Genomic DNA, 56,368 nt, shown 5'->3' with positions numbered 1-56,368 from the left:
CACACCGAACGTGGACCGCGCACCGAAGCCCCGGCTGGAAATCTGCAAGTCCTGCGCATAATTCTGGCGGTTCTGTATTTGCAGACCGGGTACGCCCGCCAGCCCTTCCGACAGGTTGATGCCGGGTTGGCCCTGGCGCATCACCGCGCCGTCAACCACATCCACCGACGCGGGCGTGTCCAGCACGGACGTGCCCAGGCGCGTGCCTGTCACGACCACGGGCGCCAGGGTCGCGTCCACCGTCTGGCTCCAGGCGCCGTTGGCCATGCCCGCCACCAGCGAGCCCTGCATCAGCCACTGCAAGCCCCGGCGCAGCCCGCGCTGCCCGTGCCCTCGCGTAGCGCCTTGTGTTTGCCGCCGTGCGTACCGCCCCGCCTGGTCCGTCACCGATGTCTCCCTATATAAAAGCCTGAAAGATCCCGTGTTCCGTTGGAAATCCACGGCAGGAACGGGTCTAATAGCCGCCATGGAACCCATGCAAGACATAGAACGCCGCCTGCAAGAGCTGGAGATCAAGTCCAGCTTTGCGGATGATCTGTTGGAACAACTGAACCAGATTATCGTCCGCCAACAACAGCAGATAGACCGCCTTCAGCGCGAGGTCGCCGACCTGCGCCAACAAGCCCCGGAAGGCGCCGCGCCCTTTCGCAGCTTGCGCGACGAGCTGCCGCCGCACTACTGACCGGTACTGCTGCACGCCTCTGCACGCCTTTGCACGCCTTTGCACGCCTCTGCACGCCTCAGTAACCGTAGCGCAGCAACCTGCCCAGCCTGCGCAGCGGCGGCACGCGCCGCATCAGCCACACTCCCACGCGCGCCGGCCAGCTGAACCGCGCCCATTGCGCGCCACCGGCTTCTTCGTAGACCCATTGCTCGGTGCGCAATCGCAAGCCCGGCACCTGCGCTTCCAGCATCTGCGCGTCCTCCAGACTCCACCGCATCGGCGCGCCGGTCGCGCGGAACATGGGGTTGCGCGAGGCCAGCGCCAGCCCTAGCCGCGAGTAAGCATCGAACGCGATCTCACCCGATGGGAACTGCGTGGTGATCACCCGCAGCAAGTTCAGTACCTGCGCTTCGTGCAAATACAGCAGCAGCCCTTCGGCCACCACCAGCGTCGGTTTATCGGCCGGAATACGCGCCAGCCAATCCAGTTCCGCCAACGACGTTCCCACCAGTTCGCAGCCCGGGCGGTCGGGATATACGGTGCGCCGCAGCGCGATCACATCGGGGTAATCCACATCGAACCACGCCACGCCGGGTGACGGATCCACGCGAAATACCCGGCTGTCCAGCCCGCATCCCAGATGCAGCACCGTGGCGACCGGGTGCGCGGCAAGGAAGTCCCGCACCCACGCATCCAGCGAGTAGGCGCGCATGGACAACCCGATCATGGCGTCGCGGCTCATGCGCAGCGCGGCGAAGTCATGGTCGATACGTGCCACGGCCTCGGCGGCGTACCGGTCCTGCAACAACGATCCCGGCAGGCGGCTTTCGGCTGCCTTGGCATACAGCGTAATCAACAGCGTGGCTCGTACACCGGTAAGCCGGACTTGTTCCATGCGGGCTCCTCTATGACGCCGGGGGACGCTATGGCTTCCATAAATGGAATAAATCGGAAAATCGAACGATATTCTTCCATTTATGGAAATATCTTTTACGGATATCCGGGTTTATCCCTACCCCGGATCGGCGCAGAATTCAGTCATCGGGAAACAGCAACGAACCACGACGGATAGGCCGCCGGATTCGCACCCAAGGCTCTTGAAATCGGAGATTTACCATGAAGAAGACCCTAGCTACCGCATTGATGTTGTCCTTTGCCGCCCTGAGCGCCGGCGCCTACGCATCGCAAAACATCGAACCCAACAACGTGCCGTTCCAAGGCGTTTACGGCACGCAGTACGAAGGCCCGACCCGCGCGCAAGTGCAGGCCGAACTGGCCGCCGCCAAGGCCGCTGGCCTGGTAACCAACGTGGAACCGAACAACGTGCCCTTCCAGGGCGTGTACGGCGCCCAGCAATCGGGCAAGACTCGCGCCGACGTCCAAGCCGAACTGGCTACCGCCAAGGCTGCCGGCCTGGTCTCCAACGTTGAGCCCAACGACATGCCGTTCGCCGGCGTCTACCACGGCAACTGATCTGCCTGACTACGATTACCCCCTCCCCTTGTTGTACCTTGGCCGCCTTGAACCAGGCGGCCTTTTTTTGCGCGGTCGCGGCGCACGTGGCAAACGCAACGCGTTCGCGTACTATCGGCTCCAGTGCCAGCAAGAAAAAATCTGACTCATCAGACAGGGAGCCTATCTTGAGATACACCCGCGTTCTCGCCGCCTTGCTCATCGCAAGCGGCATGTCGGCAGCGGCCGTCGCCGCACCGCCGGTGATGCTGAACAATTCTCTCATCACGCAGATTCCCAACGGCGACCGGACCTCGTTCCACGAAGCCGTCGCGCAAGCATTGAACCAATCGGCCGACGGCCAGCGCACCGAATGGACCAGCAAGGCCCAGCCCAAGCGCGCCGCGCCGATCACCGTACAACTGACGCCCACGCAAACCAGCAAGATCAAGGACGACCGCGTCTGCCGCTTCCTGGTCGCCGACTTCGCCCGCAGCAGCACCACCGAGAAATGGCAGTTCTGGTTCTGCAAGCAACCGGACGGCACCTGGAAGGCCAGCAGCACTTGATGCGGGGATAGGCGAAATCCGAGCCGACCCGATAGCGAAAGACCGGCTACACCACAGCCTCCTGCTTTACAGCCGGGGGCTGTTCTTATTCGTTCGCACCGTGCGCCGATGCCCACCGGCCGATTTCGCCACACCTGACATGCTTTGACGTCCCCGCGAAGCGGGCAGCTTGTCCCTGTCGGCATCGGATCAATTCCGAATCCGCTCGTAGTAGTCCGATTTTTCCCACCAGATCGTCTGGCCCGTTGCAAATTCAATAGACTCGAAGCCAGTCTAATTTGCGTGGGAGGGCGTATGTCAGCCAGGCCAATCATACGAATTGGCGATACGACCAGTCACGGTGGCACCGTCTTGCAGGGAATCAGCTTCTACCTGATTGAAGGTAAGGCGGCATCGGGACTGGGACATATGGTGAGTTGCCCCCAGTGCAAGGGAACCTACCCTATCGCGGAAGGCGTATCCACCTTTATGGTCGACGGGATCCGGCTGGCGATCGACGGCATGCAAACGTCATGTGGCGCGACGCTGATCGCCAGCCAGAACATCGCCGTATTAGCTCAAGATTTGGGTTTTCGGGCCCACGCAGGCAATGCCAAGAGCGCCTCGCCAGACAGAGATTCCAGCAGTGAGCGCATACGAGCTAAGGCCCCGGACCACGTTGTCTGCGATCACGCTGATACGGCGGTCGCAGTGGCCGAGTACATCGTTCGTGAAATGAAGACCAATCCCTTCTCCGTCGAAGGCAGAAAGATACTTGGGGCCAACAGCGCGGATCCCGACGCTCAAACTGCTGAATGGCACCGGTTACGCTGGCATGAAAAATTGGCTGGAAGACCTGACTATCACGCAGCGGCCGCGGCCCAAAAGGCTGCCGCCTATGCAATGTGGGTCGAGCGCGTTGGCCCTGGCCGGCCATGGGACCATAAACCACTTCTGCGACGACGGCTGGGGCCGCACGGCTTTAATCGAGGCTGGCAAAAACTGGGGGATTTTGACTACTACTACGACATCTGGTCGAACATCCACTATGGATATGTCGGGGTGGCCCTGGGCTTTAGCGAAGCCGAGCTGCTTCACGGGGCAGGCTTGGCGCAAGCGCTATCGGACGCCTATCGGTCCATGAAGGATGGAAAACTCCCCAGGTGGCAAGACCATTCGACCAACGGCACGTGGCCGGCCAGCGCGGACGACGTGCCGGACCACATTTCGATCAAACTGGGATGCGATCTCTATGCCGCCTCCAAGCCTCACGAACTGACCTCGGCTACGCTGTTGGAACGAATTTCCGCCGTGCCGTTGCCTTGGGGAATCGCAGAGCATCGAGCTAAGGAACTCCATGAATGCAGCCGTTGAAAGCACGGAAGCATGCGAGTCGTAGCGCGCCTGCTTTGCGCCATCCTGGGATTGCTGGCATGCATCTGGGTATTTTCCGCCACCTCGGGTGCGTTTTCGCCCGTGGTGGTGGTGCATTACTCGGAACATGCCACCGGCCGCGTCAGCGTCTTTTTCAACGACAACGACGACACGCGCAAGCTTGGCATGAGCCCCGGCCAGACTTTAAGATTTCGCACGGCCATGTTTCCCAAGCCCGGCATGTGGATCTTGATCACTTTTCCAGGCCACAGCGCTGACCATATCGAACTGACGCAGCCGTTCAGTCGTGTCGACGTATTTGTCGGGGATGGGGCAAAGGTCGAACGCACCGAAATACGCGATCGATTCCTTGCCCGCCTGTTTGCAGGAAACCCCGACCGAACTTCTACCTACCTCACTCCCGCACCCCGCACCATTGCGCAATGAACAGTGCAATGGTTTTGGTGATGAGGCGTACCGATTCCAGGTGCACGCGTTCGTCGAAGCCATGGATGTCCAGGGACTTGGGTCCGTAGACCAGGGTGGGCATGTCGCCGTAGATGACGAAGACGCGGGCGTCCAGGTAGCCGGGCGTGGTGAAGCTTTGCAGCTCGCTTTGGAATGCCTGGCGGTGGCACTCGCGCAGGGTGTTTTCCGCGTCGGAGCCTTCTTCCAGCACATAGCCTTCGGCGTAGAAGCCGGTGTAGGTGACGGTGGGGGGTGTTCCGCCCAGGCGGGGGTCGGACACGGCGTCGCGCAGGCAGGCGTCGATTTCGGCGCGGGCTTCGTCCGCCGTCGTGCCGGGGTAGATGGCGGCGCGCACGTCGAATTCGCACCAGGGCGGCACGGTGGACGGCCAGTCGCCGCCTTCGATCTTGCCGATGTTGAAGTTGATGGGGTGGTCCAGGTGTTCAAAATGGCGGTGGCAGTGATGCTGCCCGTTCCACTTGGTTTCCAGCTTACGCAGGGCCTCGATGGTCGCGTAGGCGGCATCGATGGCGTTGAAGCCGTTGGCCATTTCGCGCGTGTGGGTGGGGTGGCCCTGCACGCGGACCTTGAACCACAACACGCCCACGTTGGCGCGCACCAGCATGTTTTCTTCGGGTTCGGGGATGATGACGGCGTCGGCCTTGTAGCCCCGCAACAGGGCGGCCAGCGCGCCGTTGCCCGTGCATTCCTCTTCCACCACGGACTGGAAGTAGATCGGCGCCGCGGGGGCGTAGCCGGCCGCGCGCAGGGCGTCGTAGGCGAACAGGTTGGCGGCCAGGCCGGCCTTCATGTCGGCGGCGCCGCGTCCGTACATCCAGCCGTCGATGATGGCCGGGTCCCAGGGCGAACGGCTCCACATGTCCTGCGGGCCCGTGGGCACCACGTCCACGTGGCCGTTCAGGATCAGCGAGCGGCCCGTCTGCACGTCGGGTCGGTAGGTGCCGACCACATTGAAGGCGTTTTCGTACGAGACGGTGACGGGTCCGAAGCCCGGATGGGATTCAATGTCCTTTACGTCTATCTTCCAGCGGTCCATCGCAAAGCCGCGCTGGCGCATCGCCTCGTACAGAAAGTCCTGCGCGGTGTGCTCTTGCTCGCGCAGCGAGGGAAAGCGCACCAACTCCTGCGTGAAGGCCAGTTGCGCATCGAAGCGGTCGTCCACGGCTTGCAGAATGCGGCGCGTCTGTTCGGCCGTCAGCGCGGCGGGGGCTTGAGTGGTGTCCATGGTTTCTCCTTGAAGATGAGTGTTTGAGCGCCCGCCCTACGCGACCGGCGTGACGGTGCGAACGCTGGCCGCGCGGCGCGGCTTGTGGTTGGCCAAGCCCCATATCGACACCAGCGTGATCGCCGACAGCGCGGAATAGAACAGCGCCAGCGGCAGCCACTGGCCGGGATACTGATGCGACAGCCAGGTGCCGATCAACGGCGTGAAACCGCCGGCAACGGCCCCGCACAACTGATACGACAGCGAGATTCCCGAATAACGCACATGGGTCTCGAAGGCCGCGCTGATGAAGCCGGCCATGGCCGAATAGATGGTCGCCATGAACACCAGCACGATGGCGATGCCGGCCACGATGCTGAGCGGCGTGGCGTGGCTGACCAGCATGAACATCGGGTACGGCGCCAACACGGAACACGCCGCCGCGATCATCAGCACGCGCGACGTGCCCAGCGATTCGGCGAACCACGCGGCCAGCGGCTGCACGATCAGCTGGATGATGGCGACGGCAAACAGGCAGTCCAGGATCATCGCGCGGTCAAGGCCCAGCGTTTGCGTGGTGTAGGCCAGCATGAACGTGTTGGTGAAATAGATGCCGCCGATCGCCACGGTACACACGCCCATGCACAGCAGCACGGTGCGCCAGGCGGTGCGCAGCACTTCACGCGCGGGCACCTCGGACGTTTCCTGCTGCGCCAGCACCTTGGCAAAGTCGGGCGATTCGCTGACGCCGATGCGGATGAAGTAGCCCACCACCAGCAGCACGGCGCTGACCAGGAACGGGATGCGCCAGCCCCAGGCCAGGAAGTCGGCCTCGTCCAGCGTCGTGATCAGGCGGAACGCCACCAGAGACAGAATCAAGCCGGCGGGGCTGCCCAACTGCGCGAAGGATGCCGCGAAGGTGCGCCGCCGTTGCGAGGCGTGTTCGCCCGCCATCAACACCGCGCCGCCCCACTCGCCGCCCACGGCCAGGCCCTGCGCCAGGCGCAACACCAAAAGCAGCGCGGGCGCCAGCATGCCGGCCTGCGAGTAGCTGGGCAGCAGGCCGATGCCCACGGTCGCGACGCCCATGATGACCAGCGTGGCCATCAGCGCATTCTTGCGGCCGACGCGGTCGCCCAGGTGGCCGAACACCAGCCCGCCCAGCGGCCGCGCAAGAAAGCCCGCCGCGAAGGTGCCAAAGGACGCCATCGTGCTGACGAAGGGATCGGCGGTGGGAAAGAACACCTTGCCGAATACCAGCGCGGCGGCGGTGGCGTAGATGTAGAAGTCATACCACTCGATGGTGGTGCCGATGAAGGCCGCGGCAGCGGCGCGCACCGGTTGCCTGGCGGCGGATGGATGGACGGGGGCCGACATGATTCCTCCTTGGATTTTTTTGGATTTGATGGCGGCTTTATCGCCCGCGCCCCAGGGGGCGGTCAATTTCTGAATTCTTATCATCGACTTAAGCAGCGTTAATGTTCGGATATCATCACCGGGCATTGCGCCCTCGCAACGGCCAGCGCCCCATCAAACCGTTACCGATCAATGTGTTATGAAAGATAAATCGATTCCCCCGACGACCATTGCACGCGTGGGCGATCGCCTGGACTGGAACCTGCTGCGCACTTTTCTGGTCATCGCACAAGAGCGCAGCATTAGCGGTGCTGCTATCAAACTGCACCTGACGCAGTCAGCGGTCAGCCAGGCATTGCGCCGGCTGGAACAGCAGCTGGATCGCCGCCTGATCGAACGGCATCACTCCAAATTCGCCATCACTCGGGCCGGCGAAGAGGTGCGCCAGGCCGCGCTGGCGATTCATGGCAACGTGTCGCAACTGGTCAGCGACGTGGCGCAGGCCGAGGAACAAACCGTGGGCCGCATCCATCTGCTGGTGGCCAGCCGCATTCATTCGGCGGTGTATGACGAGTTCTGGGTGCGCTTTCATCGGGCGCACCCGCGCATAGAAGTTCAGCTGGATGTGTTGCCCAGCAGCGAAATCGTGAACGTGCTGCAACAGCGCGGCGCGACGGCCGGCATTGCGCTATGCCGACAGATTCCCAAGCGGCTGGACCACAAGCTGTTCCTGCAACAGCGCTACGCGATGTTCTGCGGCAAGCACCATCCGCTGTTCGGGCGCACGGACATCCGCATGGAGGATCTGCTGAACGAGAATTTTGTCTCGTTTGCCAGCGACGCCCTGGGTGACAGCCTGTCTCCGCTGACGATCTTTCGGGACCAGCGCGGGTTCTCGGGCAGCATCATTGCAACGTCGTCGCAGCATGACGAGGTCAAGCGTCTGCTGGTGGCGGGCTTTGGCATCGGCTGCCTGCCGGAACACAGCGTCCAGGCCGATCTTGCCGAGGGCCGCTTGTGGCGGCTGCCGCCGGGCGAAGGCGTGTGCGCGGCGGACCTGCATCTGCTTTGGCACGGGGACGCGCACCGCAGCGCGGCCGAGGACCTGTTCATTGCGGCGTTCCGCGACCATATCGACAACTATTCGCTGCCGCAGCGGCTGCTGCCGCATTTGCCTTGAGCCTTGGGGCCGGCGTAGCTTGGGGTAGCGGCCGGGTCGCGTTCGGAAAGTGCAGTCCGACAGCTGCCGGCGCACCGTTGAACGCATGAAAAACGCCCCGAGCCGCTGCGCGTAAGCGGTGGGTCGGGGCGTGGGTGCTGGCGTTGTGCCGGCGTTGCTTGCCGGCGTTGCTTGCCGGCGTTGCGCGCCGCTAACGCGCGCCGCAGCCTCAGGCCGAGGTTTCGACGCGGTTGGCGTCCAGCACGGTCATTGCCGTCATGTTGATGATGCGGCGCACCGTGGAGCTGGACGTCAGGATGTGTACCGGCGCGTTGGCGCCCAGCAGGATCGGGCCGACCGCCACGTTGCCGCCCGCCGCCGTTTTGAGCAGGTTGTAGGCAATGTTGCCGGAATCCACGTTCGGGCACACCAGCAGGTTGGCTTCGCCCTTAAGCGTGGACGACGGCAGGATGCGCATGCGCAGCGCTTCGTCCAGGGCGCAGTCACCATGCATTTCGCCGTCGATTTCGATCTCGGGCGCAGCTTCGCGCACCAACTCCAGCGCCTGGCGCATCTTGGCGCCCGACGCGGAACTACCCGATCCGAAATTCGACCGCGACAGCAGCGCCACCTTGGGCGCCAGGTTCATGCGGGCCATTTCGTGCGCCGCCATCACCGTGAACTCGGCGATCTGCTCGGCCGTGGGCTCGTCGTTGACATGCGTGTCCACCAGCACCACCGTGCGCTCGTTGAGCAGCAGGATGTTCATGGCGGCATATACGTTGGCGCCCGGACGGCGGCCGATCACTTCATTCACAAAACGAAGGTGGTCGTGGTACGCGCCGACCGTGCCGCAGACCATGCCGTCGGCATCGCCCAGGTGCACCATCATTGCGCCGATCAAGGTCAGGCGGCGGCGCATTTCCACGCGCGCCATTTCCTTGGTGATGCCACGTCGGCACATCAGTTCCCAGTACGTCGTCCAGTACTGATGGAAGCGTTCGTCGTATTCGGGGTTGGTGACTTCAACGTCTTCACCCAGGCGCAGGCGCAGGCCGAATTTCTCGATGCGCGACAGCAACACGGCGGGGCGGCCCACCAGGATGGGACGCGCCAGGCCTTCGTCCACCACGACCTGCACCGCGCGCAGCACGCGTTCGTCTTCGCCTTCGGTGAACACGATGCGGGCCTTGCCGCCGCCGCGCACGATGCGCTTGGCGGCCGAGAACAGCGGCTTCATGAACGCGCCCGAGTGGTACACGAATTGCTGCAACTGCTCTTCGTAAGCTTCCAGATCGGCCAGCGGGCGCGTGGCCACGCCGCCGTCCATGGCCGCCTTGGCCACCGCCGGCGCGATGCGCACGATCAAACGGGGGTCGAACGGCTTGGGGATCAGGTATTCCGGGCCGAACGAAATGTCGTAGGTGCCATAGGCGGCCGCGACGACTTCGTTCTGCTCTTCTTCCGCCAACTGGGCAATGGCGTACACGGCGGCCATTTCCATTTCACGGGTGATGGTGGTGGCGCCCACGTCCAGCGCGCCCCGGAAAATGTACGGGAAGCACAGAACGTTGTTGACCTGGTTCGGGTAGTCGGAACGGCCGGTGGCCATGACGACGTCATCGCGAACGGAATGCGCCAGTTCCGGCAGGATTTCCGGCGTGGGGTTGGCCAGCGCCAGAATCAGCGGGCGCGTGCCCATGGCCGCAACCATCTCGGGCTTGAGCACGCCGCCGGCGGACAGGCCCAGGAACACATCGGCGTCCTGAATCACTTCGGCCAGCTTGCGGGCATCGGTCTTTTGCGCGAAACGCGCCTTGTCCGGGTCCATGAGTTCGACACGGCCTTCGTAGACCACGCCTTCGATGTCGGTGACCCAGATGTTTTCCAGCGGCAGGCCCAGGTCCACCATCAAATCCAGGCACGCCAGGGCGGCGGCGCCCGCGCCCGAGGTCACGACCTTGACCTTCTTGATGTCCTTGCCCACGACCTTCAAGCCGTTGATGAACGCGGCCGATACCGTGATGGCGGTGCCGTGCTGGTCGTCGTGGAAAACGGGGATCTTCATGCGTTCGCGCAGCTTGCGCTCGACGGTGAAGCACTCCGGCGCCTTGATGTCTTCCAGATTGATGCCGCCGAAAGTAGCTTCCAGCCCGGCAATGATCTCGACCAGCTTGTCCGGATCGGTTTCGTTGATTTCGATGTCGAACACATCCAGGCCGGCAAACTTCTTGAACAGCACCGCCTTGCCTTCCATGACGGGCTTGGACGCCAGCGCGCCAATGTTGCCCAGGCCCAGCACGGCCGTGCCGTTGGTGATCACGCCCACCAGGTTGCCGCGCGCGGTGTAGCGGTAGACGTTGGCCGGATCGGCCACGATTTCTTCACAGGCCGCCGCCACGCCCGGCGAATACGCCAACGCCAGGTCGCGTTGGTTGACGAGCGGCTTGGACGCCACCACTGAAATCTTTCCCGGGGTGGGAAACTCGTGATAGTCCAGTGCTGCCTGGCGGTCGGAGGGCGAATTCATGCGGCGGTAGCCTCGTGTGGCGAAATAAAGGGGTGACGTGAATATGGGAAAAATTCTAGGCGCGCAGACATAAGGTGTTGATTCGGATTTAATATCGTCCCATTACCTTTACCTTATGACGTGTCTATGACGGCCTTTGACCCGGATGCGGTAATCCGGAAACTGACCTCGCGGCTGAAGATGCGGCACCTGATGCTGCTGTTACAGATCGAGCAGCACGGATCGCTGACGCGCGTGGCCGAACACATGGCCACCAGCCAGCCCGCCGTGACGAACGCGCTGGCTGAACTGGAAAGCATGTTCGACGTGCCGCTGTTCGACCGTTCGGTACGCGGCATGACACCCACGCCGCTGGGCGCCGTGGTGCTGGCGCGGGCGCGCGGGCTGGTTCACGACCTGGGCCATCTGGTGCAGGAAATGGAGGCGGTGGCGGCGGGCCATGCCGCCCATCTGCACATCGGCGTCATTCCGTTTGTGTCCGGCCAGATGCTGTCGGCGGCCATTGGCCGCACCTTGCCGCAAGGCCGGCGCATCACCGCAACCATCCACGAAGGCCAGGGCCCCGCCCTGCTACGACAACTGCGCGACCACACGCTGGATGTGGTGGTGGGCTGGGCCACGCCATCGGTCGACCTGAGCAATATCGATTTTGAAGTGCTGTACCACCAGCAGCCCCGCCTGATCGCCAGCCGGCGCCTGGCGGCGCGGCTGGGGCGGTCGCGGCTGGAATGGGAGCGGCTGGCCGACCTGGACTGGATTTTGGGCACGCCAGGCAGCCCCATCCGGGAACAGGTGGCGCAGATTTTCCTGCGTGCCGGGGTGGCGCCGCCGCCGCCGTCGGTGCAAAGCGATTCGTCCAAGCTGATCGGCGAAATGATTGTCGCCAGCGACCGCGCCGTGTCGATCCTGCCGGCCGACATCGCCGACGAACTGGTACGGATCGCGGGCGCGGCCATCGTGCCGTATTCGTTTGACTGGACGCTGCCGCCGATCTCGCTGTTCACACGGGCCGACGGTCTGCGGCGCAACGTGGACGCACTGTTCGCCTCGAAGCTGCGCGAGGTCTATACCAAGGGCGCGCGGCCGGGGAATTGAGCCGGGCGTTGACACGGGCGCTTGTCGACAAAATTGTCAACCAATGCAAACGTTGGGCCGTGCGCGGCCACCCCGATCCTATACTTGCGGCGCCAAGAATCATGCAGGAGGCCGCCGCTTGTTCCCCACCCCGCACTCAGACGCGCCGCGCCGCGCATTCGCCCTTGCCTTGATCGGCCTTGCCGCAACCGCCGCGCTGTCCGGCTGCAATTCGATGCTTAACGAAGGCACCGGCGCGGCAGCCGGTATCGCGGGCACGGCCATCGCCAACAAAGTCACCGACAACGCCACCGTGGCCACCGGCATCGGCCTGGGCGTACAGGCCGGCGCGAAAGCGGCCCTGGCCTACGCGCAGCGCAAGACGCGCGGCGAAGAGCAGGACGCCATCGCCACGGCCGCCGGCGCGCTGGACGTGGGCGCCGTGGGCCCGTGGCGCGTCAAACACCAGATCCCCATCGAAAGCGACGCGCAGGGGCAGGTAGCCGTCAGCCGCTTGATCGGCGGCGTGGGGCTGCAATGCAAGGAAGTCGTGTTTTCCATCGACACGCCTGCCGACAAGTCCGCCAACAAATCCGCCGACAAAACCGCCACCAAGGCCAACAACAAGGCCGAAGACGTACCCACGCGCGAGTTCTACGTCACCACCATTTGCCGCGACGGCGCGCAGTGGCGCTGGGCCAGCGCCGAGCCGGCCACGGCGCGTTGGGGGTCGTTGCAGTGATCCCGCGTGTTTGTGTATTGGCGCTGGCTGCCGGCGCCCTCTTGTCGGGCTGCCAAAGCTCGTCGATCGGCGGGGCCACGGGTGCCGTGGTCGGCACCGTCAGCGGCGCGGCCACGGCCAACCCGGTCGCGGGCTACGCCATCGGCGTGACCGTGCAGGCCGCCGTGGACGCTACGGTGAAATACGTGCTGCGCGAATGGAAGAACGACCAACAGAACGTGATGGCCAACGCGGCGGGCGACCTGCCGATCGGCCAGATCCGCCACTGGCAGATCCGGCATGCGCTGCCCGTGGGTAACGAAAACGGCGGGATCCAGGTCGTGCGCGATATCGACACGCCACTGACCCGCTGCCGCGAGGTGCTGTTCACGGTAGAACAGGAAGACGCGCCTGCCCCCGCCTACACAAGCCTGATCTGCCGCCAGCAAAACGGCCAGTGGAAATGGGCGGCGGCCGAGCCGTCGGTGGCGCGCTGGAACGGCTTGCAATAGGCTTGATCGCGCCGGGATCGGCAAGCGATACTGGGCCACCGCCACGCGCCCAACCCACCCTATCCGACCATGCCTTCCGGCCAATTCCAGATGCAGCGCAGCGTGCTTGCCGGCGTGCAGGCCGTTGCCGCGCGCAGCCTCCATGCGTTCGCGCGGCATACGCATGATCAGTTCGGTATCGGCGTGATGCGCCAGGGCGCGCAGGTGTCCCACAGCGGCCGGGGCCAGGTCACGGCCGGGCCGGGCCACGTCATTACGGTCAACCCCGGCGAAGTGCACGACGGCGCGCCCATCGGAGGCGCGCCGCGCGCCTGGCAGATGGTGTACCTGGATCCGCACGTGGTGATGGACGCGGCCGGCCACCTTGCCGAAGGCGGCAGCACGGCCGCCGCATACGAATTCGTACACCCGGCGCTCGACCAGCCCACGCTGGCCCATGACGTGTTGCGCCTGTACGCGCACGCAATCGGCAACCCTGCCCCGCTGGCTAGCGACGCGTTGCTGCTGCGCATCCTGGTGCAGGCGCAAGGGGACGGCGCGCCCGTTTTATCGGCCGACGCGCGCGTGGGCGTTCCCGCTTCCATCCGCCATGCGCAAGCCTTGATCGATGACGCGCCGGCCGCCGTGCTGTCCCTGGCCGACCTTGCCGCCACCAGCGGCCTCAGCCGTTATCAAGCGTTGCGCGCCTTTACGCGCGCCACCGGCATGACGCCGCACGCCTATCAGATACAACGTCGGCTGCTGTTGGCGCGGCAGCTGATCCGGCGCGGCATGGCGCTGGCCGACGCCGCCGCCGCCAGCGGCTTTGCGGATCAAAGCCACATGACGCGGCTGTTTGCGCGCGCCTACGGCGTGTCGCCCGGCCATTACGCATCAGCGGCCCGCGCCGCCTGAGGCGGCGGGGAAGTTTCTTCAAGGGCGGCCGCTGCCCGATACCGCCCTGCAATTTCATTCAAGACCTCGCCCTTGCTTTCGCCCCATGCTGCGGTTTTCTTCAGCAAGGACTGCGCAATGAATGCAAGGAACAGGTTCCAAGGCTATGGGTTTCTGGCGGCGGCAATGGTGCTGGTGGGCAGCACGGTCGTGGCCAGCAAGATCATCGGCGCCGGCATGCCGCCTTTTACCGCCACCGCCTTGCGCTTTGCCCTGGCGTTGCCGTGCTTTGCGGTGTTGATGGCAGCCACCGGCGCCCGCGTGCCGCGCCTTGGCGGGCGCGACTGGTTGCTGCTGGCCGCGCAAGCCATCGCGGGCAGCGTGGGCTACACGACACTGCTGATCGCCGGTCTGCAACACGCGTCGGCGGTGGACGGCGGCATCATCCTGGGCACGCTGCCGCTGGTGTCCGCCGGTATCGCGATGCTGCTGCTGGGCGAACGGCCCGGTAAGGCAACGTTGGGCGCAATCGCCGTGGCCGCCGCGGGCGTTGCGCTGATGGCGCGTGGCGGTGGTGACGCCGACACGCCCACGTCATGGACCGGCAACGCCTTGATTCTGGGCGCGGTGGTGTGCGAAGGGCTGTTCATCCTGCTGAACAAACGCTTGCGCGTGCCCGTGCCACCGCTGGCGCTGTCGACGGTGATGACCGGGTTTGGACTGGCGTTTTCGGCGCTGGCCAGCGTGGCCGAAGCCCCGTGGTCGCTCCCCTTTTCAAGCAGCGCGCTGATGGCGGTGGGCTACTACGCGCTAGTGCCCACGGTGGGCGGCTTTCTGCTTTGGTATGCGGGCGCGGCGCGCGTACGGGGCGCGGAAGCGGCGCTGTTCACCGCGTTGGCGCCGACAAGCGCCGTGTTGCTGGCGGCCATGGTGTTGGGCGAAACGGTGACGGCGGCGCAAGCGTTGGGCATGGGCTGCGTGCTGGCCGGCGTGCTGTGGCAGGCGGCGGCCGCGCGTCCTAGCCGCGGCTGAAGGCCAGGGCAAAATCCTCGGAAAAAATATCGGCCAGGGCATGCCGCAATGCCGCCGCGCGTTCGGTGCCGTAGGCCGCTTCAAAACGGCGCTGCGCGTCCTTCCACAAGCGTTTGGATTCGGCCAGTTTGGCGCGGCCCGCATCGGTCAGCGCGACCCGGCGGCTGCGGCCGTCGCGCTCGTCGCGCGATGTTTCCACATAGCCGTCGCGCTCCAGCGGTTTCAGGTTGTGCGCCAGCGCGGACCGGTCCAGCACCAGCGCGCGGGCCAGGTCCGTCATGGACGGCGTGCCGGCACGGGCGATATGCACCAGGATGGAATGCTGCGACACCTTCAAGCCGCACGGCGCCAGCACCGTGTCATACAACTGCGAGACGCGCCGGGTCGCCTTGCGCAAGGCGGCGCCGTTGCAGACGAGCGGGTCGGGGATCGGGCCGGAGGTCTGGCCCGGGGCAGCGCCGGGGGTCGGGCCGGAGGTCGGGCCGGGGGTTGGGCCGGACGTGGCGGGTTCAGCGTCGGACATGTGCGTGGCAAACGGGCAGGCAAAGTGGATCGGGCAAGCTCAATACGCTACTGCCGGGAACGGCCGGCGTCCAGCGCATTGTTGACAGATATTGGCATATGCACGTAAATTTTATCCCACCTCGTGACACGCCGAGGCAGCGCCTTTGCCGTGTCTTCGTAGCGCCTTTGGCGTGTCTTTCGTAGTGCCTTTGCCGTGTCTTTCGTAGTGCCTTTTACCGTGTCCTCCGTCGTGCCTTTGCAGCGCCCCCTTTCGCCCCTTTCGCCCCCTACTCCGCCCTAGCCATCGCCCCCCTTCCGGCCGCCAACCATGTCAGCGACTCCCCCGCCACGCCCTGCCAACGCGCGCTTGCAGGCGATGCTTCATGCGCCCATTGCCCCCACGCTGGCCCGCCTGGCCTGGCCGAATATCCTGATGATGTCGGCCCAGTCCGCCACCGGCTTGATCGAAACCTGGTTCCTGGCGCGGCTGGGCACATCGGTGCTGGCGGGCGTGGCGCTGGTCGTGCCGGTGCTGTTCCTGATGGGCAATATGTCGCAAGGCGCGATGGGCGGCGGCATCTCGGCCGCCGTGGCGCGCGCGCTGGGCGCAGGGCGCCAGGAAGAGGCCAACCAGTTGGTGCTGCACGCCGTTGTGCTCAATGCGCTGCTGGGCCTGCTGTTCTGTGTACTGCTGTTGGTCTTCGGCCCGCAACTGTATCGCGCACTGGGCGCGCAGGGCGACGCGCTGGACGCGGCGCTGGCGTATTCCAACGTCATCTTCGGCGGCATCATCCTGATGTGGTTGATGAACGCCTTCGCCAGCGTCATACGCGGCACCGGCAACATGCTGGTGCCCGGCGCGGTGATCTGCGGCGGGGCGCTGTTGCTGGTGCCCTTGTCGCCCTGCCTGATCTTCGGTTGGGGGCCGTTTCCCGCGCTGGGCGTGGCCGGCGGCGGCTGGGCGCTGGTCATCTACTACGGCGTGGGCGCGCTGATCCTGGGCCTCTACTGCGCCAGCGGCCGCAACCCGGCGCGGCTGGTCCTCAGCCGACTGCACCTGTCCCTGATGCGCAGCATTCTTAACGTGGGCGCGCTGGCCACGCTGAACCCGTTGCTGACAAACGCCCAGGTAGCGCTGATTGCCGCGTTGGTTGGCGCCTATGCCGGCACGGCGGCGGTGGCCGGCTACGGCATTGCCGTGCGGCTGGAATACCTGTTGATGCCCATCGCGTTCGGGCTGGGCGCGCCCATGGTGGCGATGGTGGCGTCCAACATCGGCGCGGGCCAGCCCGAGCGCGCCGTGCGCATCGCCTTGACCGGCGGCGCGATGGCCTTCGTGCTGGCCGAATCCATCGGCCTGGCAGCAGCGTTTTTTCCGGAAGCCTGGCTGCGATTGTTCGGCGCCGAGGACCACATGCTGCAAGCCGGCGCCCTTTACCTGCAAACGGTCGGGCCGGTGTATGGATTCTTTGCCTTGGGGTTTTCGATGTACTTCGCCTCGCAGGGCGCGGGCCGTTTGAAGTGGCCGCTATTGGCCGGCTGCCTGCGCCTGGTCACCGCCGTGGGCGCGGGCGGCATCGCCCTGCACCTGACCGGATCACTGATGGTTTTCTTCCTGGTGGCGGCCGTGGCAATGTGCCTGTACGGGCTGATCATCCTGGTCGCAATCGCGTCCGGCTCGTGGTTTCAGCGCGGCCATCTGTCTAAGGCCAGGCCGCTGCCGGGGTCTTGACGGGCGCGTCGCGCAACGCGCAGGCCACCAGCGCATCCGCGTAAGCCGGCAGCGCGTCGCGCACGCACAGCACCAGATCGCGCGTGGCCCAATCGTCAGTCAGCGCTACGCGCTGCACGCCGGCCGCCCTGCCCAGGCGCACGGCCGCGGCACGCGGCACAATCGCAACGCCCACGCCCTGCCCCACCATTTTGCACACGTCATCAAAGCCGCGCAGGCGCACGCGGTATGACAGCATCTTGCCGCCACGGCGCGCATGATGCGCCAGGTGTTCTTGCAGTGCGCTGCCTTCAATCAGCCCCACGAAATCCTCGTCAGCCGCCTCGGCCAGCGCGACCGATCGCCGACCCGCCAGTGCATGCCCGCGCGGCACCACCAGGGTCAGCGGATCATGGCGAAAGACGCGCGTGTGCAGGCCGTGCAAGTCAGCCGAATCGGCCAGCACGCCGATGTCGCAGGCGCCCGCGCGCAGCGCATCGGCAATTTCCACGCTGGTGCGCTCTTGCAGGTCTACCGACACACGCGGATGGTCGCGCAGAAAATCGCCCAGCACTGGCGGCAGGTGTTCCGTAAGCGCCGTGGTGTTGCACAGCATGCGCACGTGCCCTTTCAGGCCCTGGCCGTAGTGGTCCAGTTCACCGCGCATGCAATCGATTTGCCCCAGCACGAGACGGGCGTGATGCGCCAGCGTGCGCCCGGCGGGCGTGGACTCGACCCCGCGATGCACGCGCAGCAACAGGGCGACGCCCAGCGTATTTTCCATGCCACGAATGCGTTCGCTGGCCGATGCCAGCGTCATATGCGTACGCTGCGCGCCGGCGGTAATGGAGCCGGTTTCGTACACGTTGAGGAATAGACGAAGGTCGGTCAGGTCAAATCGCATCCGGGCAGCGTAGCACGCGCTGGCTATGGCGTGACCATAGGCAAGCTACGCGATTTCCCGATCGCGTAGCGGTGCGTCGCGGCGCAGAATCAAAGTCCTTATATCCCCATTACGCTGCCCTTAAGCTCGCCCTTTCAAGCTCGCCCTTTCAAGCTCGCCCTTTCAAGCTGGCCCTTTCAAGCTGCCCCTTTCAAGCTGCCCCTTTCAAGCTGCCCCTTTCAAGCCGCCCCTTTCAAGCCGCCCCACTCACGCTGCCCTGACCCCGCCCCGACACTGCTCCGACGTTTCCTTTATGCCACCTTTACTCGGCCCTTATCCCCATGCTGACCGTCGCACCATGACTTTTGCGCCTATCAACCGCCTCGATCAAGCGCCCCTGCGCGCGCGTTTCTTTCTGGCCGATCCGACCCCGCGCGTCAGGGCCAGCCATAGGCTGGACGGCAATGGAGCAACGCCATGACCCCCGCCGACCTGGTGCCCGGAGGCACCCCGGCGATGCTGGCCGCCGTCATCGCGGTGTTCGTGCTGGCGGGCGTGGTGAAGGGCGTGGTGGGCCTGGGCTTGCCCACGATTTCGATGGCGATGCTGGCGTTGGTGATGGCGCCGGCGCAGGCGGCCGCCTTGTTGATCGTGCCCTCGCTGGTCACCAATCTCTGGCAAGCGCGCCCCTGGTCCACACTGCCGCACACCTTGCGCCGCGTTGGCGCCATGCAGGCCGGCATCTGCGTGGGCACGGTGGCCGGCGCGCTGTGGCTGGGCGCGCCCAGCGGGCAGTGGGCCGGCGTCGCCCTGGGACTGGCGCTGATCGCCTATGCGGCGTGGGGCCTGTTCGGCTCGCCCCCCAGCGTGCCACGCCGCCACGAGCACGCGCTGGGCGCGCTGGTCGGCGCGGTTACCGGCGTCATCACCGCCGCCACCGGTGTGTTCGTCATCCCCGCCGTGCCGTTCCTGCAAGCATTGAACCTGGGCAAGGACGGGCTGATCCAGGCCATGGGAATCTCGTTCACGGTGTCCACCGTGGCGCTGGCGCTGGGCCTGTGGATCAACGGCGGCTACAGCCCCCAGGCGGCCGGGTCGTCAGTGATGATGCTGTTGCCCGCGCTGGCGGGAATGGCGCTGGGGCAATGGCTGCGCAACAAGCTGTCGGCTCGGATGTTCAAGCTGTGCTTCATGATCAGCCTTGCCCTGCTGGGCGCCTGGCAGGTTGCGCGCGGCTGGGCGGGATGACGGGTACGCGAACGGGCAGGCACGGGCAATCAAGCCCGCTTTTCAGCCGCGGCCCTCATGCGGCCAGACGCCGTTCGTCGACAAAGCCGATGGACACCGACATTTCGCGCCATCGCGCCAATTCCTGCTGCACTGACTGGATCTTGCCGCGCGCCTGATCGAAGGCGTCGCGGCCCAGAAACAGGTGTAGCGGCGCGTATTGCGCGTGGGCCGCCTGGATCAGCGCCTGCGCGGCCTTGGCCACGTCGCCGCCATCTTGCGCGTGCGCCCCGCGCGCGGCGCGTTCCGGCGAACCGCCGCCGTCTTGCGGCGAACCCGCCCGCATCGCGCCCGGGTACACCAGCGACACGCGCACGCCCCACGCGGCCGCCTCGGCGGCCAGCGCTTCGGTCAGGCCACATACGGCGAACTTCGCCGCGCTGTATGCCCCCCATTCGGCATGCCCACCATCAAAGCCCAGGATCGACGACACGTTGATGATGTGGCCACCCGCCTGCGCCCGCATGCGCGGCAACACGGCGCGTATCACGTTCAGCGTGCCGAAGACGTTGATGTCGAACGCGGCTCGCACCTGCGCGTCGGAGAGCTCGGCAAGCGATCCCGGGCAGGCAGCCCGCGCGTTGTTCACCACCACATCAACACGGCCAAACGCGGCCACCGTCGCGTCCACCGCGCGGCGCACATTGCGATCGTTGGCCAGGTCCACCGTCAACGGCAGGAACTGGCCCTCAAGCTTGGCCCCGACCGCATCCAACAACGCATCGCCATCGCGCGACGTCGCCGCCACCTTGTGACCTTGGGCCAGCAGCATCTTCACCAACACCAGGCCCAAGCCCGTGGATGCGCCCGTCACCAGCCAGATTTTTTCGGAGTTCATGCGATTTTCTTCCCTTGCTTGCGTGCTTGCTTGCGTGCTTGCGGCGCCCGGCAAGATGCCTGGCGGCCGGCTCTGTTCGCCGCGCTTTCCGTAAAAAGCACCGCCGCTGAGCCTGGAAAGAATGTTAGAAATCGAGCGCCTCTGCGTACAGGCTTGTTCTTGCGTGAAACCTGCCTATTTCTACGTTGATGGCCCGTACGACTGCGCCGGACGGGGTTGCGCCCTGTGGTGTCGCCCTTCCCCCGCCGCGCCCGGCTTGCCGCGCCCGCGATGGCCCTGGGATGGCCCCGTCTGGGCACCCCGACGCGGAATGTCGGATAATTCGGGTGTTTCCCGCCGCTGCATGCGGCGGATTTTTGTGGGCGCGCGTCGCCCGCCAGCATTCGGAGTCAACTATGCATCGCGGTATTCAGGCGATTGAACAATTCATGGAATCCATCGGCCTGACCTGGCGCCCCGGCTCGACCGAAAGCGCCGAGCTGCGCGTCAGCTACCGCATCGGCAACACGCGCCCCCTGGGCATCGACCGCACGCTGGTTGAATTCCATTGCGACGCCAAGCGCCCCAAGGTCTGGGTGCCCGAGTTCTCGCGCACCAGCTTTCACCAGTGGTTTGAAGTGCCGTTTCAGGAATTCGAGTTCACCCCCGGCGGCTCGATGCTGAAGATCAAGGCCCCCGCCCGCGGCAACGCGCCCCCGTACAGCGTGGGTATCAAGCCGCTCGCTTGATGGCATAACGTCCCTGCCTGCGGTAAGCGGCCAGGCTAGCGGGCCAGATTTGACTCGACCGGGTCAAATCTGGCCCGTTTTTATTGTGGACCTTCTTGCGTGTCTACCGCGATTGGGCTGTCAGGTACCGCAGCGACCTTGCCAGCCCAAAAGGGAAGCGGTGGGCGCCATTGTGGGCGCCCGCAAAAATCCTCTGGTTGGTCTTGATAGGGTTCCCAGACAGCCTCGCCGAGTTCATCGAATACAACGTGCCGTACACCTCGTTTCCCAAAGAGATCGACGAGCTCTGCGGCTTTGTCGACCCTGTCAAACCCGCTTGTACATGATCGTTGTCGCGTCCAGCTTGCCCGGATCGTGTGGGTCGCGGCTGAAGCCGGGGATCTGGCCTACCGTGACGTAGCCCAACGATGCGTATAGCGGTTCGGCGCTGTCGCCGCTGCGGGTGTCCAGGGTGAGCAAGGTGCGGCCCAGGTGGATGGCATGGGCTTCGGCGGTACGCATCAGGTCGCGGGCGATACCGCGGCGGCGGAAGTCGGGGTGGACCAGCAGTTTGCGGATCTCGGCGCGATGGGGTTGGTTGGGCGGGGTGTCGGTGTCCAGTTGCACCGACCCGGCGATACGGCCGTTCTGGCGTGCCACCCACAGCGACAGACGGCCGGCTTCTACCGCCGGCAGCACCTTGTTGCGCCAGAATGCCTGTGCGTCGTCGGGGGAATACGGCAGGACGAAGCTGACGCTGGCGCCGCCTTGCACACAGGCATGCAGCACGTTGCCCAGCTCGTTCAGGCAGGCGCGGGCGGCCTCAGCCGTCAACAGGGTTACGTCGGTATTGGCGCGGTGTAGTGTCATGGGTGTCATGGATGTCATGGGTGTCATGGGTGTCATGGACTTCATGGCGGGCTCAGACGATGAACAACAGGTAGCGGGCGCCGCGTTGCGGCGGGGTCACGAACAGGCTGGCGCCGAACAGCTGGTAGCGCAGGCAGTCGCCCGGCGCCAACGCGTACGTTTGCCCGTCCACGGTGATGGCCAGTTCGCCCTCAAGCATCAACAGGTGATGCTCCAGGCCAGGCCGGGGCGATTGGTCGTAGGCAATGCGGGCGCCGGGCGCCAGTTCGCAGGCCAGCACTTCGCCGGCCAGTTGCTGCGCGGGCGGGGACACCGAGCGCCGGCGAAAGCCCGCGCTGTCGTCTACCCACACGGCTTGAGCGCTTTGTGGGACGAGGGGCGCGAAGTCGTCTTCCACCATCATCATCAGGCGCGACATGGTCATGCCGTGCGCGGCGCACAGCTTGCCCAACACCGAGGCCGTGGGGCTGACCTCGGCGTTTTCCAGGCGGGACAATGTGGCGCGGCTGACGCCCGCCAGACCGGCAAGCTCGTCCAGCGACCAGCCGCGTTCCTGCCTTAGCGCGCGCAGCCGGTGGGCGATGCGGCGGTCCAGATCCAAGTCGTTGATCGCGTTTTCCATATCTGGGAATTTATCTCAGATGCGGAAATCGCACAAGAATCTGGCGGGAAAAGAATTTTCGGCACAATACGGCATGCTTTTGGCCAGAACCCTACTCATGTCCCTCCTTTGCCTTTCGTTTCTGGGTGGTTGCAGCCTGCCCCCGCTGGACAAGCGCCACGAATCACAGGCGCTGACGCCCGACGACGCGGCGGCAACCGCGCTGGGCCGTGGCATCACGCCGCTGGCCGCCGCGCACCCTGGCAAGTCGGGCATCCACCCCTTGGGCGATGCGCATGACGCTTTTGCCGCCCGGATGATGCTGGCCCGCGCCGCCGAGCGCAGCCTGGATGTGCAGTACTACATCTGGCACAACGACATGACGGGCACCATGTTGCTGGAAGCGCTGCACGCCGCCGCCGACCGGGGCGTGCGCGTGCGCCTGCTGCTGGACGACAACGGCACGGCAGGGCTGGACAAAGTGCTGGCCGCGCTGGATGCCCACCCCATGATCGAGGTGCGGCTGTACAACCCGTTTGTGTTGCGGTGGCCCAAGCCACTGGGCTACGTCACGGATTTCAGCCGCCTGAACCGGCGCATGCACAACAAGTCTTTCACCGCCGACAACCAGGCCACCATCATCGGCGGGCGCAACATCGGCGACGAGTACTTTGCCGCCACCAGCGGCGTGCTGTTCACAGACCTGGACGTGTTGGCGATCGGCGCGGCCGTGAACGATGTGTCCACGGATTTTGACCGCTACTGGAGCAGCGATTCGGCTTACCCGGTTGACCGGATACTGAAACCGGCCGGCCCGGGCGAACTGGACGCGCTGGAAGAGCAGGCAGCCAAAGTCGAGGGCTCGCCCGAGGCGGCGGCATACGCGCGCGCCATGAAGCGGCTGCCTTTCATCCGGCAGCTGCTGGCCGGCGAGCTGACGCTGGAATGGGCCGATACGCGCATGGTCAGCGACGACCCGCGCAAGACGCTGGGCACCGCGCCACCCGAGGCCATGCTGCCGCATCAGCTGCACGAAATCATCGGCGCGCCCACGCAGGATCTGTATTTGGTGTCGCCCTATTTTGTGCCCACCGCCCGTGGCACCGAGGCATTTGGAAAGCTGGCGCAAAGCGGGGTCAAGGTCCAGGTGCTGACCAACGCGCTGGAAGCCACCGACGTGGCGGTGGTGCATTCCGGCTATGCCAGGCGCCGCAAGGACTTGCTGGCCAGTGGTGTGGAACTGTTCGAGATGAAGCGGCAGGCGCGCGGCGCGGATCGCAACAAAAGCATGGGACCCTTTGGCAGTTCGGGTTCCAGCTTGCATGCCAAGACCTTTGCCGTGGATGGCCGGCGCGTGTTCGTCGGATCGTTCAACTTCGATCCGCGATCCGCCACCTTGAACACCGAGCTGGGCTTTGTCATCGACAGCCCCACGCTCGCGACCGGCATCGCCAACGCCTTCCAGCAAGAGGTTCCCAAGCTGGCCTACCGTGTATGCCTGGACGAGCAGGGCAACCTGATCTGGGAAGAACAGCGCGATGGCAAGACGGTGCGCCACGATACCGAGCCCGGCACGTCGGCGTGGAAGCGGTTCTCGGTATGGTTCGTTTCCCTGCTGCCGCTGGAATCGCTACTGTGACGGGTGGCTTGCGGCGGCGATCCGTGGCTGTAGCCCCCGGCCTTTGCCCCGCTGCCTTAGCCCGCTGCCTTTGCCCGCCGCCTTTGCCCGCTGCCTTTGCCCGCCGCCTTTGCCCGCCGCCGCCGGCCCGCTGCCGTGGCACGCGGCAGTGGTACGTCTTGAGACGCGCTGCTATAACGTTCGTAATGTTCCATTTGCCGAGCTTATCGCCATCGCAACAAGCGGAGTTCGGCGCGACCCCTGCCGGACGTAGATTCACCGTTTTGTTTCATCGCACTTGCCGATCGCCATGGATGCCCCGCCCCGCCCCGCGTTGCCCGATTTTGACTGGACCGCCATCACGCAATCATTGGACGCGCACGGCAACGCCATCGTCCCCCGCCTGTTGACGCCCGCGCAATGCGACGAATTCGCAGGCGGGTACGACGAGCCCGATCATTACCGCAGCCGCATTGTGATGGCGCGGCATGGCTTCGGGCGCGGCGAATACAAGTATTTTTCCTACCCATTGCCGCCCTTGCTGCATGACCTGCGCACGGCGCTGTATCCGCGGCTGGCCCCCATTGCCAACCGCTGGAACCGGCAGCTGGGCATTTCAGTGCAATACCCGAACGAGCACGCCGCCTTCTTGCAACGTTGCCACGACGCCGGCCAGTGCCGCCCCACGCCGTTGATCCTGCGATACGGCCCGGGCGACTACAACTGCCTGCATCAGGACTTGTATGGCGAACACGTGTTCCCCCTGCAAGTGGCCATCTTGCTGTCGCGTCCCGGCCATGACTTCACCGGCGGAGAATTTGTCATGCAGGAAACCAGCAGCCGCGAACAACGCGTCGACGTGCTGCCGTTGCAACAGGGCGATGCGCTGATCTTCACCGTTAACCTGCGCCCCGTGCCAGGCGCGCGCGGCTGGCGCAAGACGGCGATGCGGCACGGCGTCAGTGCGCTGCACACAGGCCGGCGCCACACGCTGGGCGTGATCTTTCATGACGCGCAATAGGCTGCCCGCCGAACGGCCCCCCGCAAAATAGGCTCCCTGCAAAATAGGCTCCGCGCACAATAGGCCGCCGCACGATGGGCCGCCACACAATGGGCCGCCGCACAATGGGCCGCCACACATTAGTCCCCGCCATGACCCTGAACCTGTTCGACGACGAAGACATTGCGCAGCACGGCCGTGACCAGATCGGCCCACAGTCCTTTGTGCTGCGCGGCTTCGCGCTGGCGGACACCGACGCGCTGCTGCAAGGCGTGGACACCGTGACCGCGCAATCGCCCTTTCGTCACATGCGCACGCCGGGCGGCTACACCATGTCGGTGGCGCTGACCAATTGCGGCGAATGGGGGTGGACGACGGATGCGCACGGGTACCGCTACACGCGCATCGATCCGCTGTCCGGCCAGCCCTGGCCGGCGCTGCCCGCCGCCTTTCTGCGACTGGCACAAGCCGCCGCCCGGGAAGCCGGCTTTCCCGGTTTCACGCCGGACGCCTGCCTGGTTAACCGCTACGAACCGGGGTCTCGCTTGTCCTTGCACCAGGACAAGAACGAACGCGATTTCGACGCGCCGATCGTGTCGGTGTCGCTGGGCATGCCCGCGCTGTTCCTGTTCGGTGGCGACGACCGCGCCGACAAAGCGGCGCGCGTGCCCTTGTTTCATGGCGACGTGGTGGTCTGGGGCGGCGTGGACCGCCTGCGCCATCACGGCGTGATGCCGATGAAGGAAGCGCCGCATCCCCGGCTGGGCAGCCAACGCATCAACTTCACGCTGCGCAAGGCAGGCTGACATAGGAGCCTGCAATACGAGGCTGCAATAGGAGGCTGAAATCGGGGGCTGAAATCGGGGTCTGACATCAAGCCTGACATGGAGACTGACATCGGGGGCCGACACTAGGGTTGACCGCGTCTGGCCGTGCACGAATGGCCGCCCTACACTTTCGCACCCCTGCCCGCGCCCGCGTCGGGCGCACTTCGCCCCCGCCCTATTGCGCCCCTTGCGCTTATGCCGCCGACAATCATGCGTACCCGCCTTCGCCCGCTACTTGCCCGCCTGCTATCACCCCGCCTGCTATCACCCCGCCTGCCCTTTGCCGGCCTGTGCCTGGCCGGCGCGGCGCTGTCTCTGCCCGCGCCGGCCGCCGAGCCGCCCGCGCTGCTGGTCAATTCGCTGGACATGAGCTTCGTGGCCATACCCGCCGGCACGTTCCAGATGGGCAGCGACGAATCGGCCGAGACGCTGTCCCGCGACTACCCCCAATATCCTGAAGACCGTTTCACCCAACTGTTTGACGAGGCGCCGGTGCACACGGTGCGCATCACCCGGCCCTTCTATCTGGAACGCACCGAGGTCACGGTCGGCCAGTTCAAGCGCTTTATCGAGGCGTCCGGTTACGTGCCCGAGTCCGAGGCGGACGGCACGGGAGGCTATGGCTACAACGCCGCGTATGACCCTGACAAATCCGAACGCGGCGACGCCTTCGAAGGGCGCGACCGCCGCTATTCCTGGCGCAACCCCGGCTTTGCGCAGACCGACGACCACCCGGTTGTGAACATCAGCTGGAACGACGCCACCGCCCTGGCGCGCTGGCTGACCCAGCGGGAAGGCCACGTCTACCGCCTGCCCACCGAAGCCGAATGGGAATATGCCTGCCGCGCCGGCACCCGCACGCGCTATCAGAATGGCGACGACCCGGCTGGCATGGCCGACGCGGGCAACGGTTTTGACGCCGACACCGCGCCCCTGTGGCCAAAATGGCACGCATTTGCCACCCCGCGCCACGACGGCAACACCTTTACCGCGCCGGTGGCCAGCTACGCGCCCAACGCCTTCGGCCTGTACGACATGCACGGCAACGCCTGGGAATGGGTGTCGGACTGGTATGGCGAAGACTATTACGCGCAGTCGCCCACCGACGACCCCACCGGCCCGGCCAGCGGCAACGTACGGGTGCGCCGGGGGGGGTCCTGGCATACCTGGGCGCTGTACACGCGTTCGTCCTATCGCAACTGGAATACGCAGGAAACGCGCTACCCGCTGGTCGGCCTGCGCTTGGTGCGCGAGGCCGATTAAAGGAAAAAGGGGCCTGGGCGGGTTAGCATAGCCGCACGCTTAACCTCAAAGAGAGTCCTGACATGCATTCGCTGGGCCGTCTCGTCCTTCTCGTGAACGACTACGACACCGCCATTTCCTTCTATCAAGACAAGCTGGGCATGGAGGTATTCGCAGATATGCCCGTGGGCCAGCAGCGCTATGTGCACCTGCGCCTGCCCGCCCAACCGGCGGTGGGTGTCTGGCTGCTGCAAGCGCTGACGCAGGCGCAACGCGACCGCGTCGGCGACCAGACCGGGGGCCAGCCGGTGGGCGTGTTCTACACCGACGACGTCATGCGCGACCACGGCAGCTTTGTCGCGCGCGGCGTGCGCTTCACCAAAGAGCCCGTCCATGACGACACCACCGTCTACGCCCACTTCATCGACCTGTACGGCAACGAGTTCGTACTGGTCCAGGTGAAGGCGTAACCCCCCTGACCTAGCCATTACGCTAGCCCAGCCTTAACCCCAAGGCAGGCCGCCATGACCCGCGCCACACCGACTCAGGACTGGATCCTTCGCGCCGCCGACACCGGCCACGTGGAGCGCATCGAAGCCTACTTCGGGGGTCATGGTTACGACATGCACCGCCACGACACCTACGCCATCGGCCGTACGCTGGCGGGCGTGCAGAGCTTTAACTACCGCCGCGCCGTTCGGCACAGCCTGCCCGGCGGCACCATCGTGCTGCACCCCGACGAAGCGCATGACGGCCAGGCGGGCACCGAGGCCGGCTTTCATTACCGCATGCTTTATGTCGAGCCCGCGCTGATCCAGCAGATTCTGGGCGGGCGGCCCTTGCCGTTCATCCCGGGCGGCATCTCGGCCGACGCCCGGCTGTACGCCGCCAGCGGCGCGCTGCTGCAAGACACGCACGCGGCGCTTGACCCCTTGCAGGAAGACGACGCGCTATACGACCTGGCGCATGCACTGTGCGCCGCCGCGGGCAGGCCGCGCGGCCGCCGCTGCGCCGACTACGTCGCCACCGAGCGCGCGCGCCAGTACATCCACGCGTCGCTGGACACCACGATCACGCTGGACGCGCTGGCCCAGGCCGCGGGCAAAGACCGCTGGAGCCTGTCGCGCGATTTTCGGGCCCTGTTCGGCACCAGCCCCTACCGCTATGTCATGCTGCGCCGGCTGGACTTGGCGCGCCGCCTGATCGCGGCCGGTGCGTCGTTGGCCGACGCCTCGGCCGGCGCCGGCTTTACCGACCAAAGCCACCTGACACGCCGCCATGCGCAGACCTACGGCATGACGCCCGACCGTTGGCGCCGCATGCTGCACCGCTAGTGCGCGCGGCGGCCAAAGAAAATTACAACAGCCGGCAACGGCCCCGGAACCCTCCCACCCACCTGCAAAACCTGCAAGAACGTACAAGACGCCAAGCCGGCCCACGCCCTACGCTTGCGGGGTCATCATTTATCCAGGCTTTCAAAATGCCCCCCATTTCCGCCATCAACATTGCCGGCAAGCTGGCCCTGTTCAACGAACACTGGCGCCCCAAGGTCATCGCGCAGATGAACGACTACCAGTTCAAGGTGGTCAAGGTGCAAGGCGAATTCGTCTGGCACAGCCATGCCGACACCGACGAAACCTTTATCGTGATCAGCGGCCGCCTGCGCATCGACCTGCGCGACGGGCAGACCGACCTGGGCCACATCGACCTGGGGCCGGGCGACATGACCGTCATCCCCAAAGGCGTGGAGCACAAACCCCGCGCCATCCAGGAAACGCACCTGATGCTGGTGGAACCCTGTGGCGTACCCAATACCGGCGACCAGGGCGGCGCGCGCAGCGCGCCCAACGACGTCTGGATCTGACGGCTCCGGTTCTGCTACCGTGAATCGCATCCAGGAGAACACCATGCCTAAAGTCATACTCGTTACCGGCGGCAGCCGGGGTATCGGCGCCGCCATCGCCAAGCTGGCCGCGCGCCGGGGTTACGCGGTGGGCATCAATTACCGCACCCATTCCGACGCCGCCGACGCCGTGGTGGCCGACATCCAGCAAGACGGCGGCACCGCGCTGGCCATCCAGGCCGACGTGTCGCAAGAGGACGATGTGCTGCATATGTTCCGCACGCTGGACGAGCGCCTGGGCCGCATCGATGCGCTGGTCAACAATGCGGGCATTCTGGAAACGCAGATGCGGCTGGACGAAATGGAAGCCGACCGCCTGCTGCGCGTGCTGTCCACCAACGTCATCGGCGCTTTTCTGTGTGCGCGCGAAGCCGTGCGCCGGATGTCGACGCGGCATGGCGGCCAGGGCGGCGCCATCGTCAACGTGTCGTCGGCCGCCGCGCGCCTGGGCTCGCCCAATGAATACGTGGACTACGCGGCATCCAAGGGCGCGCTGGACACGATGACCATCGGCCTGTCCAAGGAAGTGGCGCCCGAAGGCATCCGCGTCAATGGCGTGCGCCCGGGCACCATCTACACCGACATGCACGCCAGCGGCGGCGAACCCGGCCGAGTCGACCGCCTGAAAAGCGTCATCCCGCTACGGCGCGGCGGCTCGGTGGAAGAAGTGGCCGGCGCGGTCATGTGGCTGTGTTCCGAAGAAGCCGGCTACACCAGCGGCTCGTTCATCGACGTGTCCGGCGGCAACTGAACGCCGTTGTTCAGCCGTTGCGCGCCGGCTTGTCGTCGGTGGCGATCAGGCCGTTTTTTTCCTTGCGCTCTGAGATACGGGCCTCGACGCGGCGCAGCACGGCCAGGACGAATAGCGCCAGCAAGGTGCTGACCAGCGCCGTGGCCTCGCGCCCCATGCCCGCCGCCACGCCAATGGCCGCCGTCATCCAGATGCTGGCCGATGTGGTCAGCCCATGGATCTCGCGTTCATCGCTGAGCTTGATGATGGCGCCCGCGCCCAGAAAGCCGATGCCGGCGATCACGCCTTGCAGCACCCGGCTGATGTCGCCCACTTCCATGCCGCCTTGCAAGGGCACCAGCACGAAGATTGCCGCGCCCAGCGCCACCAGCATGTGCGTGCGCAGGCCGGCCGCCTTGCCGCTGCGTTCGCGCTCATAGCCCAGCAGCCCGCCCAGGAACACCGCCATCCCCAGGCGCAGCACAATGCGCGTGGCTTCACCGACGTCGGGAATATCCGCGAATTCGCTGCGTACCGTAGACCAGATTTCCAGCCAGACCTGCGCCATCTTTCGCTTCCTGCAAGACAAGGGTGAAGCAGCATAGCAGGCACGCCGGTGCCCGCGCCATGCTGCGTTTCCTTACTGGTTTGGACCGCGCAACTGGTTTACAACGATGGCGTGCGCCGCATGTGCGGGCGCGAATTCACAGGAGGCAGACATGGACTTGCAGCTGGCCGGAAAACGCGTGCTGATCACGGGCGCATCGAAGGGTATCGGGCTGGCGTGCGCCGTGGCGTTCGCGCGCGAAGGCGCGGACCCGATCTTGGTGGCGCGCGACGATGCCGCGCTGCACGCGGCCACCGCGTCCATCCGCGAACACACGGGCTGCGCGGCCCAGGCCGTGACGCTGGACCTGGCACAGCCCGGCGCGGCGGAACGGCTGGCGCAAGACACCGGCCCCATCGACATCCTGGTGAACAACGCCGGCGCCGTGCCCGGCGGCGCGCTGGATCAGGTGCAGGACGAACGCTGGCGCGCGGGCTGGGAATTGAAGGTGCATGGCTACATCAGCCTGGCGCGCTGCTATTACCCGCACATGCGCGAAGCGGGCGCGGGCGTCATCGCCAACATCATCGGCATGGCGGGCGCCGCGCCGCGCGCCGACTACATCTGCGGCGCGGCGGCCAATGCGTCGCTGATCGCCTTTACCCGCGCGTTGGGCGGTGAAGCGCCACGCCACGGGGTGCGGGTCTTTGGCGTGAACCCGTCGCGCACGCGGACCGACCGCGTGCTGACCCTGGCGCGGCAACGCGCGCAAGCCCGTTGGGGCGACCAGGAACGATGGCAGGAAACGCTGTCGGATCTGCCGTTCAACCGGCTGATGGAGCCCGCCGAAGTGGCCGACATGATCGTTTTCGGCGCATCACCGCGCGCGGGCTACCTGAGCGGGACCGTCATCGACCTGGACGGCGGCGAGCAATACGCGAATTACGGGAAATAGCCGGCGCGGGCAAGATCGCGGCAAGCCCGATCAGCGCGCCCCGGCCTGCCAGCCGGCCAGCAGCGCGGGCAGCTGGTTCATGTCGGTGAACACGTGGGCCACGCCCACATTGCGTAGCGCCTCGGCGCCGCTGTGGCCGTTGGCGTCGGGGCTGTAGCCGAACACCGTGGCGCCCGCGGCCACGCCGGCGGTGGCGCCGGTGACCGTGTCTTCCACAATGGCGCAGCGCTTGGGGTCTACGCCCAGCGCCTGGGCGGCGGCCAGGTAGACGTCGGGAAACGGCTTGCTGCGCGGCATTTCGTGGCCGCTGAAAACGCGTCCGTCAAAGCAGTCAGCAATGCCCACCTTGACCAGTTGCAGCTCAACCTTGCGGCGGTCGGCGCCGGACGCCACGGCGATGCGGCCGTCCAGCGTGCGGTGCAAGGCGCGCACGGCGTCGGGCGCGCCGGGAATTTCAAGCAGGTCGCGGTCCAGCGCGGCGTTGCGGCGCTGGCGGAAATCGTCGAACCATTCCGGCCCCAGCTTGGCGCCGGTGCGCGCTTCAATCAGCGGCAGCTCGTCCTTGACGGCCTTCCCGGTGAAGATCTGCATGGCTTCTTCGTGGGTGATGTCCCAGCCCAGCTCGTTCAACATCTGGGTCAGCACATGGCTGGTGATGGGTTCGGAATCGACCAGCACGCCGTCACAGTCGAACAACACGGCGTCAAAGGGAAAATCAGTCATTGCGGGCGGGATTGGGGCGGTTCATGAAGCGGGTAAGCATACTGCATGGTCTGCAAAGCAAACTTCGGCAGCAAACGTCGATAGCAAAGTTCGGAGTGACGCCGGCCGGCGCGCAAGCCTATGCTGAGCCACGCACAAAACGCCCGCCACGCCACGATGCCCGACCCGACACCACCAGAACGCTCCACCGACGCCCGGCCCGACATCCGACCTGATAGCCGGCAAGCCTTGCACCGCCCCCTGGACCACACGGACTGGGGCCAGGTATTCCGGGACCTGGACGCGCAAGGCTGGGCGCTGTTGCCTGGCTTGTTTGCGCCGGACGCCGCGCGTCGGCTGGGCGGCGCCACAGTGCCCCCCGCGCTGGCTGCCATGCGGCCGGTGCTGTACCGGCATCTGCTGCCGATTGCGCGCGCGTGGGAAGCCGCCTTGCAGCTGCCCGATGTCGAGCCCAACGTCCCCCCCGACGCTTACCCCGACGACTTCGCGGCCTGGGCGCAGCGCAATCGCGACGCCGGCCAGACCCGCCCGCTGTCCGCCATCCGCACGCTGAGGGAAGGCGACTATCAAGCCTTGATGCATCACGACAACGGGCAAGCCGTGTTCGGGCTGCAACTGGTGGCGCTATTGTCCGAGCCCGATGTGGATTTCACAGGCGGGGAATTCGTCATGACCGAGCAGCGCCCGCGCATGCAGTCGCGCCCCATGGTGCTGCCCCTGGCGTTGGGCGACGCGGCGGTAATCGCGGTGTCGCACCGGCCGGTGCAAGGCGCGCAGGGCATCTACCGCGTAACCGCCCGGCACGCCATCGGCCGGGTGCGGTCGGGGCGACGCGTGGGCTTGGAGCTGCTGCTGCACGACGGGTGCTAGTTGTCCGCCGTGATATTGCCGTCGGCCACCACCTTGGCGAACACCGTCGTCTGCGCCTTGATGAAGGCGCGGAATTCGTCCTGGCTCATGGGCTGGACCTCGCCGCCCAGGTCGCGGATGCTGGCCACGAATTTCTCGTCGCGCAGGCTGCGATCAATGGCGGCGGCCAGCTTCTGCTGCACGTCCGGCGGGGTGCCCGCCGCCACGAAAACGCCGAACCAGTTTTCCAACGCATAGTCCTTCAACGACGGCGTTTCAGCCACGGCCGGGATGTCCGGCGCGAACGAGGCGCGCTTGGCCGACGTGACGGCCAACGGCTTGACCTTGCCGCTTTTGATGAAAGGCAAGGCGCCCGCCAGGCTGACAAACGTCAGGTCAACGCTGCCCGCCGCCACATCCACCAATTGCGCCGACGCGCCCTTGTACGGCACGTGCACCATCTTGATCCCGGCCAGCTGTTGCAGCAGCTCACCGTTCAAATGCTGCGGGTTGCCCACCCCGCTGGTGGCGTACGTGAGTTTGTCGGGATGCGCGCGGCCATACGCCACCAGCTCTTTTACATTGCCGACCGGCAGCTTGGGGTTAGCCACCAGCACATTGGGCACGCGCGCGATCAGCGCGATCGGCACCAGATCCTTTTCCGGCTGATATTGCATCTTGCTTTTGAACACCAGCGGATTGATGGCGGTTTCGCCCGCCGACCCCAGTAGCAAGGTGGTGCCGTCCGGCGCCGAACGCACCACCGTTTGCGCGCCCAGCATGCCGCTGGCGCCGGGCTTGTTTTCCACCACCACGCCCTGCGGCATTTCGCTGCGCAGGCGCTCGGCCAGCAAGCGGCCCATGCCGTCAACTCCGCCCCCCGCGGCAAACGGCACGATCAGGCTGATGGGCCGGCCGGTATCGGCCGCCACGGCCGAGGCGGCGGGGATGAGGGCGGCGCCCAGCCCGAAGGCCAGGGGCAGCATGAGCGTCAGACGCAAAGGCAGAGCGCGCGCTGTCGCGGCGGCAAGCTGTCGGATGGGGGGCATGGCAAGTCTCCTGTTTGGCGTTCAGCCTGCTGGGCATTCGGCCGGTTCGGCCTGTTCGAATGACGGCCGGGTTTTTACTTAATTGCATTTTATATGTGCAATATGCAAAACTTGCAGCTATGGAAAACACTAATGCCTTGCCGCCGCGCCATGTCCGCTTCACGCTGAACGGCGTGGCGCACGCCTGCCTGGACCTGCCCGCAATGGTTGGCGCGGACTACTGGCGCTTGCCCGTGGTACTACGCCTGCTGCTGGAAAACGCGCTGCGCAATATGCAGGGCGACGAGCGCGACGCCGCCGTGTCTGCCCTGCTGCGTTGGCTGGACCGGGGCACCAGCGACGCCGAGATCGCCTTTCAGCCCGGCCGCGTGCTGATGCACGACACCACCAGCACGCCCGCGCTGGTCGACATCGCCGCCATGCGCGACGCCCTGGCCGAAGCCGGTACCGACCCGGCCGTGCTCAACCCCGTGTTGCCCGTGGACGTGTCGGTGGACCATTCGCTGGCCGTCGAGACCTATGCGCAGGCGGACGCCGCCGCGCTGAACCTGGATCTGGAACTGCGCCGCAACGGCGAGCGCTACCGCTTTCTGCGTTGGGCGTCCAAGGCCTTGTCCAACGTGCGCATCCACCCGCCGGGCACCGGCATCATGCACACCATCAACCTGGAACAGCTGGCCACCGTTGTCTGCCAGGGCGAAGACGGGCTGCTGTTTCCGGACATGATGATCGGCACCGACAGCCACACGCCCATGATCAACGGCATCGGCGTGCTGGGCTGGGGCGTGGGCGGGCTGGAAGCGCAGACGGTGATGTTCGGCATGCCGACATTGCTGCGCATTCCCGACGTGATCGGGGTGCGCCTGACCGGCGCGCTGGCCCCGGGCGTCACCGCCACCGATCTGGCCCTGACCGTTACGCAGCGGCTGCGCGCCATCGAGGTGTCGGGAGAATTCGTGGAATTCTTCGGCCCGGGCGTCAGCAGCCTGTCGGCGGGCAGCCGCTGCGTGGTCGCCAACATGGCGCCGGAATACGGCGCCACCACCGGCTACTTTCCCATCGACGCCGCCACGCTGGATTACCTGCGCCAAACCGGCCGAACCGAGGCGCACATCGCGCGCGTGGCGGCCTACGCCGAACACGCCGGCATCGCGCTGGACCCGCAAGCCAGCCCACGATACACGCGCGTGATCGAGGTCGCGCTGGGCCAGGTCGGCATGCATGTGGCCGGCCCCAAGCGGCCGCAGGACCTGCACCCCTACGGTCACACCAAGCCCATTCTGGCCGCGTTGAATTTCCAACCGGCGGCGCCCGCGGTGGGCGGCTTGCCGCGCTATCCCGTGGCCATCGCTGCCATCACCAGCTGCACCAACACGTCCGACCCGCGCCTGTTGATGGCGGCCGGTTTGCTGGCCCGCAAGGCGCGCCGGGCCGGCCTGCGCGTGCCCGCCTGGGTGAAGACGTCGTTGGGCCCGGGCTCGCCCGCCGCCGCCGACTATCTGGCGCGCGCCGGCCTGCTGGACGATCTGGCGGCGGTGGGCTTTGACATCGTGGGGTATGGCTGCACCACCTGCATCGGCAATTCCGGTTCGCTGCCCGGCCCCGTGCGCCACGCCATGGCCGCCGGCGCGGTCCACCCCGTGGCCGTGCTGTCGGGCAATCGCAACTTCACCGGCCGCATCCACCCGGATCTGGATCTGGGTTTTCTGATGTCGCCGCCGCTGGTCATTGCCTTTGCGCTGGCCGGCGATGCCGAGCGCGACCTGTCGCAAGAAGCCGTACAGACGGCGCCGGACGGCCGCGCCATCCATCTGCACGATCTGTGGCCCGGCGACGCCGATATCGACGCCGCGCTGGCACAGGGATTGCGGCCGGACGACTGCCGCGCCGCCTTCAAGATCGCCAGCGCCAACCCGGCGTGGCAGGCGCTGCAATCGCCGGACACGCCGCGTTTTCCGTGGGACCCGGCGTCCACCGCGCTGCGCCGCCCGCCCTTCGCCTCCACCGAACAGGCCGGGCAGTTGGGCCACTACGTCGCCCACCCGCTGCTGGTGCTGGGCGACGACGTCACCACCGATCACCTGTCGCCCGCCAGCGCCATCCCGCCCGACAGCCTGATTGCCGACTACCTGGTCCAGCGCGGCGACAACCGCAACGATCTGAACGTGTTCGCCTCGCGCCGTGGCAATTGGGAAGTCATGATGCGCGCGGCGTTCTACAGCAAAAGCCTGGTCAACCGGCTGTGCCCGGACGCGCCGGTCGGCCACACGCGCCATGCGCCCACCGGACGCGTGGAACCCATCTGGGTAGCGGCGGAACACTATCGCCAGGACGGGCAAGCCGTGGTGCTATTGGCCGGCGCACGCTTTGGCACGGGCTCATCGCGCGACTGGGCCGCCAAGGGTCAGCGGCTGCTGGGCATCCGCGCTGTGCTGGCCGTGAGTTTTGAACGCATCCACCGGTCCAACCTGATCGGCATGGGCATCCTGCCGCTACGCTTGCCCGACGGCGTTACGCCGGACACGCTGGCCGTACAGTCGGGCGACCAGATCGAAATCGATGCGCCGGCCGCGAAGCTGGCCCCGCGCCTCTCGGTGCCGGTGCGCATCCTGCGGGCCAATGGCGCGGTGGATGCGTTGCACGCGACGGCCGCCGTCGAGACCCAATTGGACGTGCGTTTGTTGCGGATGGGCGGCGTCATTCCCGCTATCCTAGCGGACACCCTCCGACCCGCCACGGCCCCATGAGCGCGCAAACCAATACCGTCACAAAAATTCTTGAACTGATCCGGCAAGACCGCCTGCCGGGCGGCGCGCACCTGACCGCGCAAAAGCTGGCTGACCGGCTGCGCCTGTCGCGTTCGCCCGTCAACGACGCGCTGGGCGTGCTGGAACAACACGGCATCGTGGCGCGCAAACCCAACCGGGGCTACTTCCTGCAGCAGGACTTTGACGCCCTGCCCGACGACCCGGACCACCTGGCCGAACTGGCACCCCCCTCGGCGGACGACATCGTCACGCAAAGCTATTTCAAGCTGGCCGATGACCTGTTGCGTGGCCAGTTGCCCATGCAATGCAGCGAGGCGCAGCTGCGGATGCGCTATGCGCTGACCAATGCGCAAACGCAGGCGTTGCTGGCGCGCGTGTCGCAAGAAGGGTGGGCACAGCGCCGGCCCGGCTATGGCTGGGAATTCTCGTCCATGATGACCACGCCCGACAGCTTGTTGCAGTCGTACCGCTTGCGGCTTGCGCTGGAACCGGCCGCGTTGCTGGAGCCCACGTTCCGCATCGAAAAAAGTGTCATCGAACGCTGCCGCGCCGCCGAGAAACACCTGCTGGACGGCGGTATCGCCACCGATACGGCCGACCAGCTGCACGAGCGCGGCGTGCGCTTTCATGAATCGCTGGTCGAGGCGTCGGGCAACCCGTTCTTCATCGACACCATCAAGCGCGTGAACCGCGTGCGCCGCTTGCTGTCGTACCGGTCCATGCAGGACCGCAGCCGCTATCAACAACACTGCAATCAGCACCTGGCCATTCTTGATTTGCTGGAACGCGAGCGCAACGACGAAGCCGCCGCCGCGCTGTCCAGCCATCTGCGCAGCACCCTGGACAACCTGTCGCGCATCAGCGGCATCCTGACTTCCCCGGCCTGACGCGCGATGACGTGCGCGGCCGGCTGGTTTTTTGTAAAGAAGGCAAGCCCATGCACGTCTATATCGGCTCGCGCACCACGCGCGAACGCAATGCCCGCGGCGACGGCATCAGCGTCTTTGACTACGCTGCCGGCACCGGCACCCTGACACCGACGCAAGTCGTCGGGAATTTGCTGAACCCCTCGTACCTGCTGCCGCACCCCACGCTGCCCGTGCTGTACACCGTGCACGGCGACAGCCAGGAAGTCAGCGCGTTGCATCGCGACCCGCATCACGGCGGGCTGACGCCCTGGCACCAGCAGGACTGCCAGGGCCGCAACCCGGTGCACCTGGCGCTGGCGCCGTCGGGCCGCTTTCTGATGGTGTCCAACCACCTGAGCGGCACGCTGGCCGTGCTGCCCGTGGCGGATGACGGCGCCCTGGGACCGGTGGCGCAGTGCATCGCCATGCCCGGCCAGCCCGGCCCGCACCGCAAAGAGCAGCCCTTTGCCAAGCCGCATTACAACGTGGTCGATCCGTCGGGACACTTCGTGGCCGTGCCCGACAAGGGGCTGGACCGCGTGTTTGTCTACACGCTGGACCCGCACGGCGTGGGCACAAAACCGCATAGTGTGGCCGACACGCGCGAAGGCGCCGGCCCCCGCCATGCGGCGTTCCACCCCACCGGCCGCTGGCTGTACGTGGTGAACGAGCTGGACAACACCGTGGCGGCCTACACGGTTACGGCCGGCGCCCCGCGGCCCTTCCAAGTGCTGCCGTCCTTGCCGGACACCTATACCGGCAACAGCCGCGCCGCCGGCATCGCCATGGACGCTCACGGCCGCCACCTGTACGTGTCCAACCGGGGCGACGACAGCATTGCGGTGTTTCGCGTGGACGGCGTCAATGGCCGCCTGACGCCCGTGCAGCACGTGCCCTCCGGTGGCAAGACGCCCCGCTTCTTCACGCTGTCGCCGGACGGCCGCTTTCTATTCGTGCTTAACGAAGACAGCGACACGTTGGTGCGCATGCGCGTCAACGCGCAGGACGGCACGCTGGCGCACGACGGCTACGACGTGCGCGTGGGCAGCCCGGTCTGCATGGTGTTCGCAAGCAGCCGGGCTTGAGGTCGGTGCGAAGCGGCACACACGGGCAGGAACGCGCCTGCTCGACGCACGGAGCTTCCTGTGTACACGCCGATCAAAAATCCATCGACGCCGACAGCATCAGCGTGCGCGGCACGCCTTGCGAAATCGTGCCGTAGGACGCCACGCCGGACCAGTACGCGCGGTTGGTCACGTTGACCACATTGGCGCGCAACGTCACGTCCTTGCCCTGCACGCGCATCGCGTAGCGCGCGCCCACGTCGAACGTGGTCCACGACGGCACCAACTGCGTGTTGGCCTGGTTGATATATTCGCGCCCGGTATAGACCATGCCGCCCGTCAGCGTCAGCCCGGCGACCCACGGCAGGTCCCATTCCGCGCCCAGGTTGGCCGAGAATGTCGGCACGCCCACCGGCCGGTTGCCAACCGTGGCGGCGCTGTTGGTGCGCGTCAGCTCGGCGTCCAGCCAGGTCACGCCGCCCAACAGGCGCAAGCCGCGCAGCGGTTCGCCGGACAACCCCAATTCAAGCCCGCGGTTGCGCTGCTCGCTGTCCGCGCCGTACACGCCGTTGGTCAACTGGCCGCTGGGCTTGGTGATTTCAAACGCGCTCAAGGTCAGCATCGCGTTGTCCAGCTCCACCTTCACGCCCACTTCCTTCTGCTTGGCCTTGTAGGGTTTGAACACCTGGCCGGCGTTGGACGCGGTGGCCGGCGCCACGTCGCCCTTGCTCAAGCCTTCGATGTAGTTGGCATACAGCGACACGTTGCTCCACGGCTTGACGACCAGGCCCGCCAGCGGCGTAGTGGCGCTTTCGTCATAGCTGACGGTGCGCACGCCCGTCGTGGCGTTGAAGTTGCGCGATTCGATGCGCTGCTGCCGCACGCCCACCGTCAACTGCGCGCGCTCGTCCAGAATGCTCATCGTGTCGGCCAGGGCCAGGCCGGTCAGGTCGGACGACGACACCTTGGGCACGTTGCGCGGCGCGGGGATGTTCTGCTCGGGGCGCGTGATGGGGTGATAGATGTTGGACGTCAGCGGTGTCCCGGACACGCTGGCCTGAAGGTTGCGGTCGCTGTACAGGCTGCCCATGAAACTGATGGCGTGGCGCACCGGCCCGGTGTCCAGCTTGGCGCGCAGGCCCGCGTTATAGGTGCTGCGTTCAACCTTGAAACGGAAGTTGTTGGGCGTGACCAGCGTGTCGCCGGCGCTGTTGACGATGGTGGGCGTCTGGTCAGACAGGCGCGACACGTCGGTGTCCGATCCGCCCGCATCGGCGAACACGGTCAGGCGGTCGCTGACGTCGTATTCCACGCGCAGCAGCGCCGATTGGCCGTCGGACTTCCACCAGCCCCAGGGCTGCGTGGCGTTGCGGCGGCCATCGGCCGCATGTGGCACGTCGATGCCGGAAGCCACCAGGAAGGGGCGCGTGGGCGCGTCGACTTTTTCATGTTGGGTCAACAGGTCCAGCGATGCGCGCAGGCGCTCGCCCTGATAGTCCAGCGACAGCGCGCCGATGTCGGTGCGCGACGTCAGGTTGTCCAACGGCGTATCGCCCTGGCGATGCATGCCGTTGACGCGCACGCCCCATTCGCCGTCGTTGCCGAAGCGGCGGCTAAGGTCCACGCGCCCGCCAAACTGCGAATCGCCAACATAGTCGGCCGACAGGCGCGTCAGGTCTTGCGGCAACGAGCGCTTGGGCACCATGTTGATCACGCCGCCCACGCCGCTGTTGGGCGACATGCCGTACAGCAGCGCGGCCGGGCCTTTTAACACTTCGACGCGTTCGATGTAGTCGGTGAAGACGTGATAGTTCGGGGCCACGCCGTACACGCCGTCGAACGCGATTTCGCCCAAGTTGCCTTCGCCGATGGGAAAGCCCCGGATATAAAAGGAATCGGTCACGCCGCCGATCTGGCCGGTAAATCGCACCGAGGGCTCGGCGTTCAACGCATCGGCCAGCGTGACCGATTGGCGGTTGGTCAGCATGTCCGAGGTGTAGCTGGTGACGTTGAAAGGCGTGTCCATGACGTCGCGATTGCCCAGCAGGCCCATGCGCGCGCCGCGTGCCACCTGGCCGCCCGCGAACTCGGGCGGCAGGGCCGACGGTGTCACGCCCGATCCGGCCACGGTGATGCTGGGCAGCAGCGTGGCCGCGCCGCCGTCGCCCGCCGGCAGCTTGCGCAGCGAATAGGCGCCCGCGCCCTGCTCCGCCACGGTATAGCCGGACCCGTCCAGCAAGCGCGCAAAGCCTTCGCGCACGGTGTAGGCGCCCACGATGCCGCTGCTGTGCTGTCCTGCCAGCAAGGTGGAGTCAAACGACAGCGGCACACCCGCCGCCGCCGCGAACTGCGCCAGCACATCGCCCAGCGGACCGGCGCCTATGGCGTAAGACCGGCGCACGGCCGGGGCGGATGCCGACGACGCGCCCGACGCAGCGGCGCCCGACGCAACGGCGCCCGACGCAACGGTGTTCGTCTCTGCCGCCGTGGCGGCCACCGGCGCGCCCGCTACGGCCAGCAGCATCAAGCCCGAGCCGGCGGTTTGCCTTATCGTCGCCCACGGCGACAGGGTGGCGATGCCACGGGGCAGGCGCGGCGAACGGGTATCTCGGAAAACCATGAAACGATCCTTCGTAAGGGACGGGGTGGCGCTCGCGTGTCGCGACGATTCACCCGGTACACCGGACGAAGCGAAAAAAAGGCTCAGCCAAAAAGCAATTAATTTGTAACGCCGGGGCGGCCGGCCACCGTTATCCAGAAGGGCGTGACGCGGCTGATGCGCACCGGCAGGGTCTTTTCCAACAGGCGCAGGCTGCCGTCGATATCAGCCAGGGGAAAGGCGCCCGATACCCGCAGCCCCGCCACGGCCGGATCGCAACGCAGCACGCCGCGCCGGTATCGGGCCAGTTGGTCCACCAGATCGGCCAGGCGCCAGTCGCGCACGGTCAACATGCCCTGCTCCCAGGACGTAGACGCGGTGTCGGCGGGCGCCACGGGCGCGATGTCGTCGGCGGTGAAGACGGTTTGCTGCCCCGCATGCAGAAGCATCGAAGCCGGCTCCGGATTCGCGCCGCGACCCTGCGGCTGTATCCGGACCGTGCCGTCAAACACCGCCACGCGTATGCCGGCGCCGTCATCGCGCACCATGAAGCGCGTGCCCAGCGCCCGTATCGTTCCTTGCGTCGTGCGCACGATAAAAGGGCGGTACACGGGTGAGGGGTCGCGCCCGGTGGTCAGCAGGATTTCGCCTGCGCGCAACCACAGCACGCGCTCATCGGCCGTGTACTGGATGTCGACGGCCGTGGCGGTGTTCAACACCAGCTGTGTCCCGTCGGCCAGGTCCAGCCGGCGCCGTTCGCCCGTGGCCGTGCGTGCATCCGCCGCCCATTCGCGCCAGGGCAAACCGCGCCAACCTGCCACGGCGGCCGGGCCCAGTACCAGCAGCGCGCCCAGCGCGCGTATCGCCTGGCGGCGGCCGGGCCGGTCCAGTCCGCGCAGGGTGTGGCTGCCGATAGCGGAAGGCACCTGGCCGAATCCGCGCAACATGTCTTCCACCCGCGCCCATGCCGCGCGATGTGAGTCGCTGCGGTCACGCCACCGGTCAAAGGCGGCGCGGTCGGCGGCGGACAGCGTTTCGGACTGAAAGCGCACCAGCCAGCCGGCGGCCTCTTGCAGGATGGCGGAATCGATGACGCCGCCCATGTTGCCGCCCGTGTTGCCGCCCCTGTTGCCCCCCACGGCGCCGCTCATGGCGCGTGCCCGGCAAAGGCGATCAGGCAGGCGGTCAGCGCGCGCTGCATGTGGCGCTTGACCGTGGCCAGCGACACCCGTTCACGCGTGGCGATGTCGGCATACGTCATGCCGTCGAATTGCGACAGCAGAAAGATCTCGCGCGTCTTGGGCGGCAAGGTACGTAGCGTGGTGTCGATGGCGTGCAACGTTTCAAGAATCTGCGCGCGCTGTTCGGGCGATGGCGCCTCGCGCGGGGGCAGTTGCGCCACCACGGCCAGGTAGGCGTCCTCGACCGCGCGGCGGCGCCAGTGGTCCACGACCAGGCCCTTGGCGATGTGCGTCAACAGCGCGCGCGGCTCGCCGCCCGCGCCGTCATGGCGGCGCCCCGACATCAAGCGCACAAAGGTGTCGTGCGCCAGATCGGCCGCGTCAAAGGAGTTGCCCAGCTTTTTGCGCAGCCAAATCGACAGCCAGCCGTGATGATCACGATAGAGCTTCGTGACGTTGTCAGAGGCGGATAAGTGGGAAGCAGGCAAGGCGCACCTGATGCGATATCGCAAATGGGAACGATTTTTATTTTATATCAATCGCCCTTTCATCGCGCGCGCGGGTATGGCAAACGGGGTGCAAGTCCTTTGATATTCCGCAAGCCGCATAGCTTAACTTCGCCAAGGGCCTCAGATAGAATCAAGCACCCGTTCTCTCGCCGATACCACCATGCAGAACCTTCCGACGTTCCCCTCTTTTCTTGCCGGCGGCGGCGAGATGGGCAGGAAGGTGGCTGACTTCGATTGGGGTGCCACGCCGCTGGGCCCCGTCAGCGAATGGCCCACGGCGCTGCGTGTGGCGGCGGGCATGGTGCTGTCGTCCCGCTTTCCGTCTTGCCTGGTCTGGGGCCGGGAACTCATCACGATCTACAACGACGCGTTCCGGCCCATCCTGGGCGCCAAGCCCGAAGCGCTGGGCCGCCCGTTCAGCGATGTCTGGAGCGAAGCCTGGGCCATGATCGGCCCCATCGCCGACCGCGCCTTCGCCGGCGAAGCCACCTTCATCGAAGATTACCCGCTGGTCATCGAACGATTTGGCGAGGCCGAGGAAGCCGCTTTCACCTTCTGCTACAGCCCCGTTCGCGACGAAACCGGCGCGGTGGTCGGCATGATCGACACCGTGATCGAAACCACGTCGCGGGTGCAGGCGGAACGCGCGCAGGCCGAAGCCCTGCGGCAGGCGGAAGACACCTTGCGCCAAAGCCAGAAGATGGAAGCCGTGGGCCAGTTGGCCGGCGGATTGGCGCACGATTTCAATAATTTGCTGATGGGCATCGCGGGCAGCCTGGAGCTGATCAGCCTGCGTCTGGCGCAGCAACGGCTGGGCGAGCTTGAACGCCACATTGAAGTGGCGCAGCGTGGCACCGAACGGGCCGCCGCGCTGACGCACCGGCTGCTGGTGTTTTCGCGCAACCAGCCCCTGTCGCCGCAAGCGGTGGATGTGAACCACCTGGTGCGCGGCATGGAAGACCTGATCCGCCGCAGCGTGGGCCCCGGCATCGCGCTGGACCTGGCGTGCGAACCCAGGCTGTGGGCCGCCTGGGTTGACCCGCACCAGTTTGAAAACGCGCTGCTGAACCTGTGCCTGAACGCGCGCGACGCCATGGAAGGGCAAGGCCGGCTGGGCATCGAAACGGCCAAGGTCACGCTGACCGAGCAGACCTCGCGCGAACGCGGCCTGCCCATGGGCGATTACCTGCGCCTGACGGTCACGGACACCGGCTGCGGCATGACGCCACAAACCATGCAGCGCATTTTTGAACCGTTCTACACCACCAAGTCGCCCGGCCAGGGCACGGGGCTGGGCCTGTCGATGCTGTATGGCTTTGTGCGGCAGTCCGGCGGGCAGGTGCAGGTCAATTCGCGGCCCGGCCAGGGCACGGCCATGAGCCTGTACTTCCCGCGTTTTGACGGGGCGCTGGCGCCCGTCGAAATGTCCGCGCGCCTGGAACCGCCGCGCGCCTCCACCGGCGCGACGGTGCTGGTCGCCGAGGACGACGTCTCGGTGCGCGCCGTGGTTGTCGAAACGTTGTCCGAACTGGGCTACGCCGTGATTCAGGCCACCGACGGTTCCAGTGCATTGCGCGCGCTGTCGGCGCCGGGCCAGATCGATCTGCTGATTTGCGACCTGGGCCTGCCCGGCCGCATGGACGGGCGCCAGGTGGTGGACGCCGGGCGCATGTTGCGGCCCGGCCTGAAGGTGCTTTTCATCACCGGTTCAGGTTCACAGACCCTGGCCGAATCGGGCGCCCCCACCCTGCCGAAACCTTTTGCGCTGGATGAGCTGGCGCGCAAGGTGCACGCGCTGATGGGGGCCTAGCCGGGCCTTACAGCTTCGGCGCGTAGCGGAACGTCAGCATGAAGTTGCGTGGCTGGCCGTAGTAGTTGTTGCTGTTCAACGTGTTGTAGGACGGCACGTAGTACTTCTTGTCGAACACGTTGTTGACGTTCAGGCCGATGCTCAGTTCCGGCGTGGCCTGATAACCCACGCGCGCATTCCAGATGGTGAAGCCCGCCAGCTTGAAGGCGCGGTCCGAACTGACCGTGTCGGTCTGCGTGTTGACGCCCGCGCCCACGCTCAGGCGGTTCATCATGCCCGGCAGCTTGTAGTTGGCCCACAGGCGCAACATGTGCTTGGGCGTCCAGGTGTTGAAGACCTGGCCCTTGTTGTCGGGGTCTTCCAGATACTTGGTGGTGTTGTAGGTGTAGCCCGCGTACAGCTCCAGCCCGCGCAGCACTTCACCCGACACTTCCGCTTCCACCCCTTGGCTGCGCACCTTGCCCGACGCGCGCGAGCAATACCAGCCGTCGCACGCGAAGCCGGCAGCGTAATCGTTGACGGCACGGTTCTTGTGGTCGTAGCGGAACAGCGCCAGCAGCGTGTTGATGCGCCCGTCCGCCAGTTCGCCCTTGATGCCCACTTCGTAGTTGTTGCCTTCGATGGGCTTGAGCAGGCTGCCTTCCTGCGTGCGCTGCGTCTGCGGTTCGAACACCGTGGTGTAGCTGGTGTAGGCGGACCAGTTTTCGGTCAGCGAATAGACGATGCCGGCGTACGGAATGAATTTGCCGGATGTGCTGGACGTGGTGGTGCCGCCGCCGCCGCTGTAGGAATAGTCGAACCAGCCGACGCGGCCGCCGCCGATCAGCGCCAGCGACTCGGTGGGCTTGACGCGCCACGTGCCGTAGATGCCCTTTTGGCGGATGTCGTAGCTGCTGCGCGAGTCATAGCCGCTGGCCGCCGCGATGGATTCGATGTCCTGCCACGGGCGATGGTGGTCCAGGTCGAAGATATTGCCGTTTTCTTCCCACACCCGCGTAAAGCGGTCGTTCGTGGTCAGCTTGGAATAGTTGGCGCCCAGCACCACTTCCTGGTCCATGCCCAGCGCATTGAAGCTGCCGCTGACGGACATGTCCGCCCCGCGCTGCTTGCTGTTGAAGTCCACGCCGAAATCGCCATACGACAAGCCGCTGCCGTCGCGCTGCACGGCGTCGGCCACGCGTTGATGCACCGTGGTGTTCTTCTCGTTCATGGCGACGCCGGCAAGCTTGAAACGCCAGGCGTCGTTGAAGCGATGCGTGAGGTCGGCGTTGAAGATCGTCTGGTCGTTCTTGGCGCGGTTCCAGGTGGACCCGGTAAACGTCGAGCGCGGCAGATCGATGGCGCCGCCGTCCTGGTAGCGCGGGTAGCCCACGATCATCGGGCGCGATCGGCTGTAGCGGTTGCTGATGCCGATGCCCACCGTGGTGTCCTCGGTCACGTCGAAGTCCAGCGCGGCGTACAGGTTGCGCGTCTTGTCCCACACGTAGTCGATATACGAATGGCTTTGGTCTTCGTCCACCACCACGCGCCCACGCAGCGTGCCGGCGGCGTTCAGTGGTCCGCCCGCATCCAGCGTCAGGCCGTAGTGGTCCCAAGAGCCGGCCTTGCCGGACAGCACCACCGACGGTTCGGCGCCGCCGCGCTTGCGCACCAGGTTGATCGCCCCGCCCGGGCTGCCCGCGCCTTGCAGCAGGCCGGCCGCGCCACGCAGGATTTCCACGCGGTCGTAGAACACCAGCGAGTCCTGCTCCCAGTTGCCCAGGCTGTAGCTGTTGCGCAGCAGGGACACGCCGTCGTATTGCAGCAGGTCTACGGGAAAGCCCCGCGAATTGATCGCCACGCCCGACCCCACGCCTTGCACGCCGACCATGCCGGCCGTGTTGTTGATGGCGTCCGGCAGGCTGGTCATCACCTGGTCATCCATGCGCTGGCGGGTCAGCACGGTGATGGACTGCGGAATGTCCTTGAGCGCCTGCGTGGTTTTGCCGATGGTGACGGCGGGAGTGGTGTAGGACCCCGTGCCGTCTGTCGTGGGGTTGTAGCTGCCCGTCACCGTCACGGGGGCCAGCGTTGCCGCCTGCCCGGCCGCCGGCGCGGCTTGCAAACGGTACCCGCCACCGGCGCGGCCCACGGCCTGCAAACCGGTGCCCGCCAGCAGTTCGGACAACGCCGTGTCCACCGACTGCGTGCCCGATACGCCACGGGTGCGGGCGTTGGCTGTCAGTGCCGGGTCCGAGGCCACCATCACGCCCGCCTGCACGCCAAACGCGCCCAACGCCGTGCTGAGCGGCCCGGCCGGAATGTCGAACGTCACCGCGCGCGGGTCCGCGGAGGCCGCTTGCGCATGCACGGCGGACGGCCACGGGGCCGCCAGGGCGATGGCGGGCAAGGCCAGATGCAGGGCAACGCTGAGACGGGTGCGTGGCAAGAGTTGGCGGCGCGGCGAGGATAGGCGGGCGGCGGGCGCCACGCGGGCAGGACGAGAAGACATGAAGGGCGATTCCTGGCTCATGAAGGATGGGCGCAGCGCCGCGCGGGTGGATGCGATCGGGCTGCTTTCCTTACATGACGCGCAAGCGGGCGCGTTACGCCGTTCCGGTTACAACTTTCTAGGCAAGCCCCACCGACACCCAGTAACGGGTGTAGCGGCGCACGCGCACGGGCAGCACGTCTTGCAGCATGTCCAGCACGCGCTCGGTATCGGCCAGCGGAAACGCGCCGACCACGCGCAGCGCGGCCGCCTCGCCGGAACAGGCCAGCCGGCCCGGTCGATAGCGGCCCAACTCTTGCAGGAACTGCGCCAGCGGCATTTCGTCGGCGATCAGCATGCCGTTGGTCCAGGCCGACGCCGCCGCCTCAAGCGGGCGCTGCGCATAGCCGCCCGCCTTGGAAAATTCTGCCTGCTTGCCCGCGTGCACTCGGCGCGGCGCATCGGCCGGGTCCAGCCCGCGCACGTCCACCGCGCCTTCCAGCACGGCCACGCGCAGCGCCCGGCCATCGTCCAGATCGCGCACCACAAAGCGCGTGCCCACCGGCGTGAGGATGCCGCTGCGCGTGCGGACGTGGAACGGCCGGCCCGTGGCGTCTTGCGCCGTCGTCACCAGGATTTCACCTTCGCGCAGCACCACCTCGCGCAAGGTGGCGGTGTAGCGCAGGTCCACCGCGCTGGCCGTGTTCAGTTCCAGCCGCGTGCCGTCGGGCAAGGTCAGCGCCCGGCGTACGCCGGTGCCGGTGGAAAGGTCGGCCGCCAAGCGGCGCACGCCGCCGGCTTCGCCCACCGCCCACGCGCCGAAGCCCAGGCCCGCCGCCGTCACCATCCACCGGATGGCGTTGCGGCGCGATTGGATCAAGGGCGCCTGGCGCAACGTGTGGGCAGCCACGTCAAAGCCGGCCTGCGCCACACCCGTCGCCACATCGCGCGTTAACGCGGTCAAGCGTTGCCAGGCCAGTTCATGCGCGGGCTGCGCGCGCCGCCATTGTTCGAACCGCGCGCGGTCGGCATCGCTGGCGTCTTCGCGCAAGCGCGTCCACCAGTCAGCCGCCTGTCGCAACACCTTGGGATCGACGCGCCCGGCCTCGGGCGCGTGCGGGCGCAGCAGCTTGGCGCCGTCCATCAAGCCCCGGCTCATCCGTAGACCGCCGTGTAGCAATGCACCAATGCGCGGGCCAGGGACTTTTGCACCGCGTTGGGCGTCAAACCCAGCTGTTGCGCGATCTCGGCATACGACATGCCATCCACCTGCGCCATCAGGAAGATGCGGCGGCTGTTCATGGGCAGCGTGTCCAGCAGTTCGCAGATCTGTTCCAGCGCTTCCAGGATCAGCGCACGATGCTCCACCGACGGTTCGACCGCCACGGGTTGCAGCGCCAGGGACTCGGCATAGGCGGCTTCCAGTGCGGCGCGGCGGGCCCGGCCAATGACCAGGCGCGTGGCGATGGTACGCAGATAGGCGCGCGGCTCGGCCAAGGGTTCGCGCACGTTGGCGCGGATCAGCCGTTCGAACGTATCGTGCGCCACGTCGGCCGCATCGCAGGCATTGCCCAGCTTGCGCTGGAGCACATTGCGCAGCCACTGGTGGTGAGCCTGGTAAACCGATTGCACCTCGGCATGGGCCGCGAAAGAAGAGGATGGCATGGCGGAGCGCCCCGGCGTCGCCGCCAGATCCCTAAACAAAATGAAAATGATTCGCAATTATAAATATCTTTGAATCGTTTTCAAGACGGGATTTGCCGGGGTGCCCGATCAGAACTTGGCGGTCAGGTTGACGAACACGCTGCGGGGTTCGCCGTAATACACCTGGCTGGCGACGCCGCCCATATAGTATTTTTTGTCGAACAGGTTGTTCACGTTCAGCTGGGCCGACAAGGCCGAGCTGAAGTCGTAGCGCGCCATCAGGTTGTAGATGGCGTAGGCCCTCTGCTTGGCCGTCACGGTAGCGTCGCCCGCGCTGACCTGGCTATAGGTCGAGATCTGCCAATTGACGCCGCCGCCCACGGTCAGCCGGCTCCAGTCGCCCGGCAAGCGGTAGGTGGTGAACAGCTTGGCCATGGCGCGCGGCCGTTCGGTGTTGACGGACACGCCTTCGGCGTCGCGGCTGGTGTAGTACGTGCCGCCCGCGTAGGCGTTCCAGCCCGGCGCCAACTGGCCGCTGACTTCCAGTTCGATCCCCTTGGTCGTCACGCCGTCGGCCGTGGTGTAGGCCTGGTCCATCGAGCCGGGCACCAAGGCGTCGCCATCCAGCACCGCCAACTTGCTTTGCTTGACCTTGAACAGCGCAATCGACGTGTTCAGGCGCCCGTCCAGGTATTCGCCCTTGACGCCCACTTCGTAGTTCTTGCCTTGCACCGGGTCCAGGTAATTGCCGTTGCGGTCGCGGTTATCCTGCGGCTGGAAAATGTCGGTGTAGCTGACGTAGGTGGAATACGTGTCGTTGATGTCGTAGACCACGCCCGCGTAGGGAATGAACTGCGAGTCCTTCTGATCACGCGTGTTCGACTTGGATTCCCACGTGGCGTAGCGGCCGCCGGTGATGGCCGTCAGGCGGTCGGTCAGCGACCAGCGGGCCGCGGCGTACGCGCCCTGCTGATGCGTGACGGTGTCGCGCAAGGTGGCGTCCGTCCAGGTCGGCTGCGCGAAGGAACCATCCCATTGATAGAAGTTGCCGGTGCCGGCCAGCGACGCGCTTTCAAATCCATAGCGATAGAAGTCTTCGCCATAGCGGCTGCGCATGGCGCCCACCACCACTTCGTGCTTGCGGCCCAGCAAGGTGAACGGCCCCTTGGCCTGCACATCCAGCGAGGTCTGGTCGGCGTACGAATTCCAGTAGCCCGGCAACGCCCGCAGGCCCGTGCCGGTTTGGCGGTCCAGGTCGCCATACAGGTACAGCAGCTTGGCGTCGTACTTGCTCTTGCGATGCGACCAGTCGGCGCGCACTTCCCAGTCGCTTTCGAAGCGGTGCGACAACGTGGCGAATACGGTTTCGTTGGTGGTGTGCCAATACGTCCAGTCGGCCGCCGTGGTCTTGGAGCGCCGCCAGTTCGTGTCCGTGCCGTCGCTGAACACCACGGGCAAGCTGCCCCAGGTGGATGCGCGCGGGCGCTTGTCCTGATAGTCGGCGCCGATGCTCAAGGTGGTGTTGGGCGTGAGGTCGGCGTCGATCACGCCGTAGAACACCTTCTTGTTGGCTTGGTACAGGTCGATATAGGAATCGCGGCCCTGGTACACGGCGACCATGCGGGCGCGCACCGTGCCGGCTTCGTTCAAGGGCGTGGACATGTCCAGCGTGCCGCGATACTGGTTCCACGAGCCGAAGCCCGCGCTGACCGAACCGGTGAAGGTCTTGCTGTTGGCGTGCTTGCGCACCAGGTTGATCGATGCGCCGGGGTTGCCCGCGCCCGTCATCAAGCCGGTGGCGCCGCGCACGACTTCGATGCGGTCATAGATGAAGGAATCGTTGTCGGATTCGCCATACATGGACAAGCCGATGGTGGTGGGCACGCCGTCGTATTGCAGGCTGTCGATGTAGAAGCCGCGCGACCAGAAATCGGTGCGGTCGGAATCCTCGCTGACCACCTGCACGCCCACCACGTTGCCCATCACTTCATCCAGCGACCGCAGGTTCTGGTCGTCGATGCGCTGGCGCGTCACCACGCTGACGGACTGCGGCGTTTCGCGCAGCGACAGCGTCAGCCCGGTAGCGGCCGCGGATGCGGGGGTGGTGTAGGAACCCGTGCCTTCGGTCACGGCCGGGTCTGAATTACCCAGCACGGTCACGGGCGCCAGGCTGGCCACGCCGCCATCGCGCGTGAGGATGATGCTGTCGCCCTGCCAGCGGTACACCACGCCCGTGCCTTGCAACAAACCGCGCAGCGCGTCTTCAGGCGTCATGCTGCCGGACAAACCCCGGCTGGACAGGCCCGCCACCACGTCGGGCGCATAGAACACGCGCACCTTGGTCTGCGCCGCCCATTGCAGCAGGGCATCGCCCAGCGGCTGCGCGCCGATGTTGATCGACACGCCGGCGTTCTGGGCGCGCACCGCGCCGGGCGCGACGGCCAGGCTTAAGGCCACACACAGTCCCAGGCCCGTGGCCAGCGTCAGGGAAGAAAGCATGAAGCGCGGGGTGGCGCGGGCACGGCGCGATGCCGGCAATGAATTTCGGTGTGCGAAGAAGGTCACGACTACCTGCTGTTTCGGTTCGACGAGGGGGTGGCAAGGGGCGGGCCAAGCGGCCCGGCCCGATGCCTTCCTTCGTAGAACGATTCAAACGCAGATAAACCTGAATCTCATTCCCATTTATTTTGTAACGGCGCCGGGGTCGTCCGAACGCGTGTGGATGTCGATGGGGCCACCCGGGCGCGGCGCAAGGCGCACGGGCGCAATGGCGGGCAAGGCGTCGATCAGGGCTTCCGGGCGGTCCAGCGGGAACGAGGCCGACACGCGCAAGCGCCCCGCCTTGTCGTCAGCCAGCCGCAGCGGCGTGGCCAGATAGCGGTTCATGTCGCGCACGACATCTGTCAGCGGCGCGTTCTTGAACACCACGCGCCCTTCACGCCAGGCGGTGGCGGCCGACACGTCGGCGGGCGCGGGCACGCCGATGGCGCCGCTGCCCGGCACGCGTATCCCCTGGCCCGCGCGCAGCACGGCGTGGCCCAGGTTCCACCAATGCCCGCCCGACACCTGCACCGTGCCGGACTCCACCAGCACCGTCACCTGATCGGCATCGCGGCGTACGTCGAACACCGTGCCCGTTACGCGCACCACGCCGCCGCCGGCGTCCACGGTGAACGGGCGCGTGGCATCCGCCGCCACGGTAAAGGTGATTTCGCCGCTGTCCAACGCCACGTCGCGGCGGTCAGGGTATAGCTTGACCGTGGCGCGCGTGCCGCCGTTGATCTCAAGCACCGAACCGTCCGGCAGGCTTAGCTGGCGGCGTTCACCGCGTTCGGTGCTGACCGTGGCGGTGAAGGACGGCGCGGGCACCGGCAGGTTCGTCCACACGCCCAGCGCGACGACAAGCACGGCCGCACAGGCCAGCGCCACGCGCAGGATCAAGAAACGGGCAGGCCGCTGGACATTTTGGGGCCGCGCCGGCACCGGGCCGCCCAGCAGGGCATGCACCTGGTCGCGCGGCAAGCCCGCCGCCGCCGCGCCCAACTGCTGCATGCGGTCGAATTCCCGGGCGCGCTCGGGGTGCTCGCGCCGCCACCGCGCAAACGCGCGCCGATCACGCCGCGTCAGTTCACCCGAATGCCAGCGCGCGAACCACCACGCAGCGGTGGCGGCGTCGCGCGGATCATCGTGATCGTGGGTAGAAGGCATCGTCATGGAGTGTATTCGCGCAGGCGGTCGCGGGCATGCTCGATGGCGCGCATGACATAGCGTTCGATCATATTCTTGGACAGGCCCATGTGCTGGGCGACTTCCGCCTGGGTCCAGCCTTCGATGCGGTTCAGCACGAATGCCTGGCGGCACTTGGGCGGCAATTCCGCCAGCACTTTGGCCAGGTCGTCGGCCAGGCGCGCGGCCCGCAACGGCGCATCGGGATCTTGCACGATCAACTGATCGGCGTCGTTCAATTCGTCCAGCGGCACGTGTTCGGCGCGATCCTGCCGACGCCAACGGTCGATCAAGCGATGGCCCGCCGCCTGGAACAGATACCCGCGCGCTTTCAGCGCCACGCTGGCGTCCGCCTTCAGCAAGCGTTCGACGGCGTCATGCGCCGCGTCCTCGGCGTCGTGCCGGTTGCCGGTGCGGCGGCTCCATACGCCCACCAGCTCGTCGTAATACGCGAGCCAGCCGGTGCGGGTCGGAGGTGAGCGGGACATGGGCCGAACGGATTACGCAGGAAAACAGGGTGGCGAATTTTACAAATAATTCTCATTATCGCAACTGCTGTTTTTGGCGCCCGGCCAGATGCGGCGCTTTTTGCCGCTAGTAATCCATGGGGATGTGCGCCTGCGCCGCGCGCAGTTCCTGGATGTGGCGTTCGGCCTCTTGCCGTTCAGCCGCCGGCGGCAATGGCCGCCAGCCCACCATGTTGCCCGGTGTTTTCAGGGGCATCCAACCCAGCACGCTGTATAGCGAAATGGCGGTATCGCCCGTGTCCAGGCGCGTTTCGTAATAGCCCTGCCGGTCCGGCGCGGTGTCGCCGGACGTCCAATCCAACTGCGACATCCATGTCTCCTGGTGCAAGCGTCTTGGGCAAGCGCCCCGCCCCGCGCGGGCCGGCACTTGCCTGATCGTAAAGCGGGCGTTGTGCGCCGATGCGCCGGTGCGCCGATGCGCCGGTGCGCCGGTGCGCCGGTGCGCCGATGCGCCGATGCGCCGATGCGCCTACCTTGCGCCCGCTTTGCAATTCTTGACAGAGGGGAATCCCTAGGATGCCGGCCGCGTTCCGAGTTACTTGATGCCGATGAACGGCAACGCGGCGCCCGGCACCTGCGTGGCCGGCAGCACGCCGTCCCATTTCTCAACGGCGTTCAGGCTGACCAGGTTGGTGTTGGCGGCCAGCGCTTCCGCCTTGGCGCGGATGGACGCGGCTTCGGCGTCGCCGCGCATGCGGATGCCGTCGGCCTCAGCGGTGAATTGCTGGCGGCGCGCATCGGCTTCGGCCTTGGCCTTCACCACCTGGATTTCGGCGTTGATCATCGCCGTTTCCTTTTGCTGGCGCGTCGTCTCGATCTGCACCTGCGCCAACATGCGCTGTTCAATCGAATGCTCATAGGCTTGCGAGAAACCCACCTCTTCGATCTGCACGCCGACCACTTGCACCGGCGCGCCTTCCATCGTCTTGAGCACCGCGTTGTTCACATCCAGGCCCAGCTTCTGGCGTTCCTGAATGGCGCGCACGGCGGTGTACTGGCCGAACACGTTCTTCACGGCGTCGGGCGTCTTGCGTTCCAGCACGCGCATCTGCAAATTGTTGATGGTGCCGTATTCCGAATACAGCTCGGCCACGTGCTCGGGCGGCACGCGGTACGTGACCGACACGCGCAGGTGCGCGGGCTGTTGGTCGTACGAATAGGCTTCCAGCTTTTCAAACACGAACGTGTGGTCGCGCACCGACACGGTCATCACGTTGTCGATGAAAGGCGTCTTGAAATCCAGGCCCGGTTCCGACACGCGCACCAGCTTGCCGTTGCGCAGCACCACGCCGCGCTCGCCCTGGTCCACCTGAAACCACGAACCGAACGCCAGGAACAGGATCAGGAAAAACAGAATCACGGCCCCCGCGGCGACCTTCACATTGCGCGGCTTGACCGCGCCGATCGTCTTGACCATCTGGATATCCGTCGGCTTCACTTTGAGTCCCTGTCTGATTTTGTACGTTTACGGTCCGAGAACACGGCCGCGATGCCACGAGCGAGCAAATAGGCGACCACGGCCGCCCCCACCAAGATCAGGAAATAACGCATCGCGAGCCCCCCCCGGGAAAGAAGCACCGGATTCTATCCCGTGATCAGACCCCCGTCCGCACTCAATACCCCGCCATTGTTGCCAGACATTTCCGAACGTTGCCAGGCATGCAAACGGGGCGATTTTCAGGCGCCGTAATGCCGTAAGCCCAGCCGCGACAAGGCGTCGGGATAGTCCCAGAACGCGTGGTCCAGGCGTTCCATTTCCTGCTGCTCGGCCTGGGTCATTGCGCCATAGATGTCGTTCAATTCGATGACTTCCGGCGACGCCTCAAAGCGGTCGATCAGCCCGCGCATGCGCGACAGCACGGCCAGCATGTGCGTGGCGCCCAGCTTCTTCAATGCCTGCAATGCCAGCTGGCAGGTCGGGTCGCCCCAGTTGCACAGAAACTGCATGAAGCCGCCGTTGTTGATGTCGGCTTCCATGCGCCACAGCGCCACCAGTTCCTGTTCGACCAAGGGCAAGCGATCAAGCTTCCAGTCGGCCGCCTGCAACGCGGCCAGCGCTTTTTCATAGCGCTGGTCCCATAGGATGTCGTGCACGTTCAGCATGCCGCGGGGCGCGGGTTCCCACAGCTGCGGCCACACCACGCCGTGGCCGTCGTCAACCAATTGCCATTGCAAGCGTTCGCCGGGCGTCGCCTTCTCAAGACGGATGTAGCGCGTGATGGGTTCAGACAGCGTCTGGCCATTGGCAAGCGTCAATTGCAAATGCGTGGATGTGAAGGCAAGCGCCGTGATGCGGTAGTGGGTTGAAGCGGAATCAGAGGTCGGCATGGCGGCAGGTGGCGGGGAAAACGACAGGCAAGGTACCGGAACGCCGTGGCGGTGTCGAGGCGCGCGCTTTCCCGTCGCATCACGCGGCAGACTGTTACGCCATCGGTCATCCTGCATCTGCTACCGTGGCAGCTCGCCCCGCCGGCATTGCGCCCGGCGCTGAAAGACGGAGACCCGAATGCCACGTCCTTCCGAGTCCACCCCCTTGATCGGCGTGATCCCCCCGTATGTGCTGGACCGCCTGGCGCAGCATACCGACGCCCGCGTCAGCATGCCCGCCGTCAAGACGCTGATCATCGACCAGCAGCAGCGCAGCCTGCGCGACATGGCCACGCAACCGCCGCGCGCCACGCTTGCGCCAAACGCCCCGCCCGCTCGCCCAGGCACGCCCCAGCGCGCCGTCCATGACGCGCACAACGACACCACGCTACCCGGCACGCTGGTGCGCGCCGAGGGCCGGCCCGCCAGCGGCGACGTGGCGGTGGACGAAGCCTATGCGCATCTGGGCGCTACCTACAAACTGTTCTGGGACGTCTACAAACGCCACTCCATCGACGGCCACGGCCTGCCGCTGGTGGGCACCGTGCATTACGGCGAAGACTACGACAACGCCTTCTGGAACGGCGCGCAGATGGTGTTTGGCGACGGCGACGGCGAAGTCTTCAACCGCTTCACCGTGGCGGTCGACATCATCGGGCACGAGCTCACGCATGGCGTTATCGATTCCGAAGCGGCCCTGCTCTATCAAGGCCAATCGGGCGCGCTGAACGAATCGCTGTGCGATGTCTTCGGCGCGCTGGTCAAGCAATACGCGCTGGGCCAATCGGCGCGGCAGGCCGACTGGCTGGTGGGCGCCGGGCTGTTCACCGAAAAGATCAACGCCCGCGCCCTGCGTTCAATGTCGGAACCGGGCAGCGCGTATGACGACCCGGCGCTGGGCCGCGACCCGCAACCCGCGCACATGCGTGACTACGTCGATACGCCGCGCGACAACGGCGGCGT

General features: G+C 66.1%; 54 protein-coding genes (2 of these 54 running past the window's edge). 29 read left to right on the top strand and 25 right to left on the bottom strand.

Annotated elements, in window-relative coordinates; all coding sequences use genetic code 11:
* Positions 1-267, bottom strand: the start of a protein-coding gene (locus V6F88_RS18595) for a TonB-dependent receptor domain-containing protein (RefSeq protein WP_442880355.1). Its footprint begins 1,815 nt before the window's first position; the window shows 267 of its 2,082 coding nt (coding positions 1-267); the start codon lies at positions 265-267; its stop codon lies off the left edge, out of view.
* Between the two features lie 199 nt (positions 268-466).
* On the opposite strand from V6F88_RS18595, the gene V6F88_RS18590 reads away from it, so the two are divergent.
* A complete protein-coding gene (locus tag V6F88_RS18590) occupies positions 467-682 on the top strand; it encodes a SlyX family protein (protein ID WP_046805159.1) in 216 nt (71 codons plus the stop codon).
* A gap of 58 nt (positions 683-740) precedes the next feature.
* Here V6F88_RS18590 and V6F88_RS18585 read toward each other — a convergent pair whose 3' ends face one another.
* Positions 741-1,559, bottom strand: a complete 819-nt coding sequence (locus V6F88_RS18585; RefSeq protein WP_332611318.1) for a class I SAM-dependent methyltransferase — start codon at positions 1,557-1,559, stop codon at positions 741-743.
* A 221-nt stretch (positions 1,560-1,780) separates the two neighbouring features.
* Here V6F88_RS18585 and V6F88_RS18580 point away from each other — a divergent pair, with 221 nt between their 5' ends.
* The 4 genes from V6F88_RS18580 to V6F88_RS18565 all read left to right on the top strand — a co-directional run bounded on the left by V6F88_RS18580 (position 1,781) and on the right by V6F88_RS18565 (position 4,485).
* Positions 1,781-2,137, top strand: coding sequence for a DUF4148 domain-containing protein (locus V6F88_RS18580; protein ID WP_332611317.1), 357 nt, complete (start codon positions 1,781-1,783; stop codon positions 2,135-2,137).
* A gap of 167 nt (positions 2,138-2,304) precedes the next feature.
* Positions 2,305-2,685, top strand: a complete 381-nt coding sequence (locus tag V6F88_RS18575; RefSeq protein ID WP_332611316.1) for a hypothetical protein — start codon at positions 2,305-2,307, stop codon at positions 2,683-2,685.
* 294 nt (positions 2,686-2,979) lie between these two features.
* Positions 2,980-4,038: a polymorphic toxin type 44 domain-containing protein gene (locus V6F88_RS18570; protein WP_332611314.1), complete on the top strand. Its 1,059-nt coding sequence runs from the start codon at positions 2,980-2,982 to the stop codon at positions 4,036-4,038.
* A gap of 12 nt (positions 4,039-4,050) precedes the next feature.
* The gene (locus tag V6F88_RS18565) at positions 4,051-4,485 is read left to right on the top strand and encodes a hypothetical protein (RefSeq protein ID WP_332611313.1); all 435 of its coding nucleotides are present in this window, start codon (positions 4,051-4,053) and stop codon (positions 4,483-4,485) included.
* Here V6F88_RS18565 and V6F88_RS18560 read toward each other — a convergent pair.
* Both V6F88_RS18560 and V6F88_RS18555 read right to left on the bottom strand, forming a co-directional pair.
* Positions 4,454-5,752 (bottom strand): ArgE/DapE family deacylase, encoded by a 1,299-nt coding sequence (locus V6F88_RS18560; protein ID WP_332611312.1) that lies wholly within the window; start codon positions 5,750-5,752, stop codon positions 4,454-4,456. The two genes, V6F88_RS18565 and V6F88_RS18560, sit on opposite strands and share 32 nt — an antisense overlap.
* A gap of 36 nt (positions 5,753-5,788) precedes the next feature.
* Positions 5,789-7,108, bottom strand: coding sequence for an MFS transporter (locus V6F88_RS18555; protein WP_332611311.1), 1,320 nt, complete (start codon positions 7,106-7,108; stop codon positions 5,789-5,791).
* A 178-nt stretch (positions 7,109-7,286) separates the two neighbouring features.
* On the opposite strand from V6F88_RS18555, the gene V6F88_RS18550 reads away from it, so the two are divergent.
* Complete coding sequence (locus V6F88_RS18550; protein ID WP_332611309.1) at positions 7,287-8,267, top strand: LysR family transcriptional regulator; 981 nt, start codon at positions 7,287-7,289, stop codon at positions 8,265-8,267.
* A 208-nt stretch (positions 8,268-8,475) separates the two neighbouring features.
* Here the strand turns inward: V6F88_RS18550 and V6F88_RS18545 are convergent, their stop codons facing one another.
* Entirely contained in the window at positions 8,476-10,776 is a 2,301-nt protein-coding gene (locus V6F88_RS18545) for an NADP-dependent malic enzyme (protein ID WP_332611308.1), read from the bottom strand.
* Positions 10,777-10,902: 126 nt separating this feature from the next.
* Between V6F88_RS18545 and V6F88_RS18540 the strand changes: the two genes are divergently transcribed.
* The 5 genes from V6F88_RS18540 (at position 10,903) to V6F88_RS18520 (ending at position 14,988) form a co-directional block, all read left to right on the top strand.
* On the top strand, positions 10,903-11,871 hold the full coding sequence (locus V6F88_RS18540) for a LysR substrate-binding domain-containing protein (RefSeq protein ID WP_332611307.1): 969 nt from the start codon (positions 10,903-10,905) through the stop codon (positions 11,869-11,871).
* 43 nt (positions 11,872-11,914) lie between these two features.
* Entirely contained in the window at positions 11,915-12,592 is a 678-nt protein-coding gene (locus tag V6F88_RS18535) for a hypothetical protein (RefSeq protein ID WP_442880341.1), read from the top strand.
* Complete coding sequence (locus V6F88_RS18530) at positions 12,589-13,083, top strand: hypothetical protein (RefSeq protein ID WP_332611305.1); 495 nt, start codon at positions 12,589-12,591, stop codon at positions 13,081-13,083. The genes V6F88_RS18535 and V6F88_RS18530 overlap by 4 nt, the downstream gene beginning before the upstream one ends.
* A 69-nt stretch (positions 13,084-13,152) precedes the next feature.
* A complete protein-coding gene (locus tag V6F88_RS18525; protein WP_332611303.1) occupies positions 13,153-13,977 on the top strand; it encodes an AraC family transcriptional regulator in 825 nt (274 codons plus the stop codon).
* Between the two features lie 117 nt (positions 13,978-14,094).
* Complete coding sequence (locus V6F88_RS18520; protein WP_332611302.1) at positions 14,095-14,988, top strand: DMT family transporter; 894 nt, start codon at positions 14,095-14,097, stop codon at positions 14,986-14,988.
* Here the strand turns inward: V6F88_RS18520 and V6F88_RS18515 are convergent.
* The gene (locus tag V6F88_RS18515; RefSeq protein WP_332611301.1) at positions 14,975-15,511 is read right to left on the bottom strand and encodes a MarR family winged helix-turn-helix transcriptional regulator; all 537 of its coding nucleotides are present in this window, start codon (positions 15,509-15,511) and stop codon (positions 14,975-14,977) included. The two genes, V6F88_RS18520 and V6F88_RS18515, sit on opposite strands and share 14 nt — an antisense overlap.
* A gap of 309 nt (positions 15,512-15,820) precedes the next feature.
* Here V6F88_RS18515 and V6F88_RS18510 point away from each other — a divergent pair, with 309 nt between their 5' ends.
* Positions 15,821-17,224: an MATE family efflux transporter gene (locus V6F88_RS18510; protein ID WP_332611300.1), complete on the top strand. Its 1,404-nt coding sequence runs from the start codon at positions 15,821-15,823 to the stop codon at positions 17,222-17,224.
* Here the strand turns inward: V6F88_RS18510 and V6F88_RS18505 are convergent.
* Positions 17,196-18,107, bottom strand: a complete 912-nt coding sequence (locus tag V6F88_RS18505) for a LysR substrate-binding domain-containing protein (RefSeq protein WP_332611299.1) — start codon at positions 18,105-18,107, stop codon at positions 17,196-17,198. The genes V6F88_RS18510 and V6F88_RS18505 overlap by 29 nt on opposite strands.
* Positions 18,108-18,563: 456 nt before the next feature.
* Between V6F88_RS18505 and V6F88_RS18500 the strand changes: the two genes are divergently transcribed.
* A complete protein-coding gene (locus V6F88_RS18500) occupies positions 18,564-19,334 on the top strand; it encodes a sulfite exporter TauE/SafE family protein (RefSeq protein ID WP_332611298.1) in 771 nt (256 codons plus the stop codon).
* A 55-nt stretch (positions 19,335-19,389) separates the two neighbouring features.
* Here V6F88_RS18500 and V6F88_RS18495 read toward each other — a convergent pair whose 3' ends face one another.
* A complete protein-coding gene (locus V6F88_RS18495; RefSeq protein WP_332611297.1) occupies positions 19,390-20,211 on the bottom strand; it encodes an SDR family oxidoreductase in 822 nt (273 codons plus the stop codon).
* A 395-nt stretch (positions 20,212-20,606) separates the two neighbouring features.
* Between V6F88_RS18495 and V6F88_RS18490 the strand changes: the two genes are divergently transcribed.
* Positions 20,607-20,939: a hypothetical protein gene (locus V6F88_RS18490; protein ID WP_006221349.1), complete on the top strand. Its 333-nt coding sequence runs from the start codon at positions 20,607-20,609 to the stop codon at positions 20,937-20,939.
* Positions 20,940-21,245: 306 nt separating this feature from the next.
* Here the strand turns inward: V6F88_RS18490 and V6F88_RS18485 are convergent, their stop codons facing one another.
* Together V6F88_RS18485 and V6F88_RS18480 are read right to left on the bottom strand one after the other, a co-directional pair.
* The gene (locus V6F88_RS18485) at positions 21,246-21,788 is read right to left on the bottom strand and encodes a GNAT family N-acetyltransferase (RefSeq protein ID WP_442880354.1); all 543 of its coding nucleotides are present in this window, start codon (positions 21,786-21,788) and stop codon (positions 21,246-21,248) included.
* A gap of 52 nt (positions 21,789-21,840) precedes the next feature.
* Complete coding sequence (locus V6F88_RS18480) at positions 21,841-22,410, bottom strand: helix-turn-helix domain-containing protein (RefSeq protein ID WP_332611296.1); 570 nt, start codon at positions 22,408-22,410, stop codon at positions 21,841-21,843.
* A gap of 97 nt (positions 22,411-22,507) precedes the next feature.
* Here V6F88_RS18480 and V6F88_RS18475 point away from each other — a divergent pair, with 97 nt between their 5' ends.
* From V6F88_RS18475 to V6F88_RS18440, 8 genes are all read left to right on the top strand, one after another.
* On the top strand, positions 22,508-24,028 hold the full coding sequence (locus V6F88_RS18475) for a phospholipase D family protein (protein ID WP_442880339.1): 1,521 nt from the start codon (positions 22,508-22,510) through the stop codon (positions 24,026-24,028).
* Positions 24,029-24,317: 289 nt separating this feature from the next.
* Positions 24,318-25,028, top strand: a complete 711-nt coding sequence (locus V6F88_RS18470) for a 2OG-Fe(II) oxygenase (protein ID WP_332611293.1) — start codon at positions 24,318-24,320, stop codon at positions 25,026-25,028.
* A 131-nt stretch (positions 25,029-25,159) separates the two neighbouring features.
* A complete protein-coding gene (gene alkB / locus V6F88_RS18465; protein ID WP_332611292.1) occupies positions 25,160-25,813 on the top strand; it encodes a DNA oxidative demethylase AlkB in 654 nt (217 codons plus the stop codon).
* Positions 25,814-26,044: 231 nt separating this feature from the next.
* A complete protein-coding gene (locus V6F88_RS18460; RefSeq protein ID WP_332611290.1) occupies positions 26,045-27,097 on the top strand; it encodes a formylglycine-generating enzyme family protein in 1,053 nt (350 codons plus the stop codon).
* Between the two features lie 62 nt (positions 27,098-27,159).
* Positions 27,160-27,546, top strand: coding sequence for a VOC family protein (locus V6F88_RS18455; RefSeq protein ID WP_104142264.1), 387 nt, complete (start codon positions 27,160-27,162; stop codon positions 27,544-27,546).
* A 54-nt stretch (positions 27,547-27,600) separates the two neighbouring features.
* The gene (locus V6F88_RS18450) at positions 27,601-28,410 is read left to right on the top strand and encodes an AraC family transcriptional regulator (RefSeq protein WP_332611287.1); all 810 of its coding nucleotides are present in this window, start codon (positions 27,601-27,603) and stop codon (positions 28,408-28,410) included.
* Positions 28,411-28,556: 146 nt separating this feature from the next.
* Positions 28,557-28,940: a cupin domain-containing protein gene (locus tag V6F88_RS18445; RefSeq protein WP_332611286.1), complete on the top strand. Its 384-nt coding sequence runs from the start codon at positions 28,557-28,559 to the stop codon at positions 28,938-28,940.
* 43 nt (positions 28,941-28,983) lie between these two features.
* Complete coding sequence (locus V6F88_RS18440) at positions 28,984-29,730, top strand: SDR family oxidoreductase (protein ID WP_332611284.1); 747 nt, start codon at positions 28,984-28,986, stop codon at positions 29,728-29,730.
* 10 nt (positions 29,731-29,740) lie between these two features.
* Here V6F88_RS18440 and V6F88_RS18435 read toward each other — a convergent pair whose 3' ends face one another.
* A complete protein-coding gene (locus V6F88_RS18435; RefSeq protein WP_332611283.1) occupies positions 29,741-30,277 on the bottom strand; it encodes an MgtC/SapB family protein in 537 nt (178 codons plus the stop codon).
* A gap of 151 nt (positions 30,278-30,428) precedes the next feature.
* Between V6F88_RS18435 and V6F88_RS18430 the strand changes: the two genes are divergently transcribed.
* Positions 30,429-31,211 (top strand): SDR family oxidoreductase, encoded by a 783-nt coding sequence (locus V6F88_RS18430; protein ID WP_332611281.1) that lies wholly within the window; start codon positions 30,429-30,431, stop codon positions 31,209-31,211.
* Between the two features lie 30 nt (positions 31,212-31,241).
* Here V6F88_RS18430 and V6F88_RS18425 read toward each other — a convergent pair whose 3' ends face one another.
* Positions 31,242-31,934, bottom strand: coding sequence for an HAD family hydrolase (locus tag V6F88_RS18425; protein WP_332611280.1), 693 nt, complete (start codon positions 31,932-31,934; stop codon positions 31,242-31,244).
* Between the two features lie 120 nt (positions 31,935-32,054).
* Here V6F88_RS18425 and V6F88_RS18420 point away from each other — a divergent pair, with 120 nt between their 5' ends.
* Positions 32,055-32,804, top strand: a complete 750-nt coding sequence (locus tag V6F88_RS18420; protein ID WP_332611278.1) for a 2OG-Fe(II) oxygenase — start codon at positions 32,055-32,057, stop codon at positions 32,802-32,804.
* Here the strand turns inward: V6F88_RS18420 and V6F88_RS18415 are convergent.
* Positions 32,801-33,832, bottom strand: a complete 1,032-nt coding sequence (locus V6F88_RS18415) for a Bug family tripartite tricarboxylate transporter substrate binding protein (RefSeq protein ID WP_332611277.1) — start codon at positions 33,830-33,832, stop codon at positions 32,801-32,803. The two genes, V6F88_RS18420 and V6F88_RS18415, sit on opposite strands and share 4 nt — an antisense overlap.
* A gap of 119 nt (positions 33,833-33,951) precedes the next feature.
* Between V6F88_RS18415 and acnA the strand changes: the two genes are divergently transcribed.
* The 3 genes from acnA to V6F88_RS18400 are packed head-to-tail and all read left to right on the top strand — an operon-like array spanning position 33,952 to position 38,593.
* Positions 33,952-36,579: an aconitate hydratase AcnA gene (gene acnA / locus V6F88_RS18410; RefSeq protein WP_332611276.1), complete on the top strand. Its 2,628-nt coding sequence runs from the start codon at positions 33,952-33,954 to the stop codon at positions 36,577-36,579.
* The gene (locus V6F88_RS18405; protein WP_332611275.1) at positions 36,576-37,487 is read left to right on the top strand and encodes a GntR family transcriptional regulator; all 912 of its coding nucleotides are present in this window, start codon (positions 36,576-36,578) and stop codon (positions 37,485-37,487) included. Before acnA ends, V6F88_RS18405 begins: the two co-directional genes overlap by 4 nt.
* A 50-nt stretch (positions 37,488-37,537) precedes the next feature.
* Positions 37,538-38,593 (top strand): lactonase family protein, encoded by a 1,056-nt coding sequence (locus V6F88_RS18400; RefSeq protein WP_332611273.1) that lies wholly within the window; start codon positions 37,538-37,540, stop codon positions 38,591-38,593.
* A 73-nt stretch (positions 38,594-38,666) separates the two neighbouring features.
* On the opposite strand, the gene V6F88_RS18395 is transcribed toward V6F88_RS18400, so the two are convergent.
* The 3 genes from V6F88_RS18395 to V6F88_RS18385 all read right to left on the bottom strand — a co-directional run bounded on the left by V6F88_RS18395 (position 38,667) and on the right by V6F88_RS18385 (position 42,840).
* Positions 38,667-41,192 carry a TonB-dependent receptor gene (locus V6F88_RS18395; RefSeq protein ID WP_332611272.1) on the bottom strand — a complete coding sequence of 842 codons (2,526 nt, stop codon included), beginning with the start codon at positions 41,190-41,192 and terminating at the stop codon, positions 38,667-38,669.
* Positions 41,193-41,290: 98 nt separating this feature from the next.
* A complete protein-coding gene (locus tag V6F88_RS18390) occupies positions 41,291-42,274 on the bottom strand; it encodes a FecR domain-containing protein (RefSeq protein ID WP_442880353.1) in 984 nt (327 codons plus the stop codon).
* 44 nt (positions 42,275-42,318) lie between these two features.
* Positions 42,319-42,840, bottom strand: coding sequence for a sigma-70 family RNA polymerase sigma factor (locus V6F88_RS18385; protein ID WP_332611269.1), 522 nt, complete (start codon positions 42,838-42,840; stop codon positions 42,319-42,321).
* Between the two features lie 181 nt (positions 42,841-43,021).
* Between V6F88_RS18385 and V6F88_RS18380 the strand changes: the two genes are divergently transcribed.
* Positions 43,022-44,671: an ATP-binding protein gene (locus tag V6F88_RS18380; RefSeq protein WP_332611267.1), complete on the top strand. Its 1,650-nt coding sequence runs from the start codon at positions 43,022-43,024 to the stop codon at positions 44,669-44,671.
* Between the two features lie 7 nt (positions 44,672-44,678).
* On the opposite strand, the gene V6F88_RS18375 is transcribed toward V6F88_RS18380, so the two are convergent.
* The 9 genes from V6F88_RS18375 to V6F88_RS18335 all read right to left on the bottom strand — a co-directional run bounded on the left by V6F88_RS18375 (position 44,679) and on the right by V6F88_RS18335 (position 55,366).
* A complete protein-coding gene (locus V6F88_RS18375) occupies positions 44,679-47,162 on the bottom strand; it encodes a TonB-dependent siderophore receptor (RefSeq protein WP_332611266.1) in 2,484 nt (827 codons plus the stop codon).
* Positions 47,163-47,280: 118 nt separating this feature from the next.
* Positions 47,281-48,300 (bottom strand): FecR domain-containing protein, encoded by a 1,020-nt coding sequence (locus tag V6F88_RS18370; protein ID WP_332611265.1) that lies wholly within the window; start codon positions 48,298-48,300, stop codon positions 47,281-47,283.
* The gene (locus V6F88_RS18365) at positions 48,297-48,806 is read right to left on the bottom strand and encodes a sigma-70 family RNA polymerase sigma factor (protein ID WP_314361872.1); all 510 of its coding nucleotides are present in this window, start codon (positions 48,804-48,806) and stop codon (positions 48,297-48,299) included. The genes V6F88_RS18370 and V6F88_RS18365 overlap by 4 nt, the downstream gene beginning before the upstream one ends.
* Positions 48,807-48,914: 108 nt before the next feature.
* Positions 48,915-51,284, bottom strand: a complete 2,370-nt coding sequence (gene fhuE, locus V6F88_RS18360; protein ID WP_442880352.1) for a ferric-rhodotorulic acid/ferric-coprogen receptor FhuE — start codon at positions 51,282-51,284, stop codon at positions 48,915-48,917.
* A gap of 183 nt (positions 51,285-51,467) precedes the next feature.
* Positions 51,468-52,499 carry a FecR family protein gene (locus tag V6F88_RS18355; RefSeq protein WP_332611261.1) on the bottom strand — a complete coding sequence of 344 codons (1,032 nt, stop codon included), beginning with the start codon at positions 52,497-52,499 and terminating at the stop codon, positions 51,468-51,470.
* Positions 52,496-52,999: a sigma-70 family RNA polymerase sigma factor gene (locus V6F88_RS18350; protein ID WP_332611259.1), complete on the bottom strand. Its 504-nt coding sequence runs from the start codon at positions 52,997-52,999 to the stop codon at positions 52,496-52,498. Before V6F88_RS18350 ends, V6F88_RS18355 begins: the two co-directional genes overlap by 4 nt.
* Before the next feature lie 106 nt (positions 53,000-53,105).
* Positions 53,106-53,348: a hypothetical protein gene (locus V6F88_RS18345; protein WP_332611257.1), complete on the bottom strand. Its 243-nt coding sequence runs from the start codon at positions 53,346-53,348 to the stop codon at positions 53,106-53,108.
* A gap of 225 nt (positions 53,349-53,573) precedes the next feature.
* Positions 53,574-54,455: a prohibitin family protein gene (locus tag V6F88_RS18340; protein WP_332611255.1), complete on the bottom strand. Its 882-nt coding sequence runs from the start codon at positions 54,453-54,455 to the stop codon at positions 53,574-53,576.
* Between the two features lie 260 nt (positions 54,456-54,715).
* Positions 54,716-55,366: a DMP19 family protein gene (locus tag V6F88_RS18335; RefSeq protein ID WP_332611254.1), complete on the bottom strand. Its 651-nt coding sequence runs from the start codon at positions 55,364-55,366 to the stop codon at positions 54,716-54,718.
* 178 nt (positions 55,367-55,544) lie between these two features.
* Between V6F88_RS18335 and V6F88_RS18330 the strand changes: the two genes are divergently transcribed.
* Positions 55,545-56,368, top strand: the 5' portion of a protein-coding gene (locus tag V6F88_RS18330) for a M4 family metallopeptidase (RefSeq protein ID WP_332611252.1). It continues 241 nt past the right edge of the window; the window shows 824 of its 1,065 coding nt (coding positions 1-824); its start codon is at positions 55,545-55,547; its stop codon lies off the right edge, out of view.

It is taken from the genome of Achromobacter sp. ESBL13 (genome assembly GCF_036668755.1).
Classification (GTDB): domain Bacteria; phylum Pseudomonadota; class Gammaproteobacteria; order Burkholderiales; family Burkholderiaceae_B; genus Achromobacter.
The sequence above is the reverse complement of the archived record's forward strand: the minus strand, read 5'-3'. Positions and strand labels throughout refer to the sequence as shown.

Coding starts and splice junctions, on each gene's coding strand:
- V6F88_RS18400 (WP_332611273.1), top strand. CDS start 37,538: ATGCACGTCTATATCGGCTCGCGCACCACGCGCGAACGCAATGCCCGC.
- V6F88_RS18570 (WP_332611314.1), top strand. CDS start 2,980: ATGTCAGCCAGGCCAATCATACGAATTGGCGATACGACCAGTCACGGT.
- V6F88_RS18495 (WP_332611297.1), bottom strand. CDS start 20,211: ATGAACTCCGAAAAAATCTGGCTGGTGACGGGCGCATCCACGGGCTTG.
- V6F88_RS18550 (WP_332611309.1), top strand. CDS start 7,287: ATGAAAGATAAATCGATTCCCCCGACGACCATTGCACGCGTGGGCGAT.
- V6F88_RS18380 (WP_332611267.1), top strand. CDS start 43,022: ATGCAGAACCTTCCGACGTTCCCCTCTTTTCTTGCCGGCGGCGGCGAG.
- V6F88_RS18520 (WP_332611302.1), top strand. CDS start 14,095: ATGAATGCAAGGAACAGGTTCCAAGGCTATGGGTTTCTGGCGGCGGCA.
- V6F88_RS18565 (WP_332611313.1), top strand. CDS start 4,051: ATGCGAGTCGTAGCGCGCCTGCTTTGCGCCATCCTGGGATTGCTGGCA.
- V6F88_RS18375 (WP_332611266.1), bottom strand. CDS start 47,162: ATGTCTTCTCGTCCTGCCCGCGTGGCGCCCGCCGCCCGCCTATCCTCG.
- V6F88_RS18450 (WP_332611287.1), top strand. CDS start 27,601: ATGACCCGCGCCACACCGACTCAGGACTGGATCCTTCGCGCCGCCGAC.
- V6F88_RS18525 (WP_332611303.1), top strand. CDS start 13,153: ATGCCTTCCGGCCAATTCCAGATGCAGCGCAGCGTGCTTGCCGGCGTG.
- V6F88_RS18415 (WP_332611277.1), bottom strand. CDS start 33,832: ATGCCCCCCATCCGACAGCTTGCCGCCGCGACAGCGCGCGCTCTGCCT.
- V6F88_RS18470 (WP_332611293.1), top strand. CDS start 24,318: ATGGATGCCCCGCCCCGCCCCGCGTTGCCCGATTTTGACTGGACCGCC.
- V6F88_RS18540 (WP_332611307.1), top strand. CDS start 10,903: ATGACGGCCTTTGACCCGGATGCGGTAATCCGGAAACTGACCTCGCGG.
- fhuE (WP_442880352.1), bottom strand. CDS start 51,284: ATGCTTTCTTCCCTGACGCTGGCCACGGGCCTGGGACTGTGTGTGGCC.
- V6F88_RS18355 (WP_332611261.1), bottom strand. CDS start 52,499: ATGACGATGCCTTCTACCCACGATCACGATGATCCGCGCGACGCCGCC.
- V6F88_RS18430 (WP_332611281.1), top strand. CDS start 30,429: ATGGACTTGCAGCTGGCCGGAAAACGCGTGCTGATCACGGGCGCATCG.
- V6F88_RS18485 (WP_442880354.1), bottom strand. CDS start 21,788: ATGACACTACACCGCGCCAATACCGACGTAACCCTGTTGACGGCTGAG.
- V6F88_RS18460 (WP_332611290.1), top strand. CDS start 26,045: ATGCGTACCCGCCTTCGCCCGCTACTTGCCCGCCTGCTATCACCCCGC.
- V6F88_RS18405 (WP_332611275.1), top strand. CDS start 36,576: ATGAGCGCGCAAACCAATACCGTCACAAAAATTCTTGAACTGATCCGG.
- V6F88_RS18340 (WP_332611255.1), bottom strand. CDS start 54,455: ATGGTCAAGACGATCGGCGCGGTCAAGCCGCGCAATGTGAAGGTCGCC.
- V6F88_RS18390 (WP_442880353.1), bottom strand. CDS start 42,274: ATGGGCGGCGTCATCGATTCCGCCATCCTGCAAGAGGCCGCCGGCTGG.
- V6F88_RS18435 (WP_332611283.1), bottom strand. CDS start 30,277: ATGGCGCAGGTCTGGCTGGAAATCTGGTCTACGGTACGCAGCGAATTC.
- V6F88_RS18455 (WP_104142264.1), top strand. CDS start 27,160: ATGCATTCGCTGGGCCGTCTCGTCCTTCTCGTGAACGACTACGACACC.
- V6F88_RS18490 (WP_006221349.1), top strand. CDS start 20,607: ATGCATCGCGGTATTCAGGCGATTGAACAATTCATGGAATCCATCGGC.
- V6F88_RS18475 (WP_442880339.1), top strand. CDS start 22,508: ATGTCCCTCCTTTGCCTTTCGTTTCTGGGTGGTTGCAGCCTGCCCCCG.
- V6F88_RS18590 (WP_046805159.1), top strand. CDS start 467: ATGGAACCCATGCAAGACATAGAACGCCGCCTGCAAGAGCTGGAGATC.
- alkB (WP_332611292.1), top strand. CDS start 25,160: ATGACCCTGAACCTGTTCGACGACGAAGACATTGCGCAGCACGGCCGT.
- V6F88_RS18510 (WP_332611300.1), top strand. CDS start 15,821: ATGTCAGCGACTCCCCCGCCACGCCCTGCCAACGCGCGCTTGCAGGCG.
- V6F88_RS18515 (WP_332611301.1), bottom strand. CDS start 15,511: ATGTCCGACGCTGAACCCGCCACGTCCGGCCCAACCCCCGGCCCGACC.
- V6F88_RS18545 (WP_332611308.1), bottom strand. CDS start 10,776: ATGAATTCGCCCTCCGACCGCCAGGCAGCACTGGACTATCACGAGTTT.
- V6F88_RS18425 (WP_332611280.1), bottom strand. CDS start 31,934: ATGACTGATTTTCCCTTTGACGCCGTGTTGTTCGACTGTGACGGCGTG.
- V6F88_RS18480 (WP_332611296.1), bottom strand. CDS start 22,410: ATGGAAAACGCGATCAACGACTTGGATCTGGACCGCCGCATCGCCCAC.
- V6F88_RS18420 (WP_332611278.1), top strand. CDS start 32,055: ATGCTGAGCCACGCACAAAACGCCCGCCACGCCACGATGCCCGACCCG.
- V6F88_RS18560 (WP_332611312.1), bottom strand. CDS start 5,752: ATGGACACCACTCAAGCCCCCGCCGCGCTGACGGCCGAACAGACGCGC.
- V6F88_RS18445 (WP_332611286.1), top strand. CDS start 28,557: ATGCCCCCCATTTCCGCCATCAACATTGCCGGCAAGCTGGCCCTGTTC.
- acnA (WP_332611276.1), top strand. CDS start 33,952: ATGGAAAACACTAATGCCTTGCCGCCGCGCCATGTCCGCTTCACGCTG.
- V6F88_RS18370 (WP_332611265.1), bottom strand. CDS start 48,300: ATGAGCCGGGGCTTGATGGACGGCGCCAAGCTGCTGCGCCCGCACGCG.
- V6F88_RS18395 (WP_332611272.1), bottom strand. CDS start 41,192: ATGGTTTTCCGAGATACCCGTTCGCCGCGCCTGCCCCGTGGCATCGCC.
- V6F88_RS18365 (WP_314361872.1), bottom strand. CDS start 48,806: ATGCCATCCTCTTCTTTCGCGGCCCATGCCGAGGTGCAATCGGTTTAC.
- V6F88_RS18345 (WP_332611257.1), bottom strand. CDS start 53,348: ATGTCGCAGTTGGATTGGACGTCCGGCGACACCGCGCCGGACCGGCAG.
- V6F88_RS18535 (WP_442880341.1), top strand. CDS start 11,915: ATGCAAACGTTGGGCCGTGCGCGGCCACCCCGATCCTATACTTGCGGC.
- V6F88_RS18500 (WP_332611298.1), top strand. CDS start 18,564: ATGACCCCCGCCGACCTGGTGCCCGGAGGCACCCCGGCGATGCTGGCC.
- V6F88_RS18440 (WP_332611284.1), top strand. CDS start 28,984: ATGCCTAAAGTCATACTCGTTACCGGCGGCAGCCGGGGTATCGGCGCC.
- V6F88_RS18580 (WP_332611317.1), top strand. CDS start 1,781: ATGAAGAAGACCCTAGCTACCGCATTGATGTTGTCCTTTGCCGCCCTG.
- V6F88_RS18335 (WP_332611254.1), bottom strand. CDS start 55,366: ATGCCGACCTCTGATTCCGCTTCAACCCACTACCGCATCACGGCGCTT.
- V6F88_RS18585 (WP_332611318.1), bottom strand. CDS start 1,559: ATGGAACAAGTCCGGCTTACCGGTGTACGAGCCACGCTGTTGATTACG.
- V6F88_RS18505 (WP_332611299.1), bottom strand. CDS start 18,107: ATGCGATTTGACCTGACCGACCTTCGTCTATTCCTCAACGTGTACGAA.
- V6F88_RS18350 (WP_332611259.1), bottom strand. CDS start 52,999: ATGTCCCGCTCACCTCCGACCCGCACCGGCTGGCTCGCGTATTACGAC.
- V6F88_RS18555 (WP_332611311.1), bottom strand. CDS start 7,108: ATGTCGGCCCCCGTCCATCCATCCGCCGCCAGGCAACCGGTGCGCGCC.